The sequence below is a fragment of the Burkholderia sp. RF7-non_BP4 genome (assembly GCF_001521935.1).
Classification (GTDB): Bacteria; Pseudomonadota; Gammaproteobacteria; order Burkholderiales; family Burkholderiaceae; genus Burkholderia; species Burkholderia diffusa.
In genome coordinates this window covers 282,556-339,210 of record NZ_LOTA01000025.1, presented here as the reverse complement: position 1 = coordinate 339,210, position 56,655 = coordinate 282,556, and the positions used below count along the sequence as shown (strand labels likewise).

Annotated in this window: 56 protein-coding genes and 1 tRNA gene (2 of these 57 cut by a window edge); 27 read left to right on the top strand and 30 right to left on the bottom strand. The window is 64.6% G+C overall.

Features of this window, described 5'->3' with window-relative positions:
* A protein-coding gene (locus WS49_RS09820) for an MFS transporter (protein ID WP_059527141.1) crosses the window boundary here: on the bottom strand, positions 1-84 show its 5' portion. 1,194 nt of this gene lie to the left of the window's left edge; the window shows 84 of its 1,278 coding nt (coding positions 1-84); it begins with the start codon at positions 82-84; its stop codon lies beyond the left edge, outside the window.
* A 156-nt stretch (positions 85-240) separates the two neighbouring features.
* Positions 241-1,056 (bottom strand): recombinase family protein, encoded by an 816-nt coding sequence (locus WS49_RS36355; RefSeq protein WP_063888585.1) that lies wholly within the window; start codon positions 1,054-1,056, stop codon positions 241-243.
* A gap of 324 nt (positions 1,057-1,380) precedes the next feature.
* On the opposite strand from WS49_RS36355, the gene WS49_RS09810 reads away from it, so the two are divergent.
* Positions 1,381-2,271, top strand: a complete 891-nt coding sequence (locus WS49_RS09810; protein ID WP_059527139.1) for a LysR family transcriptional regulator — start codon at positions 1,381-1,383, stop codon at positions 2,269-2,271.
* A gap of 300 nt (positions 2,272-2,571) precedes the next feature.
* Here the strand turns inward: WS49_RS09810 and WS49_RS09805 are convergent, their stop codons facing one another.
* Together WS49_RS09805 and WS49_RS09800 are read right to left on the bottom strand one after the other, a co-directional pair.
* Positions 2,572-3,912: a cation:dicarboxylate symporter family transporter gene (locus WS49_RS09805; RefSeq protein ID WP_059527136.1), complete on the bottom strand. Its 1,341-nt coding sequence runs from the start codon at positions 3,910-3,912 to the stop codon at positions 2,572-2,574.
* A gap of 117 nt (positions 3,913-4,029) precedes the next feature.
* Entirely contained in the window at positions 4,030-4,827 is a 798-nt protein-coding gene (locus WS49_RS09800; protein WP_063888584.1) for an aspartate/glutamate racemase family protein, read from the bottom strand.
* A 145-nt stretch (positions 4,828-4,972) separates the two neighbouring features.
* Between WS49_RS09800 and WS49_RS09795 the strand changes: the two genes are divergently transcribed.
* On the top strand, positions 4,973-5,890 hold the full coding sequence (locus WS49_RS09795) for a LysR family transcriptional regulator (RefSeq protein WP_059527132.1): 918 nt from the start codon (positions 4,973-4,975) through the stop codon (positions 5,888-5,890).
* A gap of 148 nt (positions 5,891-6,038) precedes the next feature.
* Here the strand turns inward: WS49_RS09795 and WS49_RS33340 are convergent, their stop codons facing one another.
* Together WS49_RS33340 and WS49_RS09785 are read right to left on the bottom strand one after the other, a co-directional pair.
* On the bottom strand, positions 6,039-6,386 hold the full coding sequence (locus tag WS49_RS33340; protein ID WP_156441374.1) for an energy transducer TonB family protein: 348 nt from the start codon (positions 6,384-6,386) through the stop codon (positions 6,039-6,041).
* A gap of 42 nt (positions 6,387-6,428) precedes the next feature.
* Entirely contained in the window at positions 6,429-7,304 is an 876-nt protein-coding gene (locus WS49_RS09785) for a BPSS1187 family protein (protein WP_059527127.1), read from the bottom strand.
* Between the two features lie 771 nt (positions 7,305-8,075).
* Here WS49_RS09785 and WS49_RS09780 point away from each other — a divergent pair.
* Entirely contained in the window at positions 8,076-9,887 is a 1,812-nt protein-coding gene (locus tag WS49_RS09780; protein WP_059527124.1) for an ATP-binding protein, read from the top strand.
* Here the strand turns inward: WS49_RS09780 and WS49_RS09775 are convergent.
* Positions 9,884-10,243: a FlhC family transcriptional regulator gene (locus WS49_RS09775; RefSeq protein ID WP_059527121.1), complete on the bottom strand. Its 360-nt coding sequence runs from the start codon at positions 10,241-10,243 to the stop codon at positions 9,884-9,886. The genes WS49_RS09780 and WS49_RS09775 overlap by 4 nt on opposite strands.
* The gene (locus WS49_RS09770) at positions 10,240-10,563 is read right to left on the bottom strand and encodes a flagellar transcriptional regulator FlhD (protein WP_063888587.1); all 324 of its coding nucleotides are present in this window, start codon (positions 10,561-10,563) and stop codon (positions 10,240-10,242) included. Before WS49_RS09770 ends, WS49_RS09775 begins: the two co-directional genes overlap by 4 nt.
* A 316-nt stretch (positions 10,564-10,879) precedes the next feature.
* On the opposite strand from WS49_RS09770, the gene WS49_RS09765 reads away from it, so the two are divergent.
* On the top strand, positions 10,880-11,521 hold the full coding sequence (locus WS49_RS09765; protein WP_059527116.1) for a response regulator: 642 nt from the start codon (positions 10,880-10,882) through the stop codon (positions 11,519-11,521).
* 43 nt (positions 11,522-11,564) lie between these two features.
* Here the strand turns inward: WS49_RS09765 and WS49_RS34930 are convergent, their stop codons facing one another.
* Positions 11,565-11,810 carry a hypothetical protein gene (locus WS49_RS34930; RefSeq protein WP_156441373.1) on the bottom strand — a complete coding sequence of 82 codons (246 nt, stop codon included), beginning with the start codon at positions 11,808-11,810 and terminating at the stop codon, positions 11,565-11,567.
* Between the two features lie 149 nt (positions 11,811-11,959).
* Here WS49_RS34930 and WS49_RS09760 point away from each other — a divergent pair, with 149 nt between their 5' ends.
* From WS49_RS09760 to WS49_RS09695, 14 genes are all read left to right on the top strand, one after another.
* A complete protein-coding gene (locus tag WS49_RS09760; protein WP_059596249.1) occupies positions 11,960-13,531 on the top strand; it encodes a PucR family transcriptional regulator in 1,572 nt (523 codons plus the stop codon).
* A gap of 129 nt (positions 13,532-13,660) precedes the next feature.
* On the top strand, positions 13,661-14,860 hold the full coding sequence (locus tag WS49_RS09755; RefSeq protein ID WP_218921611.1) for a DUF917 domain-containing protein: 1,200 nt from the start codon (positions 13,661-13,663) through the stop codon (positions 14,858-14,860).
* Complete coding sequence (locus WS49_RS09750) at positions 14,857-16,437, top strand: hydantoinase/oxoprolinase N-terminal domain-containing protein (RefSeq protein WP_059527108.1); 1,581 nt, start codon at positions 14,857-14,859, stop codon at positions 16,435-16,437. The genes WS49_RS09755 and WS49_RS09750 overlap by 4 nt, the downstream gene beginning before the upstream one ends.
* Positions 16,438-16,449: 12 nt before the next feature.
* Complete coding sequence (locus WS49_RS09745) at positions 16,450-17,568, top strand: extracellular solute-binding protein (RefSeq protein WP_059527104.1); 1,119 nt, start codon at positions 16,450-16,452, stop codon at positions 17,566-17,568.
* A gap of 94 nt (positions 17,569-17,662) precedes the next feature.
* On the top strand, positions 17,663-19,144 hold the full coding sequence (locus tag WS49_RS09740; protein ID WP_059527101.1) for a DUF3138 family protein: 1,482 nt from the start codon (positions 17,663-17,665) through the stop codon (positions 19,142-19,144).
* A gap of 68 nt (positions 19,145-19,212) precedes the next feature.
* Positions 19,213-20,367 carry an ABC transporter ATP-binding protein gene (locus WS49_RS09735; RefSeq protein ID WP_059527098.1) on the top strand — a complete coding sequence of 385 codons (1,155 nt, stop codon included), beginning with the start codon at positions 19,213-19,215 and terminating at the stop codon, positions 20,365-20,367.
* Positions 20,364-21,329 carry an ABC transporter permease subunit gene (locus WS49_RS09730; RefSeq protein WP_082721869.1) on the top strand — a complete coding sequence of 322 codons (966 nt, stop codon included), beginning with the start codon at positions 20,364-20,366 and terminating at the stop codon, positions 21,327-21,329. The genes WS49_RS09735 and WS49_RS09730 overlap by 4 nt, the downstream gene beginning before the upstream one ends.
* Positions 21,330-21,334: 5 nt before the next feature.
* Complete coding sequence (locus tag WS49_RS09725) at positions 21,335-22,135, top strand: ABC transporter permease subunit (protein ID WP_156441376.1); 801 nt, start codon at positions 21,335-21,337, stop codon at positions 22,133-22,135.
* A 156-nt stretch (positions 22,136-22,291) separates the two neighbouring features.
* A complete protein-coding gene (locus WS49_RS09720; protein WP_059527091.1) occupies positions 22,292-23,065 on the top strand; it encodes an IclR family transcriptional regulator in 774 nt (257 codons plus the stop codon).
* Positions 23,066-23,221: 156 nt separating this feature from the next.
* A complete protein-coding gene (locus tag WS49_RS09715) occupies positions 23,222-24,835 on the top strand; it encodes an OPT/YSL family transporter (protein ID WP_257127677.1) in 1,614 nt (537 codons plus the stop codon).
* 14 nt (positions 24,836-24,849) lie between these two features.
* Positions 24,850-25,788, top strand: coding sequence for a DUF1177 domain-containing protein (locus WS49_RS09710; protein WP_059527088.1), 939 nt, complete (start codon positions 24,850-24,852; stop codon positions 25,786-25,788).
* Between the two features lie 19 nt (positions 25,789-25,807).
* Positions 25,808-26,476, top strand: coding sequence for an AroM family protein (locus WS49_RS09705; RefSeq protein WP_257127676.1), 669 nt, complete (start codon positions 25,808-25,810; stop codon positions 26,474-26,476).
* Between the two features lie 51 nt (positions 26,477-26,527).
* Entirely contained in the window at positions 26,528-27,280 is a 753-nt protein-coding gene (gene pepE / locus WS49_RS09700) for a dipeptidase PepE (RefSeq protein ID WP_063888583.1), read from the top strand.
* Between the two features lie 78 nt (positions 27,281-27,358).
* Positions 27,359-28,492, top strand: a complete 1,134-nt coding sequence (locus WS49_RS09695; protein ID WP_082725494.1) for a porin — start codon at positions 27,359-27,361, stop codon at positions 28,490-28,492.
* Between the two features lie 230 nt (positions 28,493-28,722).
* Here WS49_RS09695 and WS49_RS09690 read toward each other — a convergent pair.
* A tRNA-Leu gene (locus WS49_RS09690) sits at positions 28,723-28,807 on the bottom strand.
* Between the two features lie 140 nt (positions 28,808-28,947).
* Here WS49_RS09690 and WS49_RS09685 point away from each other — a divergent pair.
* The gene (locus WS49_RS09685; RefSeq protein ID WP_059527076.1) at positions 28,948-30,273 is read left to right on the top strand and encodes a leucine-rich repeat-containing protein kinase family protein; all 1,326 of its coding nucleotides are present in this window, start codon (positions 28,948-28,950) and stop codon (positions 30,271-30,273) included.
* Positions 30,274-30,317: 44 nt separating this feature from the next.
* Here the strand turns inward: WS49_RS09685 and WS49_RS09680 are convergent, their stop codons facing one another.
* The 8 genes from WS49_RS09680 to WS49_RS09645 form a co-directional block, all read right to left on the bottom strand.
* Positions 30,318-30,947, bottom strand: coding sequence for a LysE family translocator (locus WS49_RS09680; RefSeq protein WP_059527073.1), 630 nt, complete (start codon positions 30,945-30,947; stop codon positions 30,318-30,320).
* A 92-nt stretch (positions 30,948-31,039) separates the two neighbouring features.
* A complete protein-coding gene (locus tag WS49_RS35575; RefSeq protein WP_179949258.1) occupies positions 31,040-31,216 on the bottom strand; it encodes a hypothetical protein in 177 nt (58 codons plus the stop codon).
* 32 nt (positions 31,217-31,248) lie between these two features.
* Positions 31,249-31,695, bottom strand: a complete 447-nt coding sequence (locus tag WS49_RS09670) for a copper chaperone PCu(A)C (RefSeq protein ID WP_059527068.1) — start codon at positions 31,693-31,695, stop codon at positions 31,249-31,251.
* Positions 31,696-31,747: 52 nt separating this feature from the next.
* A complete protein-coding gene (copC, locus tag WS49_RS09665; protein ID WP_059527065.1) occupies positions 31,748-32,113 on the bottom strand; it encodes a copper homeostasis periplasmic binding protein CopC in 366 nt (121 codons plus the stop codon).
* Positions 32,114-32,339: 226 nt separating this feature from the next.
* Complete coding sequence (locus WS49_RS09660; protein ID WP_059527062.1) at positions 32,340-32,717, bottom strand: DUF2946 domain-containing protein; 378 nt, start codon at positions 32,715-32,717, stop codon at positions 32,340-32,342.
* Positions 32,718-32,821: 104 nt separating this feature from the next.
* The gene (locus WS49_RS09655) at positions 32,822-33,316 is read right to left on the bottom strand and encodes an SRPBCC family protein (protein WP_059527059.1); all 495 of its coding nucleotides are present in this window, start codon (positions 33,314-33,316) and stop codon (positions 32,822-32,824) included.
* A gap of 56 nt (positions 33,317-33,372) precedes the next feature.
* The gene (locus WS49_RS09650; protein WP_059527056.1) at positions 33,373-33,675 is read right to left on the bottom strand and encodes a 2Fe-2S iron-sulfur cluster-binding protein; all 303 of its coding nucleotides are present in this window, start codon (positions 33,673-33,675) and stop codon (positions 33,373-33,375) included.
* Between the two features lie 99 nt (positions 33,676-33,774).
* The gene (locus WS49_RS09645; protein WP_059527053.1) at positions 33,775-35,664 is read right to left on the bottom strand and encodes a sigma-54-dependent Fis family transcriptional regulator; all 1,890 of its coding nucleotides are present in this window, start codon (positions 35,662-35,664) and stop codon (positions 33,775-33,777) included.
* Between the two features lie 428 nt (positions 35,665-36,092).
* On the opposite strand from WS49_RS09645, the gene WS49_RS09640 reads away from it, so the two are divergent.
* On the top strand, positions 36,093-36,284 hold the full coding sequence (locus WS49_RS09640) for a DUF2964 family protein (protein WP_059527249.1): 192 nt from the start codon (positions 36,093-36,095) through the stop codon (positions 36,282-36,284).
* 243 nt (positions 36,285-36,527) lie between these two features.
* Positions 36,528-36,815 (top strand): DUF1488 domain-containing protein, encoded by a 288-nt coding sequence (locus tag WS49_RS09635; RefSeq protein WP_014898618.1) that lies wholly within the window; start codon positions 36,528-36,530, stop codon positions 36,813-36,815.
* 169 nt (positions 36,816-36,984) lie between these two features.
* Here WS49_RS09635 and WS49_RS09630 read toward each other — a convergent pair whose 3' ends face one another.
* Genes WS49_RS09630 through WS49_RS09620 form a run of 3 tightly spaced genes read right to left on the bottom strand, consistent with a single transcriptional unit; the run spans position 36,985 to position 38,725 of the window.
* On the bottom strand, positions 36,985-37,851 hold the full coding sequence (locus WS49_RS09630) for an MBL fold metallo-hydrolase (protein ID WP_059527049.1): 867 nt from the start codon (positions 37,849-37,851) through the stop codon (positions 36,985-36,987).
* 3 nt (positions 37,852-37,854) lie between these two features.
* A complete protein-coding gene (locus tag WS49_RS09625; protein ID WP_059527047.1) occupies positions 37,855-38,181 on the bottom strand; it encodes a hypothetical protein in 327 nt (108 codons plus the stop codon).
* 13 nt (positions 38,182-38,194) lie between these two features.
* Positions 38,195-38,725, bottom strand: coding sequence for a hypothetical protein (locus WS49_RS09620; RefSeq protein WP_059527044.1), 531 nt, complete (start codon positions 38,723-38,725; stop codon positions 38,195-38,197).
* A 204-nt stretch (positions 38,726-38,929) separates the two neighbouring features.
* Between WS49_RS09620 and WS49_RS09615 the strand changes: the two genes are divergently transcribed.
* A complete protein-coding gene (locus WS49_RS09615; protein ID WP_059527041.1) occupies positions 38,930-39,781 on the top strand; it encodes a LysR substrate-binding domain-containing protein in 852 nt (283 codons plus the stop codon).
* Between the two features lie 108 nt (positions 39,782-39,889).
* Here WS49_RS09615 and WS49_RS09610 read toward each other — a convergent pair whose 3' ends face one another.
* Positions 39,890-41,191: an NCS2 family permease gene (locus WS49_RS09610; RefSeq protein WP_059527038.1), complete on the bottom strand. Its 1,302-nt coding sequence runs from the start codon at positions 41,189-41,191 to the stop codon at positions 39,890-39,892.
* A 754-nt stretch (positions 41,192-41,945) separates the two neighbouring features.
* Between WS49_RS09610 and WS49_RS09605 the strand changes: the two genes are divergently transcribed.
* Positions 41,946-42,224: a hypothetical protein gene (locus WS49_RS09605; protein WP_006480752.1), complete on the top strand. Its 279-nt coding sequence runs from the start codon at positions 41,946-41,948 to the stop codon at positions 42,222-42,224.
* 172 nt (positions 42,225-42,396) lie between these two features.
* Here the strand turns inward: WS49_RS09605 and WS49_RS09600 are convergent, their stop codons facing one another.
* The 5 genes from WS49_RS09600 to WS49_RS09580 all read right to left on the bottom strand — a co-directional run bounded on the left by WS49_RS09600 (position 42,397) and on the right by WS49_RS09580 (position 47,068).
* A complete protein-coding gene (locus WS49_RS09600) occupies positions 42,397-42,771 on the bottom strand; it encodes a DUF2917 domain-containing protein (protein ID WP_059527245.1) in 375 nt (124 codons plus the stop codon).
* Positions 42,772-43,022: 251 nt separating this feature from the next.
* Complete coding sequence (locus WS49_RS09595) at positions 43,023-43,310, bottom strand: hypothetical protein (protein ID WP_059527037.1); 288 nt, start codon at positions 43,308-43,310, stop codon at positions 43,023-43,025.
* 89 nt (positions 43,311-43,399) lie between these two features.
* Positions 43,400-44,305, bottom strand: a complete 906-nt coding sequence (locus tag WS49_RS09590) for a metal-dependent hydrolase (protein ID WP_059527034.1) — start codon at positions 44,303-44,305, stop codon at positions 43,400-43,402.
* Between the two features lie 34 nt (positions 44,306-44,339).
* Complete coding sequence (locus WS49_RS09585; RefSeq protein WP_059527031.1) at positions 44,340-46,127, bottom strand: SDR family oxidoreductase; 1,788 nt, start codon at positions 46,125-46,127, stop codon at positions 44,340-44,342.
* A gap of 44 nt (positions 46,128-46,171) precedes the next feature.
* Complete coding sequence (locus WS49_RS09580; RefSeq protein WP_059527029.1) at positions 46,172-47,068, bottom strand: M24 family metallopeptidase; 897 nt, start codon at positions 47,066-47,068, stop codon at positions 46,172-46,174.
* Between the two features lie 433 nt (positions 47,069-47,501).
* On the opposite strand from WS49_RS09580, the gene WS49_RS09575 reads away from it, so the two are divergent.
* Positions 47,502-48,779: a haloacid dehalogenase-like hydrolase gene (locus tag WS49_RS09575; RefSeq protein ID WP_059527026.1), complete on the top strand. Its 1,278-nt coding sequence runs from the start codon at positions 47,502-47,504 to the stop codon at positions 48,777-48,779.
* A gap of 44 nt (positions 48,780-48,823) precedes the next feature.
* Here the strand turns inward: WS49_RS09575 and WS49_RS09570 are convergent, their stop codons facing one another.
* From WS49_RS09570 to WS49_RS09560, 3 genes are all read right to left on the bottom strand, one after another.
* A complete protein-coding gene (locus tag WS49_RS09570) occupies positions 48,824-49,597 on the bottom strand; it encodes a slipin family protein (protein ID WP_059527023.1) in 774 nt (257 codons plus the stop codon).
* The gene (locus tag WS49_RS09565) at positions 49,594-51,168 is read right to left on the bottom strand and encodes an NfeD family protein (RefSeq protein WP_059527020.1); all 1,575 of its coding nucleotides are present in this window, start codon (positions 51,166-51,168) and stop codon (positions 49,594-49,596) included. The genes WS49_RS09570 and WS49_RS09565 overlap by 4 nt, the downstream gene beginning before the upstream one ends.
* Positions 51,169-51,289: 121 nt before the next feature.
* Positions 51,290-52,321, bottom strand: coding sequence for an AraC family transcriptional regulator (locus WS49_RS09560; protein ID WP_059527017.1), 1,032 nt, complete (start codon positions 52,319-52,321; stop codon positions 51,290-51,292).
* A 137-nt stretch (positions 52,322-52,458) separates the two neighbouring features.
* Between WS49_RS09560 and WS49_RS09555 the strand changes: the two genes are divergently transcribed.
* The 3 genes from WS49_RS09555 to WS49_RS09545 form a co-directional block, all read left to right on the top strand.
* Positions 52,459-53,592: an acyl-CoA dehydrogenase family protein gene (locus tag WS49_RS09555; protein WP_059527243.1), complete on the top strand. Its 1,134-nt coding sequence runs from the start codon at positions 52,459-52,461 to the stop codon at positions 53,590-53,592.
* 197 nt (positions 53,593-53,789) lie between these two features.
* Entirely contained in the window at positions 53,790-55,496 is a 1,707-nt protein-coding gene (locus WS49_RS09550) for an AMP-binding protein (protein WP_059527014.1), read from the top strand.
* 109 nt (positions 55,497-55,605) lie between these two features.
* Positions 55,606-56,655, top strand: the 5' portion of a protein-coding gene (locus WS49_RS09545; RefSeq protein ID WP_059527011.1) for a CoA-acylating methylmalonate-semialdehyde dehydrogenase. 480 nt of this gene lie beyond the right edge of the window; 1,050 of the gene's 1,530 nt are visible here — the first part of the coding sequence; the start codon lies at positions 55,606-55,608; the stop codon falls past the right edge of the window.

Below are 56,655 nucleotides of genomic sequence, written 5' to 3'. Positions count from 1 at the left end.
CATCGCGTTGCCGGCGACCGTGGCCACGACGACCTTATTGCTGACTCGATGGGTGAGCAGCGGGGACGATACGGAATGGGTCATGGGGACTGTTTCGAAATGGATGAGGCTTGCGCGGCATGCCGTGACCGCATGTGTACGGAGCACAGGTGCAACCGGCTATATCGAAGTGGGAGTCAGGTGGGGTGGTTGGCTGTCTTTACGCTTGTTGCCCATCGAATTGTTGTAATGCTTCCCGGGTTACGTGATCGCAGCGACGCACGACGGAGTGCCGCATATTGGCGCGGCTCCGCATTCCAGACGCGTTCGAGCGGTGGCACCCGCAAACGATATGCCGGACAGCGGCAGCTCCGTTTTGCGTCCCAGGCCCTTTGCCCGGTTGCAACCAAATACGTCGACGCCTTCCACTTTCATGGACGCCTGCATGCAGATCGGGCACTCGTACAAGGGCGCGCGACCGGCTGCGGCATTCGCGTTGCCCGGCATCGCGGCTTCGCCGCTTGTGTCGCGGGTGGATTTAAGCATGCGCTGCAGCGTTCGCTGATGAATCTTGAACCGCCGCGCGACGGCGGCTTCCGACTGATGCGTCAACAGTCCCCGAGCCTGTTCGAGTTTTTCTGCATCAAGTAGTGCCCGTCGCCCCGGCCTTTTGCCGCGCATGCGCGCAGCGGCGAGACCTGCCCGGGTTCGTTCGCTGATCAATGATCGCTCGAACTCGGCGAGTGCGGCGATCAGGTGAAACGTGAATCGGCCTGCCGACGATTGCGTATCGATCGCTTCGGTCAGCGAGACGACACGAACACCGGCCTGGTTCAATTCGCCGATGACTGAAACGAGGTGGCTAAGCGAGCGTCCGAGACGATCCAGCTTCCAGACCGTGAGAGTATCGCCGGGTTGCAGTGTCGCCAACGCTTGCTGCAGTCCCGGGCGGTCGGTCCGGGCACCGGAAATGCCCCGGTCGGAGAAAATCCTGTCGCAACCCGACTGCCGAAGTGCGTTCAATTGCAGGTCGAGGTGCTGTTCGTCCGTCGAGACCCGGGCGTAACCTACTTTCATTCGACATCCTGAATATTGTCTATCCGATACCGATCCGGGCTCATGATCGAGCGATGCCCCGCTAGCGCGGATGCCGCTCCCACTTGACGCCGTCTCCACCAGGATCCGGTACCGGATGCCCCGTTCCCATGCACACCAGAAACCGGACAGGGCCTTCAACCGTCATCGCAAGGCCCGTGGCGTACTCGAGATCTGTCCCCGGGAGCGATTCGTCGTGGTCTCCGTGTATTTCCCGAGGGTGAGACAAGCTTACGGTGAGGCAAAATTGACGTCCAATGCATTGTTTTGCGAAATATGATGAGTTTGAGTTATGGATAGCCCGTCATGACCCTCACCCAACTGAGGCATGTGATCCTGCTGGCCGAACTGAGCTCCTTCAGTCGTGCGGCCGATGCCGCGTTCTTGACCCAGCCCGCGCTGAGCCGCAGCATCCGCGCACTCGAAGAGGAGTTGGGCGGCGCTTTGTTCGATCGCATCGGTCATCGCATCGAAGCGACGCCGCTGGGACTGCTTGTCCTCGAGCAGGCCCGGGTGATTTGCGCCAACGTGGACGCGCTGACCGACTCCGCGGCTCAGATGGTCGAGGGATCGCTGGGTCGTCTATCGATCGGAATGGGGCCCGGCCCGGGCGCGATTCTGATGACGCCATTGCTGCTATACGTCACGGAACACCAGCCGAACCTGAAACTGCAGATCATGCGAACGGAGCCAGAGCAATTGCTGAAGGCATTGCGCGAACGTTCGCTCGACATCCTGATCGCGGATTCGCGGGCGATTCAGGCGGATCACGATCTCTCGGTCGAACCCATCGGTGTCATGAGAGGGGCGATCATGTGTCGTCAGGGGCATCCGATTCTGAAGGGCAACCTGCCGGCTACGTTGGCCGACCTCAAGCGCTTCCAGATCGCGAGTACGATCGTGCCCGAAGCGACGCGGCGTGCACTGATGGAACGATTCGGGCCGGACGGCCACCCGGACCGTCTGTTCAATCTGCAATGCGGGGAGCTGGGCAATCTGCTCGAATTGGCGCGCCTGAGCGATACCATCGTCATTGGCGTGCGTCACGCGGCGCCGGGGCTGGCAGAAATTCCGACTCAACCGGCATTGAACATCGACGCGCATTTTTCGTGGGTTTCGCTGAAGGGGCGCACGTTGCCCATGGCGTCGAAGGTCATCCGTCCGTTTATTGATGCCCGGCTGCGCGACCCTGATTGACCGGCTGGCCGCGAGATGTTCCGGATGCCGCGCCGGCAATGGCCCGATCGGGATCGCCGGTGCGTCTGTCGTCGCTGTCGCGGTCCGGGATCGGTCTTCGGGTTCGTTCGTCGGTAGTTCCATTTTCCGGGCGTTCTCTCGGCTTCCTGATGCATATCGTTGCGCCGGCCGTGCATTGCTTGCGGCGTTTGCCACCAAGAATCGGTCATTCGGCCCGAAACGTCACTAGACGAGGGGGATAGCCGAACGCGGATCGTTTATCCCGGCGAGATAGTCAGGCGCGTTGCAGGCCTTGCCGTTTCAATCCGTGGGCATCCTGTCGGAACGCATCGATTGCTCATACGTCCGTCCCTGTTCGAGGTCGTACTCCCCGCACCATCTCGCGACGACGAGCGGTGCAACGGCGTTTCCGAGAACATTCAGCGCGGTACGGCCCATGTCGACCAATCGATCGACGCCGGCGATCAACGCGAGGCCCTCGACGGGCAATCCGGCGCTCGACAGCGTAGCGTACAGAATGACGAAGATGAATCCGGGCACCGCCGCACCGCCTTTCGTGGTGATGGCCATTGTTATCGTTAGAACCAGTTGTTCCGACAGGCTGAGATGGATGCCGTAGAGCTGCGCGATGAATAGCGTGCTGATGCCGAGGTAGATCGACGGACCGTCGAGGTTGAACGAGTATCCGGTTGGAATCACGAACGTCGCGATGCGTGCCGGGACACCGTAGTCCTGCATCTTTTTCATCAGCTGCGGCAACACGGTCGCCGAACTGCAGGTTGAAAACGCGACGAGCAGTTCGCTGCGGATGATGCGCAGGATGGTCGTCAGTCGAAACCCGAACAGTCGTGCCGTGACGCCGAGTACGCAGACGGCAAACATCGCCATCGCAAAGTAGGCGACCGCGACGAGCCTGATCAGCGGAAGCAGCGAACCGAATCCGAATGTGGCCGTCGTCACGGCGATCAGCGCAAAAACGCCGACCGGCGCATATCGCATGACCATTCCGGTGACCCGGAACATGACTTCGGCGATGCCGCGGAACATGTCGACGACCGGTTTCCTAGCATGCTCGGGTACGGATTGCAGCCCGGTCCCGAACAGGACGGCGAAGAAGATGATCGGGAGAAGGTCGCCTTTCGCCATCGAACCGACGATGTTGTCGGGGACGATGCCGAGAAGCAGGTTCAGGAATCCGCGGCTTTCATGCAGCGTTTGCGCCACCCCGTGGATCGTGTCGACACCCGTCCGCGACAACTGCGACATGTCGATGCCGCCGCCGGGCTGCAAAATGTTACCGAATACGAGGCCCAGAACGATGGCGATGGTCGTGGTGACTTCGAAGTAGATGACGGTCTTGATGCCGATTCGGCCCAGCGTCCTGCCATTTCCGGTTCCCGCGATGCCGACCACCATGTTCGTGAACACGATCGGCACGACGATCAGGCGAATCAGCTTGATGAATATTTCGCCGGCGGGCTGAAGATAGCGCGTAATGATTTCCTGTCGGTACTCGGGGAAACGATTGAGCAATAGCCCGGCAGCGATACCGAGCGCGAGGCCGATGAAGATCTGGATCACCAGTCCGCTGCCCGGTGCATCGGGACGCGAATCGAGCGAACCGTCGATGATGGCACTCATGACGTCTCCGGATTGGGTGTCTTGAGATGGGTTGCGTGCGTCGCGTCGCGCGGAATGCGGGGCCGCCTCGCGAGGAGCGTGACCGGCACGCCAGTCTTCAGCGGCCGACATGCTGGGTCACGAGGCACGGCTTTCGCATGTGCCGCCGGCACGGGGAAGGCTTCTGGCGGGAAGGGGTTCGAGGTGCCTGGCATACCGGACGACGCGTCGTGCGAGGTTGTCGGTTGCGTCGATCATGGGGCGTGACAGCGGTAAGCCGGACAGCGTCAGCGGAATCTCGGTGCAACCGGCGATAACGACGTCGGCACCTGTATCGACGAGCGATTCGGCAAGCAAGCGCATCTGCTCCCGGGATCGGTCGGTGGCACGTCCCAGCTTGATGTGGTGGATCAACTGCATCAGGCATTCCTGTCGATGGTCCGTCAACAGGATCGGTTCGCAATCCAGACGACGCATTGCACGTTGGTAGAGGCAGGTTTCCAGGCAACCGCTGGTCGCCAGGATGCCAACGCGCCGCGTCGGCTCGGTCAGGCGGCAGGCCGCGTCGCAGGCTTCCTCGATGATGCTGACGAATGGAATCGAGACGGCTGCACGGATGTAGGCTTCGAATGCGTGTGCCGTATTCGAAGCCATGACGAGAAGCGTCGCGCCTGCGTGCTCGAGATGCCGTGCCATGTCGGCCAGTACCGGACCGGGGTTGGCGTCGGCGGAGAGCATGCGTTCGCTCATCGCGGCGATCGAGTGCTGCCGGTCGGGTATTTTCGGATTCGAGTCGAGCAGAACACGTAGATACTCACGCTCGTGTACGACCGGCGTCGCGGAAACGAGCTTGTTGACGAAATCGATATCAGCCAAAGGCCCCATGCCGCCGAGTACCCCGATGATCAATTCCGGCAATCCCGATGAATTTTGCATTGGCGTGTCCGTCAAAGTCGAAGCGACGAAGGAAGGCTAGCCGCCGCGACAAGCGAGCGCCAATGCCGCTTTTGGCGGTAACTATGCGAATCGGGAATAGTTTTTCTGGCAGGGATCGACGTGAAAACGGATGAGGGAACGACCGATGGAATTGAAGTGGCTGGAGGACTTTGTCGCCGTGGCGCGCCTGCAAAACTTTTCCAGCGCGGCCAGGACACGATATGCGACCCAACCGGCATTGAGCCGGCGCGTGAAGGCGCTGGAGAACTGGTATGGCGTTGCGCTGATTGATCGCAGTCGTTACCCGGTCGTGCTGACGGCGGCGGGCGAGCAGTTCCTGGATGTGGCGGAGCGCGTCATCGACGAGTTGTACGGCAGTCGCTCGCAAGCGCGCGGTTTGATTTCGGCGGCTGACCGGACGGTTCGATTCGTGATGCCACATTCGCTGGCGGGAGCATTTTTCCCTGGCTGGTGGGTCGATCAGGGACACGAAGAGGTGACGACGATGATCGCGACCGCAAACTTCGACGAGTGTGTCGAACTATTGCGCAGCGGCGCGAGTCAGCTTCTGATTTGCTGGCGAAGCACCGGCGTTGCCGACGATCTCGAGCGATACGGTATCCAAATCATTCGAATCGGACACGATCGACTGGTGCCGGTGGCCGGTTGCGATAGTGGCGGGAGGGTGCTCTACTCGCTGGATGCGGTGCCGGGAGGGCGCATTCCGATCCTGGGCTACAGCAGAATGTCGTTTCTGGGGCGTGTCACGCGCAATCTGTACGACCGGCTGGATATCGAGCGTCGAGCGACGCTTCATTTCGAGGCGGAACTGGTCGAGCCGTTGAAGGCCGTCGCGCTGCTCGGCGAGGGGATTGCCTGGCTTCCCGAGCTGACCATTGCCCGGGAGCTGCGATCGGGTTTGCTGAAAATCGTCGGCGACGATTCCTCTGTGGAACCGTTGAGCATCGAGCTTTGCCGAATTGCTTCGCAGAAGGGCAATCCAGACAGCGCGGTGGAGCGGATCTGGAACAATGCTGCATCCAGGGTCGACGAACTCGACTGATACGGAAGGATCAGATTGGGTGTCCTACGTAACGGCCAGCGGTAAGGTTACGAAGACTGGGGATCCGATCTGCGCGAGACAAGCCAGTGTGAGCGCCATTGATGTCACGCGTTCGCCGTTCGGCAGAAGCGGCTGGCGCGCCGGCACATCATTCCACCGGATAAGCGAGATCATGCCAGCGCTTCGCGGATTTTCCTCCGGAGCCGAGATGGCCGCCCGGAAACTGCATCATGGCGATAGCGTGGAGTGCCTTCTCGTCGAGATCCGGATCGCCGCAGCTCCGTCTGACCTTGAGGTCGCGGACACGCCCCTTTTCGTCGAGCCAAACGCGCACAAGTACTCGTCTTTGTGCCAGTTGCTGTTCCACTCCGCGGGACAACAGGCGATCCAATAGCGACACGATCCTCTCCGCAACACTCACGAAACACATCCCGGTCCAGGCTTCACGCGACGGCTTGCGCTCCCGGCGCCGATATCCCGACGTTTCCAGTGCCAACCCCGCATCCTGATCGCGGCTACCGTGGCGCTACCCGCGTCGCTAGTGTCGCGCGAGCCCGGTCAGCATCGTTTCCCAGATTTCCCGGTACACTGGATTGCTTGCTCCTTCGCCATGTCCCGGGTTCTTTCCTTCCGGATGGCGAACGGGTTTGCTCAGCGGGAATTGATGCGATGCCGGTATGCCCATCGCTCGATAAGATGCCGCAATCGCCGACGCGAACTTCTCGTCGACGTGGTAGGTCCCATACCAGCGTTCTGGCGGCGTTGCGCTCGGAGTGGAATACCATGACGCAATATCGTCATCGGAGCGCATGTCCCAACCGCCCGAGAAATCGATCACGCCGCCGATCGCGATACGTTTCGCGATGTAGGCCGCCATTCCACCTCCTTGCGACTGCCCGGACAGGACGATCGCACGCCAGTTCAACCGTGTGCCCGCGAGATACTGCTCCCAATGGTCGCCGGCATCGTGCGCTGCAAGATAGCGAATCAGGGCAGTCAAGCGATGAACGATGGCGTCTTGCGGCGCATCGTTGATCCGTGCGGTCGTGTCGTCGCCGAATGCGCGCTTCTGGCGTACCTGCTCGGCGCAGGCCGGGTCATTCGCCAGAACGCGCTTGGTACAGACCTGAGCGATCGCCGGTGTATCGATGTACGACAGAACGATGACCCGATAACCGTGGGCCAGCGCTGTCCCGATGAATGCCTGTTCGGTCTTCGCGGTTTTAGGGGTTTCCCCGCCGGTTCCGGGAATAAAGACCAGAAGCGGGCCCGGTGCGTCTCCCCGCACCGAATAAACGATGTACGGCTCGATGCCGGCGGAAATCGTGCCATCGGTATCGGACGGTCGCACGACCTGTCGATCGATTGCCGCCAAAGCGGGAGGCGCGACGGCGACGGCTAGCGCAACCGCCATGACCGCCCCGGTTCGTCTTTGCCACGGACACCGAATCTCTTTCAATCGCACTGTCTCACCTCATGAAGATCTCGCCCTGGCGGTGCAAGGCGTCACTGAACCGATGGAACCGAACGGCGATGGCTCGGTGATGTTGACCAGGATAAAACGCAAACGTGCCATTTAAGTTTGCTATTGAAATATGGCCCATCGATTTCCAGCGTTCTCTATCACATGGCGCATCGGTCCGGCGTCGGGGCACGCAAGGCTGTCGGCGAATCCGTGCTGTTGCCCGCTTGGCCGCCGATAGGCGACACTGGAAAAAAGAACCACCGGACCCGGGGAAGGTTCGGTGGTTGACTGGCACATCCGACTCGGACAAGCAACGATTGGGGTCATTGCAAGAACAAGCATACGTCTTGAATCAGGGGCCGACTGTCATGAATTGTCATGCTCGACTTCCATGACCGATCGCCATGATCAGGGCCTTGCTGTTTGGAAACGGTGAGCGTCGCCTTTGCCGTTCGCGTACACGTTGATGCAGGCGGAGGAGGGTAGCGCGGCTGCGACAATCAGCTTCTTCATTGTCATTACCCACGGTTCTCGTTTTGTTGTTCTTGTTCGCCGATGTGATTTGGCGCACTGGCGCGAAGCACCATAGACCCTTCGCATTGCGCGAGCCATACTGATTACGGTACCACGCAGCGGTGGATCGTCCTGCAGGGCAGGTTGATCGATGTTCTTCGCCGAAGCAATACTGGAATCTCGCGCGCAGCGAACGGAGCTCATCAAATGGCGAAGTATCCAGAGAAATCGATTGCTGCGGAGCAACTGAAGATCGTTTACAGCACCGTGACGTTGAGCGTGTCCGGCGGCACGCTCCTGGCTGCTACGCTCGCGATTTCGCTGAACCGACTGGGGCACCTCGATCCATTTGCCGGCCCCGCGTGGGTTGCGTACATTGCGGCCTGTTCCATCGTCCATGCCATTCTGGCCTGGCGCTATCTGCGCTCGGCGACGAAAGTGCGCCTTGGATCACGCTGGGCGGTGGCCTTCATTGCGTGCAGCGCGGCGGCTGGCATCGGCTGGGGCTGGTCGTCTATCCGGCTCGCATACGGAGGCGGGTTCGAGGTCGAGAGCCTTGCAGTGACCGCCACGCTCGGCGTGGTCGCAGGCGCGGTGCCGGTCTTCGGCACTTACTTCCCCGCGTTCCTTGCATTCCTGTTGCCGGCCACCGTTCCGTATGTCCTTGTCGCCGCGTTCTCGGCCAACCGGGTCCAGCAGGCGACCGCTCCCATGATGTTCCTGTTCATCTGTGTCATCGCCTATCTCGGATTGCTCGCCAACCGGAGCGCGACACAAAACATCCGCTTGCGCTTCCAGGCTGAACAGCTTGCGACCGATTTGCGTGCACGCAACGAAACCGCGAAGCAGCTTGCGGATGACCTGTTGCGCCAGAAGCAGATCGCTGAAGAAGCGAATCTGGCCAAATCGCGCTTTCTCGCGGCGGCGAGTCACGACCTGCGCCAACCGTCTCACGCGCTGAGTCTGCTGGTCGGTGCACTGCGCGGCGCGGCGACTTCTTCCGAAAGGGAGCGAATCCTTCTTCGGATCGAGCAGTCGACAGATACGCTGAACATGCTTTTTGGCGCTCTGCTCGACGTCTCCCGGCTCGACGCCGGAGTAATCGAGGTACACCGGCGGCCGTTCCAGCTCGATGCATTGCTGGCGCACGTATGCAACGACCACGTACTCGACGCGTCGGAAAAGAATCTTCGGCTGTCACGCGTACCGTGCCGAGCGATCGTCGATACCGATCCGGTGCTGCTCGAGCGTGTCGTGCGCAATCTCGTGTCGAATGCAATACGTTACACGGATGCAGGCCGGGTAGTAGTTGGCTGTCGCCGCCGGGGAACACGCATCGCGATTCAAGTATGGGACACGGGGCGGGGTATTCCACACGATCAGCTTGATCTGATATTTCAGGAGTATTACCAGATTGACAATCCCGAGCGTGATCGCGGTAAAGGCCTGGGATTGGGCCTCGCGATTGTACGTCGCATGGTTGACCTGATGGAGTGTGGTCTGACCGTCCGCTCGGAGCCCGGTCGAGGGTCGTGCTTCGAAGTGTGCCTGGACCGCTCCGACGAGATACCCCGGCAATTGAGCACGTCCCCGGAGATCACTCGCGATTTCATTCAAACCGGAGGGTTCGTCGTTATCGTGGATGACGAGCCCGCGATTCGGGAGGGGATGTCAAGGCTGCTCGGCATGTGGGGTTACGAGACGATTGCGGCGGATTCCGACGAAGATGCGGTCGAGCAGCTATCCGCGTATTCCAGGCTCCCGGATCTGATCGTCTGCGACTTCCGCCTCCGCGGCACCAACGGCCTGAAAGTCATCGAGCGACTACGCACCGAATACAACGCGGAAATTCCGGCGATGCTCATCAGCGGCGACACGGGCGCCGAACGGCTCGCCGAGGCGCATGCCAGCGGTTGCCTGCTACTGCACAAACCGATCCCGAATGGCAAGCTGCGTGCCGCGATTGGCAATCTCATCGCGGCCGGCGCGCGTGCGCGGGCAGGAGGCGATGAACGCTAGCCGGAACGCTTGCCCGGGTGCGGCGGATTTTTATTCTGCATCGTGCGACCGCCCCGCAGATCGGTCGCGCATGCATGTGCGCGCTTGCCTGCACGCGCCGGCAGATGACACCCAACGCAGCGCGGCTGACGACGAACGTCGTGGCAATACGCGATGAATCTGGCACCGCATTCGACACACCGAACGGTATCCAGTACGGCGCCGTCGATAAATCGCACCAGCATCCATGCGCGGGTCACTGTCGCAACCTCGCTCTGCAGCATCGGGAGGCGCGCGCCGAGCCGGATCAGAACAACCGCGTCCATCACCAGCTTCGCGTCGTCGGCCAGTTTCGATCGCTCGACGTTGCGGCTCATACAGTCTCCTCGGCGTCCGGCCTGCTGGTCGCGAGCGTCATGGCGACATGCAGGCGCACGATGTCGACGGGTGGCGTCGGCCGCATCAAGGTCCGCACTACATCATGCGTCCCCGGACGAGGTATGCAAAGCAACTGTCCTGACGACGCAAGGTCGATCATGTGCTTCATCGACAGCGAACTCAGCGCGGCGGCCATATCGGCCGTCAGGCCGAGGCGAAACATGCCTCTCGCGCGATCTTCCTGCAGCAAGCGTTGCGCGAGCCACAGATACGACATATTCAATTCCCATACTGCGTCGCCGGTATTGGCAATGCTCATGGCTTGCTCCAATTGCATCGAAGATAGAACCAAATCAATGTCGTTCAGGTTGATGAGCCTGAAATCGTCATCGCGTCATCCTTGACGATGAGTACCCGAATTGACTTCCAAGCAGTCGACTCGCATTAGGAACTAACGGGATTCAGTCTTGGCAATTTTCGAGAAAATGTAAACGCGACGTTGGGCTAACGAAGTGCGAAATTAAAATAAGACTGAAGCATTACGACCTTTGACTATCCTATTGATATAGGAAGCCTGAATAGGGCGAAGGTCTTAAGACCTTTCCTTTCATCGGTTATTCATCTGTTCGATTGCCATGAAGATACTCATCGTCGACGACCATCCGGTCCTTCGGGACGGTGTAGCGGCCCTGCTTTGCCAGAGCGAGGAAGGCCTGACTGTCGAACAGGTCGGCAATGCAGACGAAGCCATGCGGATACTTGATCAGGATACCGAGGTAGATGCCGTTGTGCTCGACCTGAAGATGCCCGGGATGAATGGCCTCGAAGCCATTTCCACGATTGCAGGCATCCGTCCGGAGGTACAGATCATCGTTCTGTCGATGTCTGAAGATCCTGGCGATGTACGCGCTGCATTTGCGCGTGGCGCACTCGGCTATGTCCCGAAATCGGCTGGCCCGCATACAGTGCTTTCTGCGATCAAGATGGTGCTGATCGGCGAGCGCTACGTGCCGCCGCTCGTGCTTGACCAGCAAGTCTCACCGAATGCTGACGATTCCCACCGTTCGGCACCGTCTTCCCCTGGCGGACCACTCACGCGGCGACAGATCGACGTACTCCGGTATCTCGCCGACGGTGTCCCCAACAAAGTCATCGCAGACAAGCTGGATCTATCCGAGAAGACCGTCAAGGCGCACGTCACGGCCATATTCAGAGCCCTGAATGTGCTGAATCGCACACAGGCCGCCGCCGCCGCGAGAAAGGCCGGTCTCCTGTGAGGTCCGGGCCGATGCGGGTTCGGCCCATCCCTGGCGTGCAGACTCATGATAAATACCGCGTCGAAGAAAGAGCCCTCTCGCTGAACGGCCTGGATTTCCCGGCGATTGTCGACTGCAATCCCGGAATTCGAAACCGGGTTCCGGAAATACCCTCGTCATTGTCGGCGCCCGCAGCCATCCGCGACCAGTGCATCCATTCAGCCGCCTTGCAGCGCAGGCGCGCGTCCAGGGGATCGGCCATCCGCATGTTGACGGCGTCGGATATCAACTTCCGTCGCTTCGGCTTCATGTGAGCCACCCGGTTCCGGTTTTTGGGCCTCCACACCAAGAGAGTCCTCAAACGTCTATTGGCTCGGTATCATGCCGGCACTTCGCGGGAGCGCCGCGAGGCAGAGGCTGTAGCAATCAGAGCTGGAACAGAGGGGGGACGATATGGGGATGACGGTCGGCGAGGCGTCTCGCGTCGGTGGGATGAAGGAGGCGCGACTGATCGCCGGCAAGGGCGGCCAGGCGAATGTCGTGAATCATGTGAATGTACTCGAGACGGTCACCGAGCATGAGGATGACTGGGATATTCGCCATCATCTGTTTCTGACGACATTGAGTTTTACGGGAAGCGACACGAGTCGCCAGGTCGCACTGATCAGACAATTGAGCCGCGGCGGTTGCGCGGCGCTCGTGTTTCAGGCCGGACTGATCGATCCGTTGCAGCCGGCTGTATTGCAGATGGCGGACGAACTCTCGCTGCCGTTGTTTGAACTCCCGCTCAGCGTCGATTACGCGGAAATCCTGACGCCGCTCATCTGCGCCGTTCAGCGCGAGGACGGCTACGTCGCGCGCGAAGCCGGCGTGATTCAGCAGCAGCTGCTGACGGAAATGTTGAACGGCGGCGGATTGAATACGCTCGTGTCGCTGCTCGCGCGCGTTCTGCGACGGTCAGTCGTCGTGCTGGATGATCGTGGCGTGCTTTACGCGGCATCGGACGAATGGAGTGCCGCCGATATCGCCGCCAATCTGCCTGCGTCTATCGTTCCGACCCGGACTGTCGTGAGGAGTGCCGCCTGGATGGTCGCCCTCGGCCGCCGGCCCGATACGCCGGTCGACGGCTACCTGATCGTGAACGTGCCCGACGGGATGGAGCCCAGCCCGCTGGAAGTCGCGACGATGGAGCAGGCGGCGGCGCTTCTGACGCTGGAACTGACGAAGCAGCGCGTGGCCGACGAGGCCTACGCCGAACCGTTCAGGGATTGGCTGGTGCACCTTGCCGCAGGCGACGTCGACCGGGCGAATGCGCTGGCGATGGCGAAGTCGCTCGATCTGTCGCCGCTGAGTGTGGCGGTTCTGTTCGAGCCCGCGCGACCATCATTCGATGCGTCGACGCCGCTCGAGGCACGAGGCCGGCCGATCTGGCGGGCGATCTATGCAATCGAATCGAAACCGCTCGTGTTCGAGTGGGACGGGCGTTTGCTCTGGTTGCCGGCGATTCCGCGCGGTGCGTCGTCCGGCGGCCCGCGGCAGGCGATCGACATGCGGCTTCGCCGGATATGGGAGCGCCTCGCGGATACCGACCGCGAGGCCTGGCGGATCGCATGCGGTGCCCCGGTCGACTCCGCATTGGACCTGTATCGAAGCGTGCTGGACGCCCAGGCGGTATTGGCGCTCGATGCCGCCGCGCTGGCCGACGGCCCGGTCGTGTACGACGATGTCGCGCTCGACGTGCTGTTTTGCCAGATCGCATCGCAACCGGCCGCGCGACGCTGGGTCGACAGCATGGTCGGTGTGCTCGCCGGTCACGACCGGGCGCAGGAAAGCGAGCTCGTGCGTACGCTGGAAGCCTTCTTCGACGCGGGCCAGTCGCATAAATTGGCGGCCCATCGCCTGGGCATTCACCCCAAGACGCTCAAGTATCGGCTGGACAAGATCGAGCAGATCGTCGGTTGCGTGCCCATCCGGGACGGCGCCCAGTTCGCGCTGCACTTCGCATTGAAGCTGTCACGCAGCGCCAGCTGACGCGGTTTTGCCCCGCACGGCTGGCGCGTTATCCCGCCGGGATAACCGACGCGCTTCCCATTGCGCATCTTGTCTAGTGACCGTCCGAATTTGGCGCCTGATTCTCGGTACCACGCTGCTGGACGCGGCTTGCATCCGGCGTGGCGATCTAATCCGAGAACCAAAGGGGCACTCAAGACATGGAACGACGGACAATCGGGCCGGACAGTCGACCGGGCGCAGCGGCAGGGGGCATGCATGCGGCGGCTTGACGAAGGCGCGGTGAGAAACATCGCATTGGGGGCAGCAGTCCTGGGCACGGGCGGCGGCGGCGATACGGCGATCGGGCTTTACATCGCGCTGGATGAAATTCGCCGCAGCGGCCCGATCGAACTGCTGGACGTGAACGAGGTGCCGGCCGGCGCGTTGATCCTGCCGACATCGATGATGGGCGCGCCCGCGGTCTCGATCGAAAAATTGCCATCTGGGCGGGAACTGGACATCGTGTTCGACGATATGCAGGCCGCGCTCGGCAAGCGGGCATTCGCGACGATGCCCGTCGAGATCGGCGGCGGCAATTCGCTGGTGCCGCTCATCCTGGCCGCGCGACGCCGGCTGCCGGTCGTCGACGCGGATGCGATGGGACGCGCGTTTCCGGAATATCAGATGGTGTCGTTTCATCTGCATGGCCTGGCGGCCCGCATCGCCACATTTGCCGATGAACGCGGCAATCGCGCGACCGTGCATCCGAGCGACGGTGAATGGGGGGAACGCCTCTGCCGTCCGCTGGTGGACGCAATGGGTGCGAACGCAACGGCTTGCGATTTCCCGCTGACCGGCGAGGAAGTACGTCGGTGCGCGATACCGGGCTCGATCACGCTGGCCGAGGATATCGGCCGGCTGATTTCGCGGGCCGGCGATCGTCAGACCGGCAACGTCGTGGCCGATCTGGCCGATGCGCTGAACGGCTACCTGCTGATCGAAGGGAAGATCGCCGACCTGAAGCGTCGCACGACGGGAGGATTCACGCGCGGCTCGATGGTGATCGCGGGCATCGAGCGGCACACCGGGCGCAGCGTGACCGTGAATTTTCAGAACGAGTTTCTCGTCGCGCAGGATGCGCAAGGGGTCCTAGCGACCACGCCTGACCTGATCACGCTCGTCGATCATGAAACCGGGCATGCCATTCCGACCGAAACGCTGACGTACGGCATGCGTGTCGCGCTGCTCGCGTGCCCGTGTCATGACCAGTGGCGCACGGAGCAGGGTATCCGGACGACCGGCCCCCGATACTTCGGCTACGAGGTGGACTACGAGCCGGTCGAATCGATTGCAAGGAGGCGCGCATGACCGTCTATCGAATCGGAATCGACGTCGGCGGCACGAATACGGACGCCGCGATCCTGAATGAAAACCTGACGTGCATCGCGACGGCGAAGGTGCCGACGACTGTCGACGTGTTCGGCGGCGTGCGCACCGCCATCGAGCAGTTGTTGTCGGATACCGGCATTGCGCGTGACGAGATCGGACTGGCGATGCTCGGCACCACGCATTGCACCAATGCGATCGTCGAACGCAAACGGCTGCGGCGCGTCGGTCTGCTCCGGCTGGCGGGGCCGTCATCCGCGTCCGTGCCGCCACTGGCCAACTGGCCGCGCGATCTCGCGGCGGCCGTCGGTTTGCAATGGCGCATCGTGGGCGGTGGTTACGAATACGACGGCCGTCTCCTCAGCAAGCTCGTCGAGAGCGAGATCCGGAATACCGTTCGCCAATGGCGCGGCAACGTCGACGCAATTGCCGTGTGCGGCGTGTTTTCCAACATCAATCCCGAACAGGAATGCCTGGTCGAGCAGTGGGTGCGGGATGAACTCGGCGCGATACCCGTCACGCTTTCGCACCGGATCGGATCGGTGGGTTTTCTGCCTCGCGAAAACGCGTCGATCCTGAATGCGGCGCTGGGCGACGTGATCGAGGACGTCATTACCGGGTTCGGCAACGCGCTCAAGGCGACGCGGCTCGACCACGCGCGCGCGATGATCGGACAGAACGACGGCACGCTGATGGCGGCCGATGTCGCCCGTGCGTTTCCGGTGCTCACGATCGGGTGCGGGCCGACCAATTCGCTGAAGGGCGCGGCGTTTCTGTCGGGGCGCAAGGATGCGATCGTCATCGACGTCGGCGGCACCACCGCGGACATCGGGATGTTGATGAAGGGATTCCCGCGCCAGTCGGCGCTCGCCGTCGACATCGGCGGCGTGCGGACGAACTTCAGGATGCCGGACATCATTTCGCTGGGAATCGGCGGCGGCACGGTGATCGGGCGCGGTCCGGACGGCGCGCCGGTGATCGGCCCGCAAAGCGTTGGCTATCGCCTGACCCGCGAAGCGATGGTGTTCGGCGGATCGACGTTGACGCTGACCGACGTCGCGTCCGTTCTCGGCACCGGGCTTTGCATCGGCGATCGCGTGCCGGCCGTGTCGGCCGGCTTCTGCCGGGCTGCATTCAATACGGTGCTGCGGCAACTGGCGGCCGGCGTCGAGCGAATCAGGACCAGTGGTATGCCGTTGCCGGTCATATTGGTCGGCGGCGGAAGCGCATTGTTCCCCGATCGCATCGATGGCGCCGACGAAGTCATCCGCCCGGCCAACTTCGGTGCGGCCAACGCGATCGGCGTGGCGATCGGCGACGTCAGCGGCGAGGTCGATCGCATCGTGACGATGCGCGACGACATCCGCGACGAGACGCTGGCGTCCTTGCGGGATGAGGCGATCCGGGGCGCCGTTCACGCGGGCGCGGATCCGGCCACGGTGGAGATCCTCGAGCAGGAGGACGTGCCGCTTTCTTATCTTCCCGGCAACGCAACGCGAATCCGGTTCAAGGTGGCCGGTCGCCTGATGTCGCCGGCGAATCCTTCACATCGTCAATAGGTGCACGCAGCCATGCTTACTCAATCCACTCTGAAGGCGATTCTCGCGGCGGTTTCGTGCGCGATCACGGCGGCGGTCTGTTGCACGGCGACGCATGCCGACGAGGCCAAGGTGCTTCATGTGTACAACTTCTCGGAAAACATCGCGCCGGGCACCGTCGAGAAGTTCGAGAAGGAAACGGGCATCAAGGTGACGTACGACGTTTACGATACCGACGACACGCTGATGACCAAACTGCTCGCGGGGCGATCGGACTACGACATCGTCGTGCCCAGCAACAACTACTTCGCGAAGGAAAAGGACGCTGGCCTGTTCGCGCGGCTCGATCCGGCGAAGTTGCCGAACCTGAAGAACCTCGATCCGCAGATCGTCAATCTGATCAAGATCAACGATCCGAAGGGGGAATATGGCGTGCCGTACGTATGGGGCATCACGGGGTTGGCCTACAACCTGACCGAGGTCAGGAAGCGTGCCGGCACGGATGCCCCGCTGAACAGCTGGGACATGATCTTCGACCCGAAGTGGGCCGGCAAGCTGAAGTCGTGCGGGATCTCGCTGCAGGACAACGGCGGCGAGACCTTCCAGGATGCGTTGTTCGGGGCGAAGCTCAATCCCGATACGCAGGACCCGAAGGACTTCAAGACCGCGCTCGACAAGCTCAAGGCGATTCGCCCGTATGTCACTCAGTTCAGCTCGTCCAGCTATATCGCGGATCTCGCGGGAGGGGACGTGTGCGCCGCGGTGGCGTACTCCGGCGACGCACAAACGGCGAAGCTCCAGGCGAAGGCGGCAGGACGAAAATTCGATCTGACCTTCGTCATTCCGAAGGAGGGTGCGCCGCTTTGGGTCGACATGTTCGCCGTTCCCGCGGGCTCGCCGCACAAGGAGAATGCGATGAAGTTCATCGACTTCATGTTGCGTGCGGATGTATCGGCCATGCAAACCAATGAGATCAAGTATCCGACATCGGTCAGCGCTGCACGTCCGCTGATCGATCCGAAGATCATGAACGATCCGGCCATCTTTCCGCTCCCCGAGGACATGAAGCGGGTGACGCTCGAGAAGCCACTGCCGATCTCCCTGATGCGCCAGATCAATCGGGACTATCTCGAACTGAAAGCCGGACGATAGGCAGGCGCGGCGCCGGCATGACGGCGTCGCACGCGATGAATATATTCATATTGATATGCATAACGAAATAATTGGCACGGTGAGGAGGCACGGGATGAACAAGCGGATTGGAGCGTTGCTGATGGCCTGTGTGCCGGCGGTTTCCCATGCGGACACGGTCGTCGACGAGCTGAAGGCGCAGTTGCAGGTGCTACAACGAAAGGTCGACAGTCTGGAGCGGGCCGCTAAGGATGCGCCGGCGAAGTCGGGGAGCGCGAATCCGGGTGTTTCGGAGGAGGAATTCGCCGATCTCAAGCAGCAAGTGGCCAGACAGAATCTGCAGGTCGAGACGCTGAGTACGGCGGCGAGCGAGGGGCCGATCGCCGGCCTGTCGATCACCGGCTATCTGGACCCGATGTATCTGTACAACCGGAACGCGCGCAGCGGCGGCGTCTCGTTTCTCGATCACAACAGCGGGTATACGTACTATGGCGGCAACATGGGCGACGTATACCTCGACATCAAGAAGACGTTCGGCGTCGGGCCTACCGCCCCTTCCGCCGAAATCCAGATTCAGCCCAACCGCGGTGCCGGCAATACGACGCTCGACGGTGCCAAGGGAAACAATATTTTCAATTCGGCCTTCGTGACGATCCCGCACGACGACACGAACCAGTTCCTGTTCGGCCTCATGCCCAGCGTCGCAGGCTACGAGTCGCAGCAATCCAACCTGCTGCCGACGCTGACGCACAACCTCCTGTACGACTTCAGCATTCCCGGCTACTTCGTCGGCGCCGGATACAACGGTTCCAAGGGCGACTACAGCTGGAAGGTGATCGTCGGCAATGCGCAGAACCTGACGCACGCGGCGACCGCATCCGATTCGAGCGGACGCCTGCATACGAGTCTCACGCCGATGATCAACTGGCGCATCGATCGCAGCAAGGGCGCCTGGGACGTGGGCTGGGCGGGTGCGATCGGTCGCCAGGCGATCTATTCGGGCAATGCCGGCGGCGATTGCGCGTCGGGGGGCTTCGGCTACAACTGTACGGCTGCATCGCCGTTTTCGACCTACATGTTCATGGACATCGACGCGACCTACGCGGTTGCGGACACGACGTTCAACGCGGAAGTGGACTTCGGCAAGCAGAAGCATGCGGCATGGAACGGACGGGATGCAACATGGTGGGGGCTTTCGATGCTGTACACGCGCAAATGGCACCTGCCGACGATCGGCCTGATGGGCGTCGCGTTGCGCTGGGATTATCTGAACGACAGCAGTAACGGCGGCGGAGGCGGGAATACCTATGTCGGCGGCAGTGCCCAGGCGGGCGCCGCCTCGGCCGGAACCGACGGCCTGAACGGCTTCGGGATCGATCCGCTCTGTCTGGCCGCGTCGAGCGGCAACGGACTCGAATGTCGCGGGGCGAATCGGCAGGACGTCGCGTTCGACCTGATGTTCTACCCGGCCGTGAACTACACGATAAAGGTCGAGTACCGCCATGACTGGGCCAACAAGAACGTGTTCCAGCGCGCCGACGGCTCATGGCGAAAAAGCAATGACGTGATCGGTACGACGCTGGTCTATACGTTCTGATATCGGGCATGGCGCGCGACGCGCATGCCGACGGAATCCGATTTCATTTTCAGACAAGCGAGCACCCCATGAATCTCACCGATGCCGAACCGCTGTTTCAGCGGCAGGCCAACCCAGGCGACACCGCTCGCAGCGACACAGGTTTCGTTCGCATCGAGAAACTGGTCAAGAAGTTCGGCGATGCGATTGCCGTGCAGGAGGCCGACCTCTGCGTCGGCAAGGGCGAACTGTTTGCGCTGCTGGGCAGTTCCGGATGCGGAAAGTCGACGTTGTTGCGCATGCTGGCCGGCTTCGAGGCACCGACTTCGGGCCGCATTTTCGTCGACGGCATGGACATCACGGAATGTCCGCCGTATCGGCGGTCGGTCAACATGATGTTTCAGTCGTATGCGCTGTTTCCGCATCTGAGCGTCGCGCAGAACGTCGCGTTCGGTCTGAAATGGGAAAAGATGACGCGGCGTGCCCGCAGGGAGCGCGTCATGCAGATGCTCGAGCTGGTGCAGATGACCTCGTTTGCGAACCGGCGGCCCGATCAGCTATCCGGCGGGCAGCAGCAGCGTGTCGCACTTGCGCGATCGCTGGCGAAACAGCCGAAGCTCCTGCTGCTCGACGAACCGATGTCGGCACTGGATCGGCAGATTCGCCAGCAGACCCAGCTGGAACTCGTGAAGATCATCGAGAAGGTCGGCGTGACCTGCATCATGGTGACGCACGACCAGGAGGAGGCCATGGCGATGGCTGACCGTCTCGCGATCATGAGCGCCGGAAACATCGTGCAGACGGGAACGCCTCGCGACGTCTACGAGTATCCGAACTGCAGGTTCACGGCGAGTTTCATCGGCACGACCAACATTCTCGAGGGAACCGTGCACGAGAGCAGCCCGGATCATACGGTGATCCGCTGCGGGCAACTCGAGTCGGAGATATACGTCGGCCACGGCATCACGGGGTCGCCCGGCATGGCGGTCGCCGTTTCGGTCCGCCCGACCAGGGTCAGGGTTTCGCGCCGACGGATTGCCGGTGAACGCAACTGCGCTGTCGGCACGGTCGTCGACACGGTGTACATGGGCGATTACTCGAGCTTCCATGTCGCGCTTCCGGGGGGCAGGACGTTGCTCTCGCATGTGCCGGTCGCGGGCGGGACGGGCGAACGCCTGCCCGCCGCGGGAGAAGAGGTCTCCCTATGCTGGGACGCAGACGACGTGATGGTGCTGACGGCATGAACATTTCCCGCATTCAGTTGACGCAGCGCCGCCGGTTGCCGGCCGTGCTGCAACGCGTGCCGGCATGGCTCGGCTCGATTGTGCCGAGCCGGCGCAGCTTCGCGATTGCCGTTCCGTCGGCCTGGCTCGCGCTGGTGCTCGCCATCCCGTTTCTGCTGGTCCTCAAGATCAGTTTTTCAGACGTCGCGCTCCGAAGCCCGCCCTATACGGACACGATCGTCGTGTCGGATTCGCTGATTCGAATCGTATTGAGCCTGCAGCATTACGCCAACGTGCTGACCGACAGTCTCTATGTGTCGACCTACTTCAGTTCGCTGAAGATCGCGGCGATCTCGACCGTCCTGTGTCTCGTGCTCGGTTTTCCGTTCGCGTATTGCATTTCGCGGGCGTCGCCGGCGCGCAGGAACGTGCTGCTGCTCGGCGTGATGTTGCCGTTCTGGACGTCATTCCTGCTGCGGGTCTATGCGTGGAGCGGCATTCTCAAGGACGACGGCATACTCAACCGCGCGCTGATGGCAGCCGGCCTGATCGCGTCGCCGCTGCGTCTCTATCACACCGATATCGGCGTCTACATCGGGATGGTGTACTCGTACCTGCCGTTCATGGTCATGCCGTTGTGCGCGCACCTGATGAAGATGGATATGCGCCTGCTCGAGGCGGCCTACGATCTCGGCGCCGGGCCGGTGGAGGCGTTCTTTCGCGTCACCATCCCGCTCGCGCGAAACGGGATTGTCGCCGGCAGCCTGCTGGTGTTCATTCCGTCGGTCGGCGAATATGTGATCCCCCAACTGCTCGGCGGATCCGACACGTTGATGATCGGGCGGTTGATGTGGGACGAGTTCTTCAACAATATGGATTGGCCGGCGGCGGCGGCCATCACCGTCGCGATGATGGTGCTGCTGCTCGTACCGATCGCCGCATTTCAGCATTACCAGAACCGCGAGCGTGGAGGCACGGCATGAAGAACATGACTGGCAAGGCGAGCGTGCTCGTGCTCGTTCTCGGATTTGCATTCCTGTACTTTCCGATCGCGAGCGTGATCGTTTACTCGTTCAACGATTCGAAGCTCGCAAGCGTGTGGTCCCATGCGTCGTTGAGATGGTATGCCGAGCTGACGCGCGACGACGAACTGCTGCACGCGGCCGGGCTTTCGCTGAAAATCGCGTTTTGCACCGCGTGCCTGTCGGTCCTGGTCGGCACATGGGCGGGCTTCATTCTCGCGCGCTTCAATCGCTTTCGCGGGCGGTCCGCGTTTTCGCTGCTGATCAATGCACCGCTCGTCATTCCCGAAGTGGTGCTCGGCATCGCGTTGCTGCTGTTGTTCGTCGCGCTCGAGCAATGTCTCGGCTGGCCGTCCGGGCGCGGATGGATGACGATGACGATCGGACATACGGTGCTGTGCGTGTCCTACGTCGCGGTCATCGTTCAGTCGCGCGTCAAGGAGCTGAATATCGCCATCGAGGAGGCCGCGCTTGATCTGGGCGCCGGCCCGGTCGCCGCGTTCTTTCACGTGACGCTCCCGGCGATCTTTCAGGCGATAGTGTCCGGATGGCTGCTGTCGTTCACGATTTCGCTCGACGACCTCATTCTGTCTGCATTTCTCTCCGGGCCAGGTTCGACCACGCTGCCACTGGTGGTGTTCTCCCGGGTGCGGCTGGGGATGAATCCGGAGATGAACGCGCTGGCGACTGTGATGATCGGGGGCGTGTCGCTGATCGTACTGGCGGCGAGCGGTCTAAAACGCCGGCAGGTTCGCTTTGCGCGGTAAGGCGAGTTTGGCCGACCGGGCTCCAGCGGCGCAATCTTCGAAAGCGGGGGCGGACCGTGACATCCGCCGTCCGGGAAATTCCTACTAGTTGTCTAGGGAGGTTCCCGCCATCATGTTTCTTATTGTGGAACATAGTTCCAAAATATGGAACCAGCGATGGGCTCTCTCGAAAACACCAGTGCGATTTTCCAGCTTCTGACTCGTCTGCGGCGTGCCGTGACGGTCAGCGATGTCGTCCAATACCTCGACATGCCGAAGAGTTCGGCGTCGCGTGTCCTGAAGCAGATGGCGGAGCAGAGGCTCCTCGAACGCGACCCCGGGACGCTTGCCTACGGGCCGGCATTGATGCTGCTCGAGCTTGCGCATATGGTCCGGGCGTCGACACCCTTGCTCAGCATGATGGACAAGGCGTTGAGCGGATTGTGCGAACAGACCGGACATACGGGGTACATCTCTGTTCTCGACGAGCAGGAAGTCGTCGTGCTCCGTGTTCATCCCGGCATTCATCCATTGCGCGTCGTCACCTTTCCGGGGCAACGCGGGCCCGCATGGGCCGGCTCGACCGGCCGGGCACTTCTGGCGCGAGAGCCAGACGAATCCGTCGCGCACCGATTCGCCGGCGGGTTGCCGGCAACTTCGTCCGCTGCGCCGGATACGGTCGCCGAACTTTTGCGGCGGATCGCGGAAACCCGTCGCACGGGCTTCTCGGTCGCGCTGGACGAATCGCTGCCGGGGATCGGTGCGGTCGGATGCGCGGTCGGTGATCCTTCCAGCGGTGAGTCGCTGGCATTCAGCCTGACGTTTCCACTCACGATGAGCACGCCAGCGGAGATCGAACGTCTCGCCGCGATGACGCGAGAGCAGGCGTCCCAACTGGGCCGCACGGTCGGGGATCCGTACTGGTCGACGGGAGCGGCTACGGGCGCCTGATGCTGCGTCGAACGCGGCACCGTCGCTCGTACGCAGACTTCTGATCGGTATTCAGCCGGGAGCGGCAGGCTGTCGAAGCCTCCACGACGGCGGCTCGATCATTGAAATAAGTATGACTAATCAAAATTGACGGTATTACAGAAAAGGAATGCTGATATGTCCTCGATCGGGAAATCAATGCCGGATGACGAGTCGTCTCCGCAAGTTCATCCGGGTACGTTTACTTTTTCAAATGCAGTTTTATTGGTAGTGCTAAGTATAGTCGGTGCGATCATCGGTATCGAGGTCGTCACGTCGCTTGGCGTCACGCCGATCACATCGATTGTCGGCGCGCTTGTTGCGATGGTGCTGGGGCGCGTGCCACTTCGCCTGTTCGCCGGGTACCGGTCGATTCACGTGCAGAACCTGGCTCAGAGCGCGATTTCTGCCGCGACGTTCGGCGCCGCCAACAGTTTGTTGCTGCCCATCGCCATTCCATACGTATTCGGTCGCTCCGATCTGGTGATGCCGATGTTCGCAGGCGCCGCGCTGGCGATGCTGCTCGACGGCTATCTCCTGTATCGGATGTTCGATACGAGACTGTTTCCCGCGTCTGGTACATGGCCGCCGGGCATCGCCGCCGCAGAGGCCATCAAGGCCGGCGATCAGGGCGGACGCCAGGCTCGTCTTCTCGGCGCCGGTGTGGCGGTGGGTGCGGTCGGATCGTGGTTCAACATTCCGATGTCCGCGTTCGGGACGGCGTTCATCGGCAATATCTGGTCGCTTCTGATGTTCGGCGTCGGTCTTCTGATGCGCGGTTATTCACAGCCGGTCCTCGGAATCGACATCGGCAAGGCGTATATCCCGCACGGGATCATGATCGGTGCAGGTGTGGTTGCGCTGACGCAAGCCGTGATGATTATCGTCCGGCGTCGCGGCGTGGACGCCGAGCATTCCGATTCCGCCCGGAACGTCCGGGTGCTCGGCCAGTCGCTGCGATTCGGTGCGATCGCGTATGTGTCGATCGCCGCCATGCTCGCGATGCTGGGCGGGTTGTTTACGGAGATGTCGCCCGGCATGTTGATGGCGTTCGTGCTGTACGCGGCGCTCGCGGCATTCGTGCATGAACTGATCGTAGGTATCGCCGCGATGCATTCCGGATGGTTTCCGGCATTCGCGGTGGCGCTGATTACGTTGCTGGTCGGCATGCTGATTGGCTTTCCGCCGATCGCGCTGGCGTTGCTGTGCGGCTTTTCCGCGGCAACGGGCCCGGCATTCGCCGACATGGGCTACGACCTGAAAGCCGGTTATCTGCTGCGTGGTCGCGGCCAGAACGCGAGCTTTGAAATGGCGGGGCGGCAGCAGCAGTTCTTTGCGGCGACGCTGGCGTTCGTCATCTCGATTCTGGTCGTCTATTTCGCGCATCGCAGCTATTTCCACGCTGGACTGATTCCGCCCGTCGCGAAGGTGTACGTGGCGACGATCAAGGCCGGTGTCGCGGCGGACGTCGCGAAGTCATTGGCGATCTGGGCGATTCCCGGTGCGATTGCCCAGTGGCTGGGCGGCCCGAAGCGTCAGATCGGCGTGTTGCTCGCAACCGGCCTCCTGATTGCAAGTCCGCTGGCGGGCTGGTGCGTAGTGACCGGCATCGCGTTGCGTCTGGTGATCGAGCGCATGGGCGGCGAGGCAGCGCGCGGCGGCATGGAGACGTTCGCAGCGGGCGTCATTGCCGGCGATGCACTGTTCAGTTTCGTCAGCCCGTTGGTGACGTTGGGCAAGACAGGTAAATAATCAGGGTAAGTCATATGAGTTTGCATCAAACCATCCAGGTATTCGAAGCGCTCGACAGCGCCTATGCGTCGGGTCAAACGATCCAGGCGCTTTTTCGATTGTTTCCTGAAGTCGAGGTCGAGGTAACGCCTCTCGTTGGAGCGAAGGGCGATACCGATTTCGTCAGGATGGCGATCCCGGGCCGCGTGGGAAAGCGGGCAGGAGGCCATGCGCCGACGCTCGGTATCGTCGGACGGTTGGGCGGTCTCGGCGCGAGACCGGCATGCATCGGCCTGGTATCCGATGCCGACGGTGCGATCGCGGCGGTGGCCACGGCGCTCAAACTGGCAACCATGCGAGAGCGGGGCGACGTATTGGCCGGTGACGTGATCATCACGACGCATGTTTGTCCGGACGCACCGACCCAGCCGCGCGAGCCTGTCGACTTCATGGATTCGCCGGTCGAATTCGAAAAGATCGAAGCGCAGGAAGTGCTGCCCGAGATGGATGCCGTCCTCTCCGTCGATACGACGAAAGGAAACAGGATTCTCAATCACAAGGGATTCGCGATTTCACCGACGGTAAAGCAGGGCTACATCCTGCGCGTTTCGGAGGATCTGCTGCGAATCATGGAGATGACGACCGGTCGACTGCCCGTCACGTTTCCGGTGACGACTCAGGACATCACGCCGTACGGGAACGGCGTGCATCATCTGAACAGCATCATGCAACCGTCGATTTCGACGTCTGCGCCGGTGGTCGGCGTCGCGATCTCGACCGAGGCGACGGTGCCCGGTTGTGGCACGGGCGCGAGTCATGAAATCGACATCGCGGCAGCCGTCGCATTCATGACCGAGGTTGCGAAGGCATTCACGAGCGGGAAATGTCGGCTTCACGACATGGAAGAGTATGACCGTCTCGTCGAACTGTACGGCTCGCTCGCGCACCTGCAGCAGCGACACGTGCTCGGCTGATGCGGAAATGAGTCATCGAGTGCTTGCCACGTTGACGATCGGCCAGGCGCCTAGGCCGGATATCGCACCGGTCGTCGAGGCCGCGATGCCGCGCGGCGTGAAGTGTGTTCATGCCGGGGTGCTGGATGGACTGACACGCGCCGAAATGGACAGACGCTTCGCGCCGCGCAAGAAGCAACCAAAGCTCGTGACGCGGATTGCAGACGGTACGACCGTCGTCCTCGACAAAGAGGCTGTCGGCATTGCAATGCAGGAGATGCTCGAGCGCCTCGAAGCGCGAGGATGCGACGCAGTTCTGCTGCTGTGCACCGGCGAATTCGACGGCCTTTCGTGTAGGCGTGCTCGGCTTTTCGAGCCCGACAAGATGATTCCGGCGGTAGTCGGCGTGTTGGCTCAATCGTGGAAAGTCGGGGTCATCGTACCGCTTCGCGAGCAGATCGAAACGGCGATGTCGAAGTGGCAGGACCTGGCGACGCCGGCATTGTACGAAGCGGCATCGCCCTATGTCGGAGACAGCCGGGAATTGACGGCGGCCGCGCGTGCGCTACGCGCGCGCGGTGCGCAGATGCTGGTGCTCGACTGCATGGGATACGAACAACGTCATCGGGAATGCGCTTCTCGCGAGGCGGGATGCCCGGTGATCCTGTCGAATACGCTGGCGGCCAGACTGGTCGCCGAATGGATGTGAACGTTGTTCGCGCCTTGGCCGCGGTAACGATATTCCAATAAAGGAAGAAAATTGAAACGTCTTCTGTTGATGAGCAGTTCTCGCAAGGGTGATCTCGGATATCTTGCGCATGCGCGCGAGCAGATCGACCTTGTTCTCAAGGGGCGCGCAAAGCGGGTTCTGTTCGTCCCTTATGCAGGCGGCATCACGTCGACCTACGACGAATACGAACAAATGACGCGCCCCGTTTTCGAACAGGGCGGCTTCGAATTCGAGTCGATTCATCGCGCCAATCCGCTTCGGGCGATTGCCGAAGCGGAGGCGATCGCCATCGGCGGCGGCAATACGTTCGCGCTGCTCAAGCGTCTGTATGACGAACGCATCGTCGATGCCATCCGGGAACGTGTGAATGACGGCATGCCGTATATCGGCTGGAGCGCCGGATGCAATGTCGCATGTCCGACGATCCGTACGACCAACGACATGCCGATCGTTCAGCCGCCGACCTTGCGTGCGCTCGGATTGATCCATTTTCAGATCAATCCGCATTTCATCAGCGGAAAGCCGGCGGGGTTCAACGGCGAAAGCCGGGAAGAGCGAATCGCGGAATTTCTCGCGATCAATCCCCGGGAGCACGTCGTCGCATTGCCGGAAGGCACTGCGTTGCTCGTCGACGGCGCCGCCGCAATGATATTGGGCGAACAGGCCGCACTGCATTTCGTTGATTCGCACAGGGCGATTCACCTGACGGCGAACGAGATATTCAACCTGGGTGAAATCAAGGGGCCGGTGATCGACGGAAGCTGGCCCATCTCCAGGCAGTGATCGGCGCGTCGATAAGCGGCGCTTCGGGATTTCATCAAGTACCGATTCATTTCAACGTGGGCAATCAAGGAGGAGAAAATGGGAAAATATAAATTAGGAATGCTTGCTTGTGCGATGTCGATGTATGGCGGTGTGGTTCAGGCGCAGAGCAGCGTGACGCTGTACGGAGTCATCGATGCGGGGATCACCTACGTCAGCAACACTGGCGGGTCCGGCGTCGCGAAATTCGACGATGGCGTCTCGTATGGAAACCGCTGGGGCCTGAAGGGAACCGAGGATCTCGGGGGAGGGCTGACGGCGGTCTTTGCGCTCGAAAGCGGATTCAGTGTGGCGAACGGGCAACTCGGATTCGGCGGCGCGGCGTTCGGGCGGCAGGCATACGTCGGACTTCGGAACGAGTGGGGTACGTTGTCGCTCGGCAACCAGCTGGACATGACGAAGGAGTTTGTCACGTACTACAACGTATCCGGATGGGGGAGCGGATACGCGATTCACCAGGGCGATTTCGACCGGTTCAACGGGGATCGGTTGCCGAATTCCGTGAAATTCAAGTCGGCCAACTTCGGCGGACTCGAGTTCGGCGGCATGTATTCCTTCGGCGGGGTGGCCGGGGCGTTTCATCAAAACAGCGCCTACAGCGCAGGTGCGCATTATGCCAACGGTCGATTTTCGATGGGTGCTGCATATACGCAGCTCAACAATCCGCACGGGATATACGCGTTCGATCCATACCTGATGATCGGCACCAGGACGTTCCTCGGGAAACCGACGGTCAGCGTCGATTCGGCGACCGGAGCCGTGACCGACCTGTATGCGAGCACGCCTTTCGCGGTCGACAAACAGGCGACGTTCGGTATTGGTGCGGGTTATGAAATCGGCAAGGTAACCCTGCTCGGCAATTTCACGTATTCGACCATCAAGGGAAATGGGCAGACGTCGAGAATGAAAGTCGGCGAGGGCGGCGCAGCCTGGCAGGTGACGCCGTCGTTCAGCGTGATCGGAGGGTATCAGTACACGACGTTCGAAGGCCATCACTGGAACGAAGGGGCGCTTGGCCTCCATTACCTGCTGTCGAAACGGACCGATGTCTATCTGTCAGGCGACTACGTGAAGGCGTCGAGCGGTGTGAACGCGGTGGTGGGTTACAGCTTCGTGCCGTCGTCGACCACGACACAGGCAGACGTACGAATCGGGATGCGCCACTCGTTCTAGTCGCCTTTTTGAGCAACGTGAACAGGCCGCGACATTCCGGCTGACATTCGTCGCCGAGCCCGCAAGCAGAGGGATTGACCGGGAGATCCTTCCGATGCGGGCTCGCCTGGGGAGCGCGACATGATCGTGGGGCTGCTTCCGTCGTACCGACGCAGGCAACAAAAAAACCCGCGAAGCCATGCGCTGTCGCGGGTTTTTTACAGATGCACGAAACACGGAAAAACCGTATTTGGTGCCGACGGCGAGACTCGAACTCGCACAGCTTTCGCCACTACCCCCTCAAGATAGCGTGTCTACCAATTTCACCACGTCGGCACTGCAAGGGGGCGAATTGTAGCGTTACATTGCGCGTTTGTGAAGGGGGTATGACACGGCGAGCGGATACGCGAAAGCGATCCCGGTAGAATTCGGGCGACCGGTCCGACGACCATCGCCATGGCTACCCGTTTTCCACCGTGACCACCACCCTCGAACAACTGCAGGCCGGCCAGCTGTCGGGCGCCCGGCAACTCAAGCTCGCGTGCGGGCTGACCGAATTACCGCGCGAGATCTTCGATCTGGCGGACACGCTCGAAGTGCTCGACCTGTCCGGCAATGCGCTGTCGGCGCTGCCGGACGACCTGTCGCGGCTGCATCGGCTGCGCATCCTGTTCGCGTCCGGCAATCGCTTCACCGAATTTCCGGACGTGCTCGGCACGTGCGCGCAGCTCGACATGATCGGCTTCAAGGCGAACCGGATTCGCACGGTGCCGCGCGGGTCGCTGCCGCGCGCGCTGCGCTGGCTGATCCTGACCGACAACGAAATCGATGAGCTGCCCGCCGGGATCGGCGATTGTTCGCGCTTGCAGAAGCTGATGCTGGCGGGCAACCGGCTGCGCGCGTTGCCGCCCGAAATGGCCGCGTGCCGTGCGCTCGAACTGGTGCGCCTGTCGGCGAACCGGCTCGACGCGCTGCCGGATTGGCTGTTGCGCCTGCCGCGCCTTGCGTGGCTCGCGTCCGCGGGCAATCCGTTCGGCGCCGCGCCGGAAGCAGCGGCGTCGGCCGAGCCGGGCGTCGCGGACATCGACTGGACGTCGCTCGCGTTCGAACAGAAGCTCGGCGAAGGCGCATCGGGTGTCATTTATCGCGCGCAGTGGCGCGCGGACGGCCAGGTGCCGCGCGCGGTCGCTGTCAAGCTGTTCAAGGGGGCCGTGACGAGCGACGGCCTGCCCGATTGCGAAATGGCCGCGTGCCTGCACGCCGGGCGTCATCCGAACATGATTCCGGTGATCGGCAAGGTGCACGGCCATCCGGAGGGCGCGCACGGCCTCATGATGGAACTGGTCGATCCGGCGCTGACGAACCTCGCCGGGCCGCCGAGCTTCGCGTCCTGCACGCGCGATGTATATGGGGCCGATGCGCGATTCGCGCCGGCCGAGGCATCGCGGATCGCGCTCGGCATCGCGTCGGTTGCAGCGCATCTGCACGCGCGCGGCATCATGCACGGCGACCTGTACGCGCACAACATCCTGCACGACGGCAACGGCGGCGCGCTGCTTGGCGATTTCGGCGCGGCGTCGGTCTACGACGTGAACGACCGCGTGCGCGCGGCGCGGCTCGAACGGCTGGAAGTCAGGGCGTTCGGTTATCTGCTCGGCGAGTTGCTGGCGCGATGCGAGCCGCGTGCGTGGGAAGGTTCGCATGCACTCGACGCGCTGGCGGCCGCCTGCTTGAACGAGGAGATCGACGCGCGGCCGTCGTTCGGCGAGATTGCGGCCGTGCTGGCCGCATCGAAGGGCTGACGGTTCCGCCCGCGCCGCGACGCCGGCCGTCGCCGCAGGAATGCTTACGCCTGCCGCGCAGTCAGCAGCTTGATCCCGAGGCCGACGAACAGCAGCCCGCTGGCGCGCTTGGCCGCGCGTACCCACGGGCCGACGCCGATGCCGCGATGGAGCCGGCGCACGCCGAACGAATAGACGCTGTGCACGACGACGACGGTGCATGCGATCGTCACGTACATCACGATGAACTGCATCGCGAGCGGGCGACCGTGTGAAATGAACTGCGGCATGAACGCCGACAGGAAGATCATCGTCTTCGGGTTGCTGCCCGACACGAACAGCGCTTCGCGGAACAGCTTCCTGCGGTCGGGCTCGATGATCGCGGCCTGGCCGTGGGGCGAGCGCGCGTTGCGGTCGCCGCGCAGTTGCCGGATGCCCAGAAAGATCAGGTACGCGGCGCCGACGACCTTCATCGCGACGAACAGCGGCGGCATCGCGGCCAGCACCGCGCCGACGCCGAACGCGACGAGCATGACCACCGCGCCTTGCGCGACGAGGTTGCCCGCGATCGTCGCGGCGGTGCCGCGCGAGCCGTAGCGCACCGTGTTGCGGATGACGAGCAGCACGTTGGGGCCCGGCGACAGCGTCGTCGCGAGATAGGCAGCGGCAAACAGCATCCAGGTCTGAATGGACATGCGTTGCTCCGAGAGGCGGTTCCGGCGGTCGGGATGAAGCGATGATGCCACGCCAAAATGACGCGGACCGCCGCCGGAACCGGCGCGGCGCGTCAGCGTGCGTCGCGCGCGCAGTATGCGGCGATCGACGACGGCGAATCGATCGCGGACGGCCGCGTCATCCACGCGATCCACGCCGCCCATAACCCGCAGGCGATCAGCACGGCGACGTTCAGCGGCGTCCGGTAGCGGACGATCAGGTTGGCCAGCGGCACGCGTTCCTTGCTCATGTGCATCTCCTTCGGTCGTTGCGGATGCGGCGTTACTGGCCGGTGTAGGAGGGCGCTTTCGCGTCGCAGGTCACGGACACCGTCGCGCCGTCGGCGAAATGCAGCCGGAGCGGCACCTTCGCACCGGGCGCGACGGGCTGGCGCGGTTCCTCCAGCATCACGTGATAGCCCTTCGGCCTGAACGTCACCGTGCCGTGCGCGGGCACGTCGACCGCTTCGACGTGAACCATCTTCGCGGTGCTGCCGGCCGTCTGCGTTTCGTGCATCATTGCCATCCCGAACGCGGGCGTATCGACGCCCGTGAGCGTGACGGGTTTGTCGCCGTCGTTCTTCAGCGTGAAATAACCGGACGACGGCACCGTCGCCGGCATCGTGCGGATCCAGCATGCATCGGCCTGGACGGCCGACGCGGCGAACGTGGCGGGCGCCTGCAGCGCCAGCAGTGCAAACAGCAGGCTGGTCGGAATCGAGCGTTTCATCGAGTGTGTTCCTGATCGGGTAGGGAAAGTCGCCGCGCGGGCGTCGTGCGCGTTATTTCACCGTGAACGTGTAGCGGCCCTGCGTGCGGTGCCCGTCGCTCGCCACCGCGACCCATGCGACCGTGTACGTACCAGGCGTCAGGTTCGCCAGCGCCACATGCATCCGCTTTCGGTTGCCGGCGTCGATGGCGGATTTTCCGTCGGCGACCGATTGTCCGTGGCTGTCGGTGACGGCGATCGAACTGAATGCGGGTTCGAGCGTTTCGCTGAAGTCGATCGTGACCGCGTGCGGCGCGCTCGACAGCGCGGCGTCGGCGGCCGGTTCGAGGTTTTTCGGGTGTGCGTGCGCGTGAGCGGCCTGGGCGACGATGAAGCCGAGTGCGACGAGTGCGCCGCGGACGAAAGCAGTGGTTTTCATGACAGGATGATCCGGTTGGAAATGACAAGGAGAACGATGCATTCGACGAACGGCCGCGCGTTCGTGCACGCGCAACCGCCGGAGGCGGGCGAGCGCACGCACGGCGCGACGCCGCGAGCGATACGGTCGAACATGAGATCGTCCTTCGAAACGTGACACGGCATGCACGCGCAGCGCGCGTGCGGACGGCGTGATGCGCGACGGCATCACGCGCGGTGACGACGAATCAGGACGCGAGCGGCGGGGCGCGCGGTTGCGCGGCCGTAAGCGGCTGCGTGCGGCGCAGGCTTTCGAAGCGGGTTGCTTCGCGATGCCGGAGCGGTTGGAGGTTGGCCGCGAACGTCAGTTCGGGCGCGGGCAGGGCGGGTGTATGGGCGAGCAGGCTGCAATAGCCGCAAGCCTGCAGATGGGCCTGCAGGCTTTTCGACGACGCATCGCCGGCATGGTTGCCGCCCGCCGGCCCGGCCGTGCAGTAGCCGGCAAGCAGCGAATCGACGCGGTCTTGCGTCGTCAGCGCTTGCGAGATCGTCGGCGCGAGCGCCGTCATCAGGATGGCGAGCATCCCGATCAGACTGACGATCTTCCGGAAACGACGACTCAGCATGCGATGCGCGGGGCGGCGTATGAACGACGATGGAGCGGATTATGCCACGCACCCGCCGCGAGGGCATGCGGGCACGCGGATGCCGGGAATGATGCGCGGCACGCTTACGCGTGCTTCGCGAGATATTTCGTGATCAGCATCATCTGCGCGGCCCAGCCCTGATCGTTCATCTCGCGCGCCTTCGCGCGACGCGTTGCGATCAACTGGTCGAAACCCGTTTCGGTGATCGTCAGCAGCGTGCCGCCGTTCGCTTCGGCGAGTGCGAACGTGACGAGCGTCATCGGCTCGGACGCGTAATCGACGTTCGGATCGATCGCGAACGGGTGCCAGCGAAAGGAAAACCGTTGCTTCGGCTCGACGCGATCGACGACGATTTCGAACACGGTGCCGGCATACGGCTCCTGTGCCCTGGCGACGTCGTCGTCGACGCGCGTCGGCGTGATGCGGCCGAACAGCGGCCGGTCGGCGACGAACGGTCCGTCGAACGTCACGCCGAACCAGGTGCCGAATTCCCCGGCATTGCTGACGGCTTCCCAGACGCGCGCCAGCGGCGCGGCGAGCAAGGCTTGTTTCTCGATGCGATCGGTGGACTGGGTCATCGCGTTCTCCTGGCGGGCATGCTTGATGCGGGACGGCGCACGGCCGCGCGCCGCGTTCAGTCGATCATCACCGCGTCGGGCACGTCGAGCACGACATCTGAGGTCGCGACGGCCACGCACGGCAGCGTATAGCCGTCGGCCTTTTCCTCGCGGCTCAGGCCCGGCCATTCGATCGTATAGCGTACGCTGCCGCTGACGATCCTGCACAGGCAGCTTCGGCACGTGCCGTTGCGGCACGAGCGCGGCAGCCTGACGTGCGCGAACGCGGCGGCCTCGAGCAGCGTCAGCGAATCGGGGGCGTCGAACGTCGCGCCGAGCGGCTCGATGCGTACGAGAGGCGGGTGGTCGGGATCGGTCATGGGGCGAAGCGGGCGGCGGCGCGGCGGCAAGACAAGGCAAGCGCCAAGCATACCCGAAGGCGGTGCGGCCGGCGCCCGTCGGGCAGCCGGCCCGCGACGTCAGTGTCGGCGCAGGTAGCGGTACACGGTATTGCGCGCGAGTCCGAGCTCCCGTGCGGCGGCCGATACGTTGCCGCCGTGCCGCGCGAGCACCGCGTCGATCACCGCGGCCTGGTGGCTCTGCAGGGTCGTTGCTTCGCGCGTGTCGGACGGCGCGGCCTGCGCCACGGGCGCGTCGTCGCAGTCGAGCCAGAAATCGTCGGGCAGGTGCGCGAGCGTGATTTCGGCTTCGTCTTCGGCGAGCATGCCGGCCGTGCGCAGCACGTTGGTCATTTGCCGCAGGTTGCCGGGCCAGCGGTGCCGCATGAACGCGTCGAGCACGTCGGTCGCGAGGCGGCTCGGCATCGGCTCGCTGCGACCGAGCCGCGCGAGGATCCGCTCGACCAGTGCCGGCAGGTCGGTGCGCGCGGCGAGCGGCGGCAGCGTGACGGCAAGGCCGTTGATCCGGTAGAACAGGTCTTCGCGGAACGTGCCTTCGGCGATCATCGCACGCAGGTCGCGGTGGGTCGCGCAGACCACGCGGACGTCGACCGGCACCGCGCGTGCGCCGCCAAGCGGCATCACCGCGCGCTCCTGCAGCACGCGCATCAGCCTGACCTGCTGCGCGAGCGGCATGTCGCCGATTTCGTCGAGAAACAGCGTGCCGCCGTCGGCCTGCGCGATCTTGCCGGGGCTGCCGCGCTTGCGCGCACCGGTGAAGGCGCCGTCCTCGTAGCCGAACAGTTCGGCCTCGATCAGCGAATCCGGCAGCGCCGCGCAGTTGACCGCGACGAACGGGCCGTCCGCGCGCGGCGATGCCTGGTGCAGCGCACGCGCGAGCCATTCCTTGCCGGTGCCGGTCTGGCCGAGGATCAGCAACGGCAGGTCGCGCCCACGAATCTTCGCGACGCGTTCGAGCACGGCGGCCATCCGCGCATCGCCGGTGTCGAGCGTCGCGAACGTGATCGCGTCGGGGTCCGGCGCCCGTGTGCGCGCGGCGGGCGCGGGTGGCGTGACGGCGACGGCCGTCTTGTGCGCTTCCGCGAATTCGCAGCGCGCGAGCACGCGCACGCCGGTCGACAGCGTGAGGCGGAACGGTGCGCCGGGTGCGCGGGTCGCCTGCTGCGCGAGCTGTCCGAAATGCATGCCGAACAGCGCATCGCAGCCTTGATGCTGCAACGCATCGAAGGTCGCGCCGAGCTGGAATTGCGCGCTGCGGTTCGCGGCGATCAGCCCGCCGTCGGGGCCGAACGCGACGAGCCCGGCGAACAGCGAGTCGACGCAATCCTCGTGGGCGTGGAAGCGCAGCCGCAGTGCTTCCGCGCACTGGTTCGCGAACAGATGGTTCTCGATCAACTGCGCGGACATCCGCACGAGCGCGAGCGTATGGGGGCTGAAGCCGCGCGGGTCGCCGCTCACGTCGAGCGTGCCGAGCGTGCGGCCGAACGGGTCGATGATCGGCGCGCACGAGCAGGTGAGGATATGGTTCGCGCGCAGGAAGTGTTCGGCACCGTGCACGGCGACCGCCTGGCCCGATGCGAGCGCGGTGCCGATCGCGTTGGTGCCGCGTGCGCCTTCGGCCCACGACACGCCGGTGCACAGCGCGACGCGGTTTGCTTTTTCGATGAAGTCCGCATCGCCGATGCTGTGCAGGATCACGCCGTCGGCGTCGGTGAGCAGCACGAGGCTTTGCGTGTCGGCGATCTGCGCGTGGAGGTTCTCCATCACCGGGCGCGCGTGCGCGAACAATGCGTGGTTCGTGTCGAGCAGTTCGCGCAGCGCGAGCCGCGACAGCGGCGAGAAATCGGGGCGCTCGTTTGCGCGCAGGCCGACCGCGGTCGAACGGGCATGCGCCTGCGCGAGCAGGTCGTTGCGGCCCGCGGTGGCGGGCAGCACGAAAGGTTGAGGCATGTCTTGTCTCCTGTCGACCAGAGTTAGCGCTTTAGCGCTTACTCTGGTCCCATGCTTCGCGGTCGGCCAGAGTTAGCGCTTCAGCGCTTACTGGGGCCCCATGCTTCGCGGTCGGCCAGAGTTAGCGCTTCAGCGCTTACTCTGGTCCCATGCTTCGCGGTCGGCCGGAGGTAGCACTTCAGCGCTTGCCAGGGCCCCATGCTCCGCGGTCGCCCACAGCTCACACTTTGCACCGCACCATCCGCCACCCGGGCCGCCGCCATCGATATCGCCTCATCATACAAGCGCCGCGCGCGTTGTGCGACTGCGTACAAAACCCCCTTGCTTTTAAGCGTCCGCCTGCAATGATGAAAGTGGAGCACGCACGCGCCGTGTTCCGCATCGCAACATGCATGCGACGTGACATGCATCCGTTCGGGAGACCCATCATGGTTCGGACGGAACTGAGAGTCGTGTTGGCGGCCATCGCCACTTTCATCATGCTGGGCGGCATCGCCGTCGCGATCCACGGTCTGCTGTTCGACCTGAGCGATGCGGTGCAATACGGGGCCGCCGCGATCGCGGTAGGTGCCACGACCGCCGCGATCGCACTGAACATCTGGCCCACCGATCCCCACTGACGCCGCTCGGCAAAACGGTGCCGGATGTCGCGCTGGTCTGATGAAAAAGCGCGTCGGAACGACGCACATCGTAAATTTTGCCTCCTGCGCGAAACCGTCTACAGTGGAATGCAACCGGCACGCATTGTCCGCGCCATACCCCCGTGGATGCTGCCTCTGCCGGCGAGCCCGCGTAAATTTTCGTCCGGCCGGTAGCGGACGACGGACGCGGTCATTTGCTTTCTACCGGACAAGGCGGCTCCCATGCAGATCCATTTCACGAATGAGAAGCCCGAATATTCGGGGCGCGACCTGATGCTTGGTTTCACGGCGCTGGTCAATGGCGAGCGCGTCCAATGTCAGATCACCGCCGAGGCGCTGGAGGATCATTTCGGTGCGGCATCGCCGCGCTTCGAGGACATGGTCGGTGCGTACGATCAGCACCGCGAGCGTATCGAGGCGGCCGCACGGCGGTTGCTGTCCGAGACGCGCGCGCAATGCGTGACGCTGCGCAGCGGCTACGTGCGCTTCTACGAGGCGAACTGGCGCTGAACCGGACGACCGGGCAGCGACGGAGCGGGCGTCGGATACCGGCGCCCGTGTCATATCGGCGCATGCTCGTCCGGTAGCGCGCCCGCGCGGGGCGGTGCCCGGCACGATTCGAACGTCGTGCCAGCGCGCTGGCGTGCGTGCGTTCCCGCGTTCCCGCGCTCCGTTGCGATCAATCCGCGCCGCTCAGCACGTATGCGTCGCCGGTTGCGCCGTTCGCGCGCGCGATGCGTGCGAAGCCCGTGTCGGCCAGGTGCATGCCCGCAATCAGCAAGTTATCCGAAGCGACTTCGGCGAGCGTGGCCGCGCGCGTCGACGATGCCTGCGACGGATCGTGATCGAACGCAATCGACACGTCGGGGCGAGCAACCTGAATCGGCGCGAAATGCACGAGATCGCCCCAGATCAGCAGGCGCTCGCCGCGCGATTCGACGCGATAGCCGGTGTGGCCGGGCGTGTGCCCCGGCAGCGGCACGGCGACGATGCCGGGCAGCACGTCGCCTGCCGCCTCGATGGTGCGTAGCTGCGCGCGATACACGTCGAACGTGCGCCGCGCGATCCGGAAATTGCCGCGTGCGCGCTCGCTTGCCCGCTCGTACATGCCGTCGTCCAGCCAGAACGCACGTTCCCGTTCGTGAATGAACACCTCCGCTTGCGGAAAGGCCGGCTGTCCGTCCGTGTCGAGCAGGCCGCCGATGTGGTCAGGATGGGCGTGCGTCAGCAGGACCGTGTCGATGTCGCGTGCATCGATGCCGGCTCGCGACAGCGACGGACGCAGCAGGCCGCCCCAGTTCCGGATGCCGCCGGCGCCGGTGTCGACGAGCACGGTGCGCCCGTTTCCGCGTATGACATAGCAGTTGATGTTGACGTCGGACGGCGCGTGTATGCCGGCCCTGTGCATGATGCCGGTCGCGTCGTCGACGTCGATGTTCGACAGCAGGTCGAGGCCGGCCGTCAGCGTGCCGTCGCTGATCGCGGTCACCGTGAAATCGCCGACCTTGCGACGCGGGAAAGATGGGCGGGGAACCGAGGCGCTCATGGGTCAATGTCGGGCGTGAAGGTGGGGGGTGTCGTAGCCGAAGCAGCGGATCCGTGCGACGAATCCGGTGTGGCGAAGAATCTCGCGATCCAGTTCCGTCATGAACCGGTCCATCAGTTCAGTGGTGCGAAATGATGTGATGCGAAAGCGGATCTCCGCGCTGACCGGATGTCCGCAGCCGTGCCGGACCGGAACGTATACGACATGGACCGTGCCGGGTGCGGCGCTCAACACGTCGGTGCAAATCCTCTCGCACGCCGACGACAACGCGTCGAGCGCCGCACTGGTCGGCATGCTCGCCTCCGGGATGAAAATCGTGACGCTCGGCATGGTCGGGCTCCGGTCAGCGCGCGGTTGTCGACGTCGTCGTGCTGACGAGTCGGTCACCCATCGGCGCATAGAGCCGGATCGTGGCATCGGACGCGAGCCGAGCCTGATCGTGCGCGAGGACGGCCAGCCAGCGCGCCGCCGGCCGGCGATCCAGCGCGACCGCATGCATGGCCGTGGCGGCGATACCTGCTCGCGCGAACGGGGCGAGGTCGTCGCAAACGGCCAGCCATTGATGGCCGGAGACGGCGGGCGCGGGTGCCGCGCAGTCGTATACGTTGCGACGCCACTCGACGATGTGCGGCTGCCAGCGCGCGAAATTGCCGCCGCCCTTGTCGCGATACTCGGCCGACGTCAGCACGTCCGGGCCGTCGATCGTATGCAGCGCGAGGTAGACGGGGCCGTCGCCGCCGAGCGCGCGAAAGCGTTGCGACGTCCGAAAGCCGGATACGGAAATCAGCGCCGGCAGTTTGATCCGGCTGTAGAAGTCGTTCCACTCGGCTTCGACGGCGGGCTCGGCGATGCTGCATTCAACGGCATAGATCATGACTTCTCCGCAGGGGGGGCGAGCGGCCTTCGGAATCGAACGGCTGGCTCGACGGGTTGAGTTTTTGTCATGATAATGAGCGGCACAACGGGCGAAAAACGATGATTCGTCACCGTTCAATGACATTTGATCAAGCCATGACCGACGGCGGTCGGACCGGGAGCAATCGTGACGCGACGCAGGATTCCGAGCAATTCGGCATTGATGGCATTCGAGGCCGCGGCGCGGCATGGAAGCTTCGCGCGCGCCGCCGACGAACTGGCGTTGACGGAAGGCGCGATCAGCCGGCAGATCGGCCGGCTGGAGACGTTCCTGGGCGTCGCGCTGTTCGAGCGGGTCGGCAATCGCGTGCGGTTGGCGCCGAACGGCGTGCGCTACGCGGCGCAGGTTCGCGAAGTGCTGGACCGGCTCGAGCGCGACAGCCAGTACATGATGGGGCAGCCCGGTGACGGCGGCAGCGTCGATATCGCCGTGACGCCGACATTCGCGACGCGTTGGCTGATTCCGCGGCTCAAGGGATTCCAGACGCAGCATCCGAACATCACGGTGCACTTTGCCGATCGCGCGGAGCCGTTCGTGCTGGCCGGCAGCGGTTTCGATGCGGCGATTCACTTCGAGCATCCTGCCTGGGCCGGCATGCACACGTACCGGCTGTGCGAGGAGGTGCTGGTGCCGGTCTGCCATCCGTCGCTGCTCGCGGGCGGGCAGCCGGACATGTTGCTGGGCACGCTGCCGCGCCTGCACAAGCGCCAGACGCCCGATGCGTGGTCGGCGTACGTGCACGAGACGGGGTTGCCGGTGAGCAATCCGGCCGCCGGCGCACGCTACGACCTTTACTCGATGCTGATCGCGGCGGCGCTGGCGGGGCTCGGCGTTGCGCTGGTGCCACGTCTCTATGTCGACGCCGAGATCGCGCAAGGGTTGCTCGCCGCGCCGTGGCCCGACGGGCGGGGCGTGGTCAAGCGCTTCTGTCTCGTGTTGCCCGACGCGCTGGAACTGGGCGAGGGGCCGCTGCAGACCTTCGCGCGCTGGGTGCTTCGGCAGGCGGAAGCTTGACCGGCGCTCACTCGCACCACGCGCGTAGCCGAATCGAGAACACAACAAAAACGCCACCCGAAGGTGGCGTTTTCGTTTCATCGTGCGGCGCACCGGGGCGCGCGTGCGTCACTCGCTGCCGAGATAGAAGAAGCGGAACAGGAACACGGCCGCGATGATCCACACGATCGGCTTGACCGTGCGGGCCTGGCCCGTCAGCAGCTTCAGGCCGCCGTACGCGATGAAGCCGAACGCGACGCCGTTCGCGATCGAGTAAGTGAACGGCATCAGCAGCGCGGTCAGCGCGGCCGGCACGGCTTCGGTCGCGTCGTCCCACGGCACGTCGACCATCTCGCGCAGCATCAGGCACGACACGTACAGCAGTGCCGGTGCCGTGGCGTAGGCCGGCACGACGCCGGCGAGCGGCGCGATGAACAGGCACGCGAGGAACAGCACGGCGACGGTGATCGCCGTCACGCCCGTGCGGCCGCCGGCCTGCACGCCCGACGCGCTTTCGATATACGCGGTGGTCGACGACGTGCCGAGCACCGAGCCCGCGACGATCGCGGTGCTGTCGGCGAGCAGCGCCTTGTTCAGGCGGTTCATCTTGCCTTCGACGAGCAGGCCCGCGCGGTTCGCGACGCCCATCAGCGTGCCGGTCGCGTCGAACAATTCGACGAGGAAGAACACGAGGATCACGTTGATGATGCCGGTCGACAGCGCGGCGCCGATGTCGAGCTTGAACAGCGTCGCGTCGATCGACGGCGGCGCGGAGAACACGCCGTGGAACTGGTTGTCGCCGAAGAAGAACGACAGGATCGTGACGCCGATGATGCCGATCAGGATCGCGCCGCGCACGCGCAGGTGGTCGAGCGTGACGATGGTGAAGAAGCCGATGATCGCGAGGATCGTGTCGTGCTTGTGCAGGTCGCCGAGCGTGACGAGCGTGGCCGGGCTGCCGACGATCACGCCCGAGGTTTTCAGCGAGATGATGCCGAGGAACAGGCCGATGCCGGCGGTGATCGAGATGCGCAGCGATTTCGGAATGCCGTTGACGATCGCCTCGCGCACGCGGAACAGCGTGACGAGCAGGAACAGGCAGCCGGAGATGAACACCGCGCCGAGCGCGGCCTGCCACGTGAAGCCCATCCCCTTGACGACCGTGTACGCGAAATACGCGTTCAGGCCCATGCCGGGCGCGCAGGCGATCGGGTAGTTCGCGTACAGCCCCATGATGATCGACGCCAGCGCCGCGACGAGGCAGGTCGCGACGAACACGGATTCCTTGGGCATGCCGGCATCGCCGAGGATCGCGGGGTTGACGAAGATGATGTAGGCCATCGTCAGGAACGTGGTGACGCCCGCGAGTATTTCGGTGCGGAAGTCGGTGCCGGCTTCGTCGAAGCCGAAATACCGCTTGATGGATTCCATGAAGGCGTTTCTCCGGTCGGGTTGTCGTGTTGCTTGTTGTTTATGCCGAATTGTTGTAAGGCAGCGGCGAGGCCGGCCTACTGTAACCAGCCACTATTGCGACGCTATCGGCGGATTGTAATAGCGCGGATAGCTCGGACGATATAGTTGCGGGGCACGATCGGCAGCGTTCGCGCGAACGGTGGGACAGGCCGGCCGCGCGACGAAGGCGCGCATTTTACCGGTTCGGACCAGGCGGGCAGGTAGAAACGATGGAAACGATTCGATGGCGGGCGGGCTGTGTCGGCCGATGCGGGCGCAACGGCATGATCGACATGCGGTGCATGGCCGCCACGCGACGGTATGCGACCGCAACGGCACGCCCGCACGAGGGGCGAACACAGGACGGACGCAATGCGCGCGCACATGACCGGCGCGGGTGCGCGGCGGCGCGCAGCGGCCATTCGTCAGTCCAGGCGGTTGCAGATATCGGGCTATCCTGCGCCGAAGCCGTCGCGTCCGCAACTGTCATTTCGCGGCGCGGGCCGGACTGTGGTTTCTGTGTAAAAGATTGCAAGACGTCATCGCGTTAACCGGCAAGTCTTTCTAGGATAGATACACCGCGCACACACGTCGGCCAGTTGTTGCCGACGCGGGGGAGTCGCAGTCCGTGCAGGCCAGGCGGTGAAGCGCGGTGACGGTCGTTGCGCATTCGGGCAGGCGCGACCGGTTGCGATTGCCCGATGCGGGTTCGTCCGTCATCACGGAGGTCAGCATGTTGAACTGGATCAGCCGTTGGGCGATGCGGCACGCCCCCACGCCGGAAAAAACCGCTGCGTCGATGCTCGTGACGGCGCGTATGGAACTGTTCGCAGCCGAACAGCGCGTCATCGATGCGAAATTACAGGCGGATTACTGGCGTACGCGGGTGTCATTTCTCGAGGAGGTGCAAAAGCAAGGCATCGACCCGTGGGTGACCTCGCAGGCGGCGCAACGCCCCGACCTCGATTCCACGCCTCGCAGCACGGGCCCGCGTCTCGCCGCCAGCACCTGATGCACGTGATGCATGTCAGGGTTGCGCACGGCGCGCGATCGCTCGCGGCACGCACGTGCGTGCCGCGTCATTCGATGCGCACCTGCGACGCGTCGCGTCGCGGGTGCGTCCGTTTCCGGATGCGCTGATTCAGTGCGTTCCGGCATCCCGTCGCGCGCGTGAGCGCGCATCGTCAATCCCGTATTCGCCATCGTCCGACGAGCAAACGTTGCATGCGCGCGAGCGTGCGTCTCAGCCGCTCGCCGCGCTTCACGTACGCCGTCGTGATCGACGCCTCGGCTGGCCGGTCGTCATCGGTGCCGAGCCAGATTCGATCGCCGCGCGCGATGCGCAGCACGTCGCCGGGTTGTACCCAGTAGTCGTCGACGCTCGGCGGCCGCGTGATCCACAGCGGCGCGCCGTGCGCGCGGATTTCCGCATCGCTCGGCGCGCGCCAGGTCAGCGTCGTGCGCGGCGCGACCGCGAAACGGATCACGACGGTCGGTAACGCGATCGCGCCGACGCGGCGCGAATCGGGACGGTCGAACAACGGGCTTGCCTGGTCCATCGTCTTCTCCATTCGTTGAGCCGGACGGATGACGCGCACCAGAACAAAAAGGCCTCATCCGTTTCCGGTGAGGCCTTGTGTGACATGCGGTACTGCTCGGATGCTAACGCACAAGCGCCTCCCGTGATCCATTCTTTCGAATGTTCAGCGGGCAATGATTCGCGATGGCGATGAGCTTGAACGTAGGCATGCGAACGAGTTTGTCGATGTCGTACGGCGTTGTCAACGACTATTTTCGAGATATGTGACGATCACGCGTCGTGCTGGGCGAGGCCGTTGACGAGCAGTTCGGACAGCAGGCCCGTCATCCCGTTCGGATGCGTGGCGGCGCGTGCCTTCAGCTGTTCGACGAGGTCGGCGTTGAGCTTGCACGCGAACGGCACGAGGCCTTGTTCCTGGTCGAGCTTGCGCTGCGCGCGGCGGTCGAGCTTCGCCGCGTCCTCGGCGCCCTTGCCGAAGCGGGCGGAGCTGGACTGCTTCATCGCGTGCGTCAGCTTGAGCGCCTTGTTCTTTTCTAGATCGGTTTTCTTCATGGCCATCGCGGCACCTCCGGGAAATGAAGCCGCGATTGTACGCATTTCGGCGGGCGCCCCCGCCGAAACCGTCGCGAACCCGCTTGCGGGCCCGGTCACGCGCCCTTCGTCGTGCCCCAGTTGCCGCCGTGCGCGGCCGCCTGCGCGGCCGGCGAGCGCGCCAGATACGCGAGCGCCTGCTCGGTCGAGCCTTCGTGGTGCGGCGTATAGCCCGGCCTGAAATAGCGCAGCGCCGCGCCGATCACCTTCCAGAACGACGGCAGGTGCCCGCGCCGCGAGCCCTTCCACCACGACAGCACGAAACCCGGATAACGGCCGGCGGCGGGATCTCGCCGGTACATGAATTTCGCGCCGCTCGTGATGAAGTAGAGCAGCAGCACGATCACGAACGCCATGTGCACGCAGCGTTCCGGATAGTTGCCGCCCATCTGGTTGTAGATGTCGAACGCGACGGTCCGGTGTTCGACTTCCTCCGCGCCGTGCCAGCGCAGCAGGTCGACCATCGTCGGGTCGGCGCGGCCTTCGTCGAGCCCGTGCGCGTTGAGCACCCAGTTGCCGAGATAGCCGAAGAAATGTTCGAGCGACGCGATCACCGCGAGCTGCTGACGCAGCCAGAAGCGCGTGTGGCCGATCTTCAGCCCGAACGGCGCTTCGCCGAGCACGCGCGTGAACAGCCAGTTCAGCTTCTGCGTGAATGGCTTCGTGTCGATCCCGTGCCGATCGTAGTAATGCTTGAGCACGCCGCCGTGCGAGCGCGAATGCACGGCTTCCTGGCGCAGGAAGCCCTCGGCTTCGTCGCGCAGGCGCGCATCGGTGATGTTCGGCAGCGCCTTGTTGTATACGCGGCAGAACCACAGTTCGCCTTCCGGGAACAGCAGGTTCAGCGTGTTGATGATGTGCGTGCTGCCCGGGTCATTCGGCACCCACGTGATCGGCGTGTCGCTGAAGTCGAACTTCACGTGCCGGGCCTTGATCTTGTGATAGTCGGCGGTAGCGGTCATCTGTGTCTCCGTTCCTGTGCGGCGCGCCGCGCCGTCAATGCGATGCCATGCTGACGCGGGCGAGCATCCGGCCGAGCCACGGCATGAAGCGGCCGACGAAGCGCAGCGCGTGCGCCTCGGTGCCCACGGCCACGACCGGCCGGTTGCGCAGCACGCCGTCGACCATCGCCTGCGCGACGGTTTCCGGCTTCAGGCCGCGCATCTGGTACAGCTTCGTCGCGCGTTTGCGCAGCCGCGCCTCGTCCTGTGCGTTGGCGCCCGCGTATTGCGTCGACGCCATGATTCCGGTTTCCGCGAAGCCGGGGCAGACGGCCGTCACGCCGATGCCTTTTTCCGCGAGTTCCGCGCGCATGCATTCGCTGAGCATCAGCACGGCGGCCTTCGTCGTCGCGTACGCGGGCAGGTCGCGCGACGGCCCGAACGCGGCGGCCGACGCGGTGTTGACGATGTGGCCGCCCGTGCCGCGTGCGGCCATCTGCTGCGCGAACAGCCGCGAGCCGTGGATCACGCCCCACAGGTTCACGTGCAGGATGCGCTCCCAGTGCCGTTCGCTCGTGTCGAGAATGCCGCCGGCCATACCGATGCCCGCGTTGTTGATCACGACGTCGGCGCCGCCGAGTTCGCTGCCGACCCATGCCGCGAGCGCTTCCATCTCGTCGGCGGAGCCGACGTCCACGCGTTTCGCATGCGCCTGCGCGCCGGTCAGCCCGAGCAGCAGCGCGGTGCGCTCGGCGCTCGCGAGATCGATGTCGCACGCGACGACGGTCGCGCCTTCGCGGGCGAACGCGAGCGCCGCGCAGCGGCCGATGCCGCTGCCCGCGCCGGTGACGACCGCGACCTTGCCGCTGAAGCGGCCGCTGGTCGCGCGGCGGCGTGCGTTCGCGAGCGCGGGCGGCTCGTCGCCCGATTCGACCGCGTCGATCAACTGTTCGGCGAGGCCGGCGAAGCGCGCGGGATCGGCGAGCGGCAGCCAGTGGCCGGCCGCGACTTCGCGGCGGTAATACTGCGGCACCCAGCGCGACAGGTTCTCGGACAGCGCCGGGCTCACGTATTTGTCGCCGAGCGGCACGATCGTCTGCACCGGCGCGTGCGCGTAGCGCTCGCGCGGCGCGAACAGGCAGCGGATGAAATTCGCGCGATAGAGGCGCACGCCGCGCGCGCCGTCGTCGGCCTGCGTCGCGCGCGGCGTGGCGGGGGTTTTCTCGACCCGGCGCAGCAGGCCCGGCCATGCGCGGCCGAGCCACAGCCGCCAGCCGAGCTCGGGGATGAACGGCAGATGGAACAGATACACGTACCACGAGCGCACGAGCTGCCCGCCGAGCCTGGCCAATGACGCGGGCGTCGGATGCAGCACGCGTTCGCGCAGCCAGAAGCCGACGTGGTCGAGGCACGGCCCCGAGCACGACGTATACGACGCGATGCGGCCGGCGAGCCGCGGATCCGTGACGAACTCCCAGCCCTGGATCGAGCCCCAGTCGTGCGCGATCAGGTGCACCGCGCGGCCGGGGCAGAGCGCGTCGATCACCGCGATGAAGTCGTCGGTCAGCTTCGCGAGGTGGTAATCGGCCGTGCGCTTCGGCGCGCCGGACAGGCCCGCGCCGCGCACGTCGTAGGCGATCACGTAGTGCTTGCGCGCGAGCAGCGGCGCGACGTGCTGCCAGACGCTGCTGTCGTCGGGGTAGCCGTGCACGAGCACGACCGGCGAGCGGGCCGGGTCGCCCCAGGTCCTGACCGCGAGCGTCAAGTCGCCGGAGGCGACGGCCGTCTCGCTGTGAACCGATTCGAACAGGGCCAGCGGCGCTTCATCGGAAAGAGGCTGCATCGTGTGTCCGTCGTTCAGGGATTCGGTGGAAGGCGGCGTTCGTGTCAGGCGGCCGCCGGCACGCTCGCGACGGCCTGCGCGCGTTCGGCCTGGCGGCGCTGCCAGCGGCGCACGTGCGGCAGGTCGTCGTCGAGCCAGTACGCGTCGTCGTCGGTGATCACCAGCAGTTCCTCGAATTTCGCGCCGACGCCGGCGAAGCCGAGATGCGGCTCCACGGCCCACAGGCCCGGCACCGGCGCGTGTTCGGAGCGGCGGTCGATCGACCACAGCGGCGACCAGCCCTGCTGCTTCGCCGCGCGGCCCTGATCGAGCAGCAGGTTGCGCGTCGCGTTCAGCCCGAAGCGCGCGACGAAGCGCGGTGTCGACAGCTTGTGGATCTTCGCGACGCGATGCGCGAGCACCTTGAACGGATAGGCCTTGTGGCGCGGCTCGACGCCCTGGCGGCGACACAGCGCGTCGACCGCCTGCGCGACCTCGGCCATCGGGCGACGCTCTTTGACCAGCCGCACGATCATGTCGCGATGGTCCATCAGGTCGTCCTGCAACTGTTCGAGGATCGGGTTGTTGCCGAGGCAGTGCGCGTAGCCGACGTCCGCGACGATCCCGTCGAGCACGGGCGCGACGTCGAGGATCACGGGCATGTCGGTCTCGAGCTGGCGGTTGCTCGGGAAGAACGCGAGGTTGAAGCCGCCCATGTGCTTCAGGCCGGAGAAGCCTTGGAACGCCGTGCGGTCGCCGAACCATGCGAACGGCTTGTGCAGCCAGTCGTGCACGCCGTTGTCCTGCAGCCATTCGGTCAGCAGGCGCGCGGCTTCCTTCTCGGTGATGCCGGGGTAGAGCATCGCGCCGACGGTCTCGACGCAGCGATAGGCAAGCTGCTGGACCGCGCGGAATTGCGGCAGCTCGTCGAGATGGACTTCCGGCAGCGGATGATCGGGCATGTTGCGTCTCCATGTGTCGGCCTGCGTTCGGCGACGCGGGCGAATTATTCAGTCAGCATTTAATGTGTCATTGACCGATGTAAAGATCATAGCCGGTTCGACGTGGCGCGGAGGTGAGGGCTTCTCCTAATGAAGGCCGAAATGGAGGGGACGCTCTAGGTTTTCGGCGGTCGGGGCCGGATGGCCGTCGCCGTGCACGTGGCCGGTGCGGGAGGGCCGGCCGGAGCGCGTGTGCGGTGGCGGCGCCGGCCCGGTATGTCGCGCCGGATCAATTCCCCGTCGTGTCGTGGCGAGACGCTGTCAAATTGCCGAAATAATTTCGTCACATCATTCGCCCCCGATTCGAAGCCTTTCCGGCTTCGCGGAGCGGGTGTGCCGCGCGTTGCGCGGGGCAGCGACCCAAGCCGATTCGACCATTCCACGGAGAGAGACCATGCAACGCCGCAAGTTCATGAACACCCTTGCCGCTGCGACCGCTGCGACGCCGCTGATGCTCAAGGCCGGCATGGCCGGCGCGAAGAGCGCGACCGCGCCGGACGCGCTCGACCCGGGCCGCTGGTCGCCGTTCAACGCCGCGCGCCTGCAGGCGGTGCTCGACCGGCACGGCGTCGCGAGCGCGCGCTACGACGGAAAGCGCCGCCCGTACGCGGTGTTCGACTGGGACAACACGTGCATCATGAACGACTGCGAAGAGGCGTTACTGATGTACCAGATCAATCATCTGCAGTACAAGCTGACGCCGGACGAGTTCGTCGGCGTGATGTGGAAGGACGTGCCGAAGGGCGCGTTCATGAAGGACTACACGACCGTCGACGGCAAGCCGGTGACGATGGAGGATCTCGCCGCCGACGTCGAGTCCGACTACCGTTGGCTTCATGCGAACTACAAGGGCCTCGGCGGCGACAAGAGCCTCGACGAGATTCGCGAGACCGACCAGTTCAAGGATTTTCGCGCGAAGCTGTACTTCATGTACGACGCGATCTGCGACACGCATCCGCTCGAAGTCGGCTACAAGTGGATCATCTACTTCTACAAGAACATGACGACCGCCGAGCTGCAGGCGATGGCGGAAGCGTCGAACAACTACGGTATCGGCGACGCGCTGCGCAAGGTCCGCTACGAAAGCCCGAAGACGCTGCCGGGCAAGGCCGGCGTGGTGGCCGACACGCATTTCCACGGCATCCGCATTCACGAGGAAATCCGCGCGGTGATGCACACGCTGCGTGCGAATGGCATCGACGTGTACGTGAGCACCGCGTCGCTCGACGATGTCGTGCGCGTATTCGCCGGCAATCCGAACTATGGCTACGGCGTGCCGCCCGAGAACGTGATCGGGCTGCGGCTCGACATGCAGGACGGCAAGTACACGAGCACCTATCCGGCCGGCTGGCATTTCAACTGGGGGCCCGGCAAGACGGTGGGCATCCGCAACGTGCTCGCGTCGAAGAAGGGCTACGGCCCGCTGCTGGTGTTCGGCGACAGCGACGGCGACGCGTGGATGCTGCGCGACTTCAAGGACACCGCGGCCGGCGTGATCGTCAACCGGATGAAGAAGGGCGAGATCGGCGCGGACAGCAAGCTCGCGGCCGAACAGATCGGCAATCCGGATGCGCGTTTCCTGCTGCAGGGCCGCGACGAGCACACGGGCCTGATGATCCCGGACGAGAAGTCGATCAAGTACGGCAAGACGGATCGCAAGCTGCTGGCTTGACGCGTGGCGGGTGCCGGGCCGCCGCGGCCCGGCACCCGCGCGTCTCACCGCTCGCGCGGCGGCCCCAACCGATCCAGCAACGCGCTCAGCAGATCCACCGGCAGCGGAAACACGATCGTCGAATTCTTGTCCGCCGCGATCGTCGTCAGCGTCTGCAGGTAGCGCAGCTGCATCGCCTGCGGCTGCTGCGCAAGCCGCTGCGCCGCCTGCAGCAGCTTCTCCGACGCCTGCAATTCGCCTTCCGCGTGAATCACCTTCGCGCGCCGTTCGCGTTCGGCCTCGGCCTGCCGCGCGATCGCCCGGATCATCGTTTCGTTCAGGTCCACGTGCTTGATCTCGACCGTCGACACCTTGATTCCCCACGCATCGGTCTGCGCATCGAGCGTCTTCTGGATGTCGGCATTCAACTGCTCGCGCTCGGCGAGCAACGCGTCGAGTTCGTGCTTGCCGAGCACCGCGCGCAGCGTCGTCTGCGCGAGCTGGCTCGTCGCCTCGAAGAAGCGCGCGACCTGGATCACGGCCTTCTCCGGATCGACGACGCGGAAATACACGACCGCATTGACCTTCACCGACACGTTGTCGCGCGTGATCACGTCCTGCGCGGGCACGTCGAACACGACGGTGCGCAGGTCGATCCGCACGACCTGCTGGACGATCGGGATGATCAGCACGAGCCCCGGCCCCTTCACCTTCCAGAACCGGCCGAGCATGAACACGACGCCGCGTTCGTACTCGCGGAAGATGCGGATCGACGATGCGACCAGCACCACGACGAAGACGATCAGGACGCCGCTGAAGCCGAACGTGTAGCCCATCATGACGGTGCTCCCTGGTGTTGTTGTTCGTGTGCCGGCACGTCGTAGAGCGGCGCGACGGTGAGCGTCAGCCCGTGGCGGCCGGTGACGCGCACGCGGCAGCCGGCGGCCAGCGGCGTGCTGCTCGCGACGCGCCAGCGCTCGCCGTGCACGCGCGCCCAGCCCGCCGCCGACGGGGCGGGGCCGGCCGCGTCCTGCGGCTGGTCGGCGCGCAGGCCGTCGTCGAGCACTTCGCCGATGCTGCCGACCATCGCCTCGGCGCCCGTCACGACCGGCCGCCGCCGCGCGCGCAGCGCGACGCTCGACACGCCGGCGACGAGCAGCCCGCCGCCGACCGCGAGGCCCGCGATCACCTGCCACGGAATGCCGTAGCCGGGCACGTCGGTATCGATCAGCATCAATGCGCCGATCGTGAACGATACGATTCCGCCGAACCCGAGCACGCCGAAGGTCGGCAGGAACGCCTCGGCGACGAGGCAGCCGAGGCCGAGCAGCACGAGCCCGAGGCCCGCATAGCTGATCGGCAGCAATTGCATCGCGAACAGCCCGATCAGCAGGCAGATGGTGCCGGCGACGCCCGGCAGCACGAAGCCGGGATTCGCGAATTCGAAGAACAGACCGTAGATGCCGATCGTCAGCAGGATCAGCGCGACGTTCGGATCGGCGATGATCGACAGGAAGCGGCTGCGCCAGTCGGGCGCGAGCACGACGAGCGGCGCATGCGCGGTCGCGACGTGCACCGTGCCGGCGGTCGTCGTCACGGTGCGGCCGTCGAGCTGGCGCGCGAGGTCGGCCGGATCCTGTGCGATCAGGTCGACGACATGCTGCGCGCGCGCCTCGGTCGCCGACAGGCTCAAGGCCTCGCGCACCGCGCGCTCGGCCCATCCGGCATTGCGTCCGCGCAACTGCGCGAGGCCGCGGATGTACGCGGCGGCGTCCTGGGTCGCCTTGCGGATCTCGGTCGACTGCGTATCGTTCGGCAACTCGGCCGGCGTCGCGGATGCGCCCGATGCGCCGGCCGCACCCGATGCGCCGGCCGGCGGCGGTCGGGGCGCGCCCGGCGTCCCTGGCGCACCCGGCGCGCCGCCGCCGATGCCGAACTGCACCGGCGACGCCGCGCCGAGATTGGTGCCGGGCGCCATCGCGGCGATGTGGCTCGCGTAGACGATATAGGTGCCCGCGCTCGCGGCCCGTGCGCCGCCCGGCGCGACGAACGCGGCGACCGGCACCGGCGAGCCGAGGATCGCCTTGATGATCTGCCGCATCGACGTGTCGAGGCCGCCCGGCGTATCGAGTTGCAGGATCGCGAGCGGCGCGTGCTCGCGCGCCGCGCGCTCGAGCGAGCGGACGATGAAGTCGGCGCTGGCCGGCCCGATCGCGCCGTTGACCGGAATCACGAACACCGGCGGCGCGGCCGCGGGTGCGGCGGCGGGAGGCGGGGCGGCAACGGCCGCGCACACGACGAGCAGCGCCGCGAACAGCGCGGCGCGCGCGACCCGCGCGGACAGCGGGTGACGGGGGCGGGCGCCGGGCGATGCAGGTGCCGGCGACGGCCCATGACGGTGAATGCGCATCGGGGCGTCCGGGCGGCGCGCGGCCGCACGCCGTCCGGCTCGCGGAAAGGGCGTTGGCCCGATATTTGAAGATTAGGCGGTTTCGGCGGAAAGCGCGAAGGCGACGCGGCAGGCCGCGGAATCAGCCGGCGCCGCCGCGCGCGAGCGCTTCTTCCCGATATTCGGCCGGGCTGCGCCCGCTCCATTTGCGAAACGCGCGGTAGAACGCGCTCGGTTCGGCGAAACCGGTGGCCGCCGCGACGTCGGCGATGGTCCGCGACGGATCGGCCAGCGCCTCGAACGCGAGGTCGCGCCGCAGCGTGTCCTTGATCGCCTGGTACGCATGGCCTTCCTGGTGCAGCTTGCGGCGCAGCGTCGCCTCGGCGACGTGCAGCCGCGCGGCCATCCCGTCGGCGCCCGGCCACGCGGCGGGCGGCATGCCGCGCAGCACGGTGCGCACGCGTTGCGCGAGCGCGTTCGGGTTGCGGTACTTGACGATGAAGCTGGCCGGCGCGTTGCGCAGAAACGTTTTCAGCGTCCTGGCGTTCTGCACGACGGGCAGCGTCGCGAATTCGGGATCGAAATCGACATACGAATCGGGCTGGTTGAACCGCATGTCGTCGCACAGCATCGACGGATATTCGTGGTCGGCCGGCGGCGTGTCGCAGCGGAAGCTCGCGTGCAGCAGCGGGATGCGCCGCCCGATCAGCCAGCAGGTCAGCCCGTACACGATGATGAAATAGGTCGCGTACGTGAACATCGCGGGCGTCGCGGTGCTGTTGCGGTGCACGAAACGCAGCCGCACGCGCTGCGGGTTGGCGTCGAGTTCCGCGTGCAGGTCGTCGAGCACGCAGTGCATGAAATTCACCGCGCGCGCCATCGCGTGCAGCCCGTCCTGCGCGGACAGCGCCGCCTGGCTCATCGCGATGAAGCTGCCGCTGCGCATCGGATGGCGATCCTGCCCGAAAAACTCGTCGTCGAGCGCGCGCGCAATGGCGTTCCATAGCGCGCCGTATTGCTGCGCGGACACCCGTGCACGCGGCTGCACGAGCAGCGCCGGCGCGATGCCGGCCTGCGCGAGCAGCGGCTCGGCCGCGACGCCGCGCCGGGTGGCGAGCGCCACGCTGTAGGCGACGAGGCTGATCGCGACGGTTCCCTTGTCTTCCTGCTTCATCGAAGCCGCCGGTATGGCAAAAACGCTCAGTGTAAATGAGCGGCGCGAGCATCGAACAGTCGCGCGCGCTTGCCTACACTTGTTGCATCGAAACGAAAGGTCGGTCGCGGCACGCGGCCGCGGGAGACAGCAGCGCCATGGACGAGCTTTACACCGAAGACCAGCGGATGATCCGCGACGCCGCGCGCGCTTTTGCCACCGAGGTGCTGGCGCCGAACGCCGCGCAGTGGGACCACGACGCGCACCTGCCCGACGCCGTCGTCGCGCAGCTCGGCGAACTCGGCCTGCTCGGGATGATCGTGCCGCAGGAGCTGGGCGGCGCGTATACGGATTACGTCGCCTACGCGCTGGCGATGGAGGAAATCGCCGCAGGCGACGCCGCGTGCGCGACGATGATGAGCGTGCACAACTCGGTCGGCTGCGGGCCGATCCTCGGCTTCGGCACGCCCGCGCAGAAGGATCGCTGGCTGGCCGAGATGGCGGCGGGCCGCATCATCGGCGCGTTCTGCCTGACCGAGCCGCAGGCCGGCTCCGAGGCGCACAACCTGCGCACGCGGGCGGAACTGCGCGACGGCAAGTGGGTGCTGAACGGCGCGAAGCAGTTCGTGACCAATGGCCAGCGTGCCGGGGTCGCGATCGTTTTTGCCATGACCGACCCGGAAGCCGGCAAGCGCGGCATTTCCGCGTTCCTGGTGCCGACCGACACGCCCGGCTTCATCGTCGGCAAGCCGGAAAAGAAGATGGGCATCCGCGCATCCGACACCTGCCCGATCACGTTCGAGAACTGCGCGATTCCGGAAGAAAACTTGCTCGGCAATCGCGGCGAAGGATTGAAGATCGCGCTGTCGAACCTGGAAGGCGGGCGCATCGGCATTGCCGCGCAGGCGCTCGGCATCGCGCGCGCCGCGTTCGACAAGGCGCGCCGCTATGCGGGCGAGCGCGTGCAGTTCGGCAAGCCGATCGCCGAGCATCAGGCGATCCAGCAAAAGCTCGCCGACATGGCCACGCAGATCAACGCGGCGCGCCTGCTCGTGCATCACGCGGCGAAGCTGCGCACGGCCGGGCTGCCGTGCCTGTCCGAAGCATCGCAGGCGAAGCTGTTCGCGTCCGAAATGGCCGAGCGCGTGTGTTCGGATGCGATCCAGATTCACGGCGGTTACGGCTATCTCGCCGATTACGAAGTCGAGCGTCACTATCGCGACGCGCGCATCACGCAGATCTACGAGGGCACCAGCGAAGTGCAGCGGATGGTGATCGCGCGACAGCTTTGAGTCCTGAATCGCGACGCGCGCGCCATCGGCAATCACACAAACCAATAAGGCAGGCAAACAGGCAGGGCACGAGGGCAGCGCGGCAAACGCGGCACGCAACGACGTGACCGTGCGCCGCGCGACACGGAACCGTGCATGCGCCGCGGCGCGTGCCCGGTTGACCGCTGGGCATGGAGACTCGAGACGGAGACGACACGATGACGGTACAGGCATTCCTGGACGCACGCGACTTTCTGCTGCGCCATCGCACCGACTACGAAACCGCGTACCGCGATTTCGAATGGCCGGTGCTCGATGCGTTCAACTGGGCGCTCGACTACTTCGACCCGATGGCGCGCGGCAACGACAAGCCCGCGCTGTGGATCGTCGACGCGGCAACCGGCACGGGCGACCCGTATTCGTTCGCGCAGATGTCCGAGCGCTCGTCGCGGATCGCGAACTGGCTGCGCGGCATCGGCGTCGTGCGCGGCGACCGGATCCTGCTGATGCTGCCGAACCGTGTCGAGCTGTGGGACGCGATGCTCGCCGCGATGAAGCTCGGCGCGATCGTGCTGCCCGCGACCACGCAGCTGTCGGCCGACGACGTGCGCGATCGCGTGCAGATCGGCGGCGCGAAATACGCGATCGTCGACGAGAGCGAAACCGCGAAATTCGAACAGGCCGATCTTGGCCTCACGCAGAAAATCGTCGCCGGCGCGCCGCGCGCGGGTTGGCTCGCGATGAACGACGGCTACGCGGCGAGCGCCGCATTCGAGCCGGACGCCGTCACGCACGCGAACGATCCGATGCTGCTGTACTTCACGTCGGGCACGACGTCGAAGCCGAAGCTCGTCGAGCATACGCACCGCACCTATCCCGTCGGGCACCTGTCGACGATGTACTGGGTCGGCCTGCAGCCGGGCGACATTCACTGGAACATCAGCTCGCCGGGCTGGGCGAAGCATGCGTGGAGCTGCTTCTTCGCGCCGTGGAACGCGCAGGCGTGCGTGTTCGCGTTCAACTACGCGCGCTTCGAGCCGAAGGTCGTGCTCGACGCGCTCGTCAAATACCAGGTGACCACGCTATGCGCGCCGCCGACCGTGTGGCGCATGCTCGTGCAGCAGCCGCTCGCGTCGTTCGACGTGAAGCTGCGCGAGATCGTCGGCGCGGGCGAGCCGCTGAATCCCGAGATCATCGAGCGCGTGAAGAAGGCGTGGGGCATCACGATTCGCGACGGCTACGGCCAGACCGAGACGACCTGCCTGATCGGCAACACGCCGGGTCAGCCGGTCGTCGCCGGTTCGATGGGCCGCCCGCTGCCCGGCTACCGGATCGCGCTGCTCGACCCGGACGGCGCGCCCGTCGGCGAAGGCGAGGTCGCGCTGCCGATCGGTGCGGGCGTGATGCGTCCGGTCGGGCTGATGACGGGCTACGCGAACAATCCCGACGCGACGGCCCACGCGATGCGCGATGGCCATTACCGCACGTCGGACATCGCGATGCGCGGCGACGACGGCTACTACGTCTACATCGGCCGCGCGGACGACGTGTTCAAGTCGTCCGACTACCGGCTGAGCCCGTTCGAACTGGAAAGCGTGCTGATCGAGCATCCGGCGATCGCGGAAGCGGCCGTCGTGCCGAGCCCGGACCCGGTACGGCTGTCGGTGCCGAAAACCTTCATCACGCTGCGCCAGGGCTACGAGGAAAGCCCCGCGCTGGCGCTGGAGATTTTCCGCTTCTCGCGCGAGAAGCTCGCGCCGTACAAGCGCATCCGCCGCCTGCAGTTCGCGGAGCTGCCGAAGACCATCTCCGGGAAGATCCGCCGCGTCGAGCTGCGCCGCCGCGAGATCGAGCGCGGCGACGATGCGGCGACGCGGATGCCCGGCGAATACTGGGAAGAAGATTTCGCCGCGGAACTGAAATGACCTGTCGCGGGCCATGCGCGCCGCATGTCGCGGCCGTCGCCCGCAACACCGATCGAACCGGCCGCGCGTGGCATGACGCTACACGGCCCACTGCAAGGAGAGTGCATCGATGAACGCGAATCCGACGCCCCGCACGGGGCAAGACGTGCCGACGGTCAAGCTGCTGATCGACGGCGCCTTCGTCGAGTCCACCACGAGCGAGTGGCGCGACATCGTCAATCCGGCGACGCAGCATGTCCTCGCGCGCGTGCCGTTCGCGACCGTCGCGGAAGTCGACGCGGCCGTGCAGGCCGCGCACGCCGCGTATGCGACGTGGAAGAACACGCCGATTTCCGCGCGCATGCGCATCATGCTGAAGTTCCAGGATCTCGTGCGCGCGAACCTGCAGCGCATCGCGAAGACGCTGACGGCCGAGCAGGGCAAGACGCTGCCCGACGCCGAAGGCGACATCTTCCGCGGCCTCGAAGTGGTCGAGCACGCATGCTCGGTCGGCACGCTGCAGCTCGGCGAATTCGCGGAGAACGTCGCGGGCGGTGTGGACACCTACACGCTGCGCCAGCCGCTCGGCGTGTGCGCGGGCATCACGCCGTTCAACTTCCCCGCGATGATTCCGCTGTGGATGTTCCCGATGGCGATCGTGTGCGGCAACACGTTCGTGCTGAAGCCGTCGGAGCAGGATCCGATGTCGACGATGGAACTCGTCGAACTCGCGATCGAGGCCGGCGTGCCGAAGGGCGTGCTGAACGTCGTGCACGGCGGCAAGGAAGTGGTCGACGCGATCTGCACGCATCCGCTCGTGAAGGCGATCTCGTTCGTCGGCTCGACGGCCGTCGGCACGCACGTGTACAACCTCGGCAGCCAGCACGGCAAGCGCGTGCAGTCGATGATGGGCGCGAAGAACCACGCGATCCTGCTGCCCGACGCGAACCGCGAGCAGGCGATCAACGCGCTGGTCGGCGCGGGCTTCGGCGCGGCCGGCCAGCGCTGCATGGCGACCTCCGTCGCCGTGCTCGTCGGCAACGCGCGCGACTGGCTGCCGGACATCGTCGCGAAGGCGAAGCTGCTGAAGGTCAACGCGGGCTCGGAAGCGGGCACCGACGTCGGCCCGGTGGTGTCGCGCGGCGCGAAGGCGCGCATCCTGTCGCTGATCGACACGGGC

Bases quoted from the DNA above. Each gene is read 5' to 3' on its own strand.
- WS49_RS09635 (WP_014898618.1), top strand. From the start codon at position 36,528: ATGCAGATCCATTTCACGAATGAGAAGCCCGAATATTCGGGGCGCGAC.
- WS49_RS09640 (WP_059527249.1), top strand. From the start codon at position 36,093: ATGGTTCGGACGGAACTGAGAGTCGTGTTGGCGGCCATCGCCACTTTC.
- WS49_RS09735 (WP_059527098.1), top strand. From the start codon at position 19,213: ATGAATCTCACCGATGCCGAACCGCTGTTTCAGCGGCAGGCCAACCCA.
- WS49_RS09670 (WP_059527068.1), bottom strand. From the start codon at position 31,695: ATGAAACGCTCGATTCCGACCAGCCTGCTGTTTGCACTGCTGGCGCTG.
- WS49_RS09615 (WP_059527041.1), top strand. From the start codon at position 38,930: ATGGCATTCGAGGCCGCGGCGCGGCATGGAAGCTTCGCGCGCGCCGCC.
- WS49_RS09765 (WP_059527116.1), top strand. From the start codon at position 10,880: ATGAAGATACTCATCGTCGACGACCATCCGGTCCTTCGGGACGGTGTA.
- WS49_RS09715 (WP_257127677.1), top strand. From the start codon at position 23,222: ATGTCCTCGATCGGGAAATCAATGCCGGATGACGAGTCGTCTCCGCAA.
- WS49_RS09680 (WP_059527073.1), bottom strand. From the start codon at position 30,947: ATGTCCATTCAGACCTGGATGCTGTTTGCCGCTGCCTATCTCGCGACG.
- WS49_RS09625 (WP_059527047.1), bottom strand. From the start codon at position 38,181: ATGCCGAGCGTCACGATTTTCATCCCGGAGGCGAGCATGCCGACCAGT.
- WS49_RS09610 (WP_059527038.1), bottom strand. From the start codon at position 41,191: ATGGAATCCATCAAGCGGTATTTCGGCTTCGACGAAGCCGGCACCGAC.
- copC (WP_059527065.1), bottom strand. From the start codon at position 32,113: ATGAAAACCACTGCTTTCGTCCGCGGCGCACTCGTCGCACTCGGCTTC.
- WS49_RS09565 (WP_059527020.1), bottom strand. From the start codon at position 51,168: ATGCGCATTCACCGTCATGGGCCGTCGCCGGCACCTGCATCGCCCGGC.
- WS49_RS09805 (WP_059527136.1), bottom strand. From the start codon at position 3,912: ATGAGTGCCATCATCGACGGTTCGCTCGATTCGCGTCCCGATGCACCG.
- WS49_RS09725 (WP_156441376.1), top strand. From the start codon at position 21,335: ATGACTGGCAAGGCGAGCGTGCTCGTGCTCGTTCTCGGATTTGCATTC.
- WS49_RS09745 (WP_059527104.1), top strand. From the start codon at position 16,450: ATGCTTACTCAATCCACTCTGAAGGCGATTCTCGCGGCGGTTTCGTGC.
- WS49_RS09780 (WP_059527124.1), top strand. From the start codon at position 8,076: ATGGCGAAGTATCCAGAGAAATCGATTGCTGCGGAGCAACTGAAGATC.
- WS49_RS09785 (WP_059527127.1), bottom strand. From the start codon at position 7,304: ATGGCGGTTGCGCTAGCCGTCGCCGTCGCGCCTCCCGCTTTGGCGGCA.
- WS49_RS09570 (WP_059527023.1), bottom strand. From the start codon at position 49,597: ATGATGGGCTACACGTTCGGCTTCAGCGGCGTCCTGATCGTCTTCGTC.
- WS49_RS09710 (WP_059527088.1), top strand. From the start codon at position 24,850: ATGAGTTTGCATCAAACCATCCAGGTATTCGAAGCGCTCGACAGCGCC.
- WS49_RS09600 (WP_059527245.1), bottom strand. From the start codon at position 42,771: ATGGACCAGGCAAGCCCGTTGTTCGACCGTCCCGATTCGCGCCGCGTC.
- WS49_RS09645 (WP_059527053.1), bottom strand. From the start codon at position 35,664: ATGCCTCAACCTTTCGTGCTGCCCGCCACCGCGGGCCGCAACGACCTG.
- WS49_RS09630 (WP_059527049.1), bottom strand. From the start codon at position 37,851: ATGAGCGCCTCGGTTCCCCGCCCATCTTTCCCGCGTCGCAAGGTCGGC.
- WS49_RS09695 (WP_082725494.1), top strand. From the start codon at position 27,359: ATGGGAAAATATAAATTAGGAATGCTTGCTTGTGCGATGTCGATGTAT.
- WS49_RS09750 (WP_059527108.1), top strand. From the start codon at position 14,857: ATGACCGTCTATCGAATCGGAATCGACGTCGGCGGCACGAATACGGAC.
- WS49_RS09775 (WP_059527121.1), bottom strand. From the start codon at position 10,243: ATGAGCCGCAACGTCGAGCGATCGAAACTGGCCGACGACGCGAAGCTG.
- WS49_RS09795 (WP_059527132.1), top strand. From the start codon at position 4,973: ATGGAATTGAAGTGGCTGGAGGACTTTGTCGCCGTGGCGCGCCTGCAA.
- WS49_RS09550 (WP_059527014.1), top strand. From the start codon at position 53,790: ATGACGGTACAGGCATTCCTGGACGCACGCGACTTTCTGCTGCGCCAT.
- WS49_RS09810 (WP_059527139.1), top strand. From the start codon at position 1,381: ATGACCCTCACCCAACTGAGGCATGTGATCCTGCTGGCCGAACTGAGC.
- WS49_RS09595 (WP_059527037.1), bottom strand. From the start codon at position 43,310: ATGGCCATGAAGAAAACCGATCTAGAAAAGAACAAGGCGCTCAAGCTG.
- WS49_RS35575 (WP_179949258.1), bottom strand. From the start codon at position 31,216: ATGAGCAAGGAACGCGTGCCGCTGGCCAACCTGATCGTCCGCTACCGG.
- WS49_RS09650 (WP_059527056.1), bottom strand. From the start codon at position 33,675: ATGACCGATCCCGACCACCCGCCTCTCGTACGCATCGAGCCGCTCGGC.
- WS49_RS09560 (WP_059527017.1), bottom strand. From the start codon at position 52,321: ATGAAGCAGGAAGACAAGGGAACCGTCGCGATCAGCCTCGTCGCCTAC.
- WS49_RS09800 (WP_063888584.1), bottom strand. From the start codon at position 4,827: ATGCAAAATTCATCGGGATTGCCGGAATTGATCATCGGGGTACTCGGC.
- WS49_RS09770 (WP_063888587.1), bottom strand. From the start codon at position 10,563: ATGAGCATTGCCAATACCGGCGACGCAGTATGGGAATTGAATATGTCG.
- WS49_RS34930 (WP_156441373.1), bottom strand. From the start codon at position 11,810: ATGAAGCCGAAGCGACGGAAGTTGATATCCGACGCCGTCAACATGCGG.
- WS49_RS09585 (WP_059527031.1), bottom strand. From the start codon at position 46,127: ATGCAGCCTCTTTCCGATGAAGCGCCGCTGGCCCTGTTCGAATCGGTT.
- WS49_RS09620 (WP_059527044.1), bottom strand. From the start codon at position 38,725: ATGATCTATGCCGTTGAATGCAGCATCGCCGAGCCCGCCGTCGAAGCC.
- WS49_RS09575 (WP_059527026.1), top strand. From the start codon at position 47,502: ATGCAACGCCGCAAGTTCATGAACACCCTTGCCGCTGCGACCGCTGCG.
- WS49_RS09660 (WP_059527062.1), bottom strand. From the start codon at position 32,717: ATGCTGAGTCGTCGTTTCCGGAAGATCGTCAGTCTGATCGGGATGCTC.
- WS49_RS09655 (WP_059527059.1), bottom strand. From the start codon at position 33,316: ATGACCCAGTCCACCGATCGCATCGAGAAACAAGCCTTGCTCGCCGCG.
- WS49_RS09740 (WP_059527101.1), top strand. From the start codon at position 17,663: ATGAACAAGCGGATTGGAGCGTTGCTGATGGCCTGTGTGCCGGCGGTT.
- WS49_RS09605 (WP_006480752.1), top strand. From the start codon at position 41,946: ATGTTGAACTGGATCAGCCGTTGGGCGATGCGGCACGCCCCCACGCCG.
- WS49_RS09720 (WP_059527091.1), top strand. From the start codon at position 22,292: ATGGGCTCTCTCGAAAACACCAGTGCGATTTTCCAGCTTCTGACTCGT.
- WS49_RS09580 (WP_059527029.1), bottom strand. From the start codon at position 47,068: ATGCCCGATCATCCGCTGCCGGAAGTCCATCTCGACGAGCTGCCGCAA.
- WS49_RS09730 (WP_082721869.1), top strand. From the start codon at position 20,364: ATGAACATTTCCCGCATTCAGTTGACGCAGCGCCGCCGGTTGCCGGCC.
- WS49_RS09590 (WP_059527034.1), bottom strand. From the start codon at position 44,305: ATGACCGCTACCGCCGACTATCACAAGATCAAGGCCCGGCACGTGAAG.
- WS49_RS09555 (WP_059527243.1), top strand. From the start codon at position 52,459: ATGGACGAGCTTTACACCGAAGACCAGCGGATGATCCGCGACGCCGCG.
- WS49_RS09760 (WP_059596249.1), top strand. From the start codon at position 11,960: ATGACGGTCGGCGAGGCGTCTCGCGTCGGTGGGATGAAGGAGGCGCGA.
- WS49_RS36355 (WP_063888585.1), bottom strand. From the start codon at position 1,056: ATGAAAGTAGGTTACGCCCGGGTCTCGACGGACGAACAGCACCTCGAC.